23 protein-coding genes and 1 pseudogene are annotated in these 40,386 nt (G+C 50.9%); 8 read left to right on the plus strand and 16 right to left on the minus strand.

All coding sequences use genetic code 11. From position 1 onward, the window contains the following. Positions 1 to 198: 198 nt before the first annotated feature. Positions 199 to 1,572 carry a chromosomal replication initiator protein DnaA gene (dnaA, locus tag LZ24_RS01460; RefSeq protein WP_144681574.1) on the minus strand — a complete coding sequence of 458 codons (1,374 nt, stop codon included), beginning with the start codon at positions 1,570 to 1,572 and terminating at the stop codon, positions 199 to 201. A gap of 1,240 nt (positions 1,573 to 2,812) precedes the next feature. On the opposite strand from dnaA, the gene LZ24_RS01470 reads away from it, so the two are divergent. Continuing rightward, positions 2,813 to 3,409: a hypothetical protein gene (locus LZ24_RS01470; protein ID WP_144681576.1), complete on the plus strand. Its 597-nt coding sequence runs from the start codon at positions 2,813 to 2,815 to the stop codon at positions 3,407 to 3,409. A 221-nt stretch (positions 3,410 to 3,630) separates the two neighbouring features. Here the strand turns inward: LZ24_RS01470 and LZ24_RS01475 are convergent, their stop codons facing one another. The 6 genes from LZ24_RS01475 to LZ24_RS01500 all read right to left on the minus strand — a co-directional run bounded on the left by LZ24_RS01475 (position 3,631) and on the right by LZ24_RS01500 (position 12,858). Continuing rightward, positions 3,631 to 4,308 (minus strand): gamma-glutamyl-gamma-aminobutyrate hydrolase family protein, encoded by a 678-nt coding sequence (locus LZ24_RS01475; RefSeq protein WP_144681577.1) that lies wholly within the window; start codon positions 4,306 to 4,308, stop codon positions 3,631 to 3,633. 78 nt (positions 4,309 to 4,386) lie between these two features. Then, on the minus strand, positions 4,387 to 5,388 hold the full coding sequence (locus tag LZ24_RS01480; protein ID WP_144681579.1) for an amidoligase family protein: 1,002 nt from the start codon (positions 5,386 to 5,388) through the stop codon (positions 4,387 to 4,389). 46 nt (positions 5,389 to 5,434) lie between these two features. Next, positions 5,435 to 7,096: a diguanylate cyclase gene (locus tag LZ24_RS01485; RefSeq protein WP_144681582.1), complete on the minus strand. Its 1,662-nt coding sequence runs from the start codon at positions 7,094 to 7,096 to the stop codon at positions 5,435 to 5,437. After that, the gene (locus LZ24_RS01490; protein ID WP_144681584.1) at positions 7,093 to 7,476 is read right to left on the minus strand and encodes a response regulator; all 384 of its coding nucleotides are present in this window, start codon (positions 7,474 to 7,476) and stop codon (positions 7,093 to 7,095) included. Before LZ24_RS01490 ends, LZ24_RS01485 begins: the two co-directional genes overlap by 4 nt. Continuing rightward, entirely contained in the window at positions 7,473 to 9,854 is a 2,382-nt protein-coding gene (locus LZ24_RS01495; protein WP_144681586.1) for a PAS domain S-box protein, read from the minus strand. Before LZ24_RS01495 ends, LZ24_RS01490 begins: the two co-directional genes overlap by 4 nt. Next, on the minus strand, positions 9,844 to 12,858 hold the full coding sequence (locus tag LZ24_RS01500; protein ID WP_186442861.1) for an ATP-binding protein: 3,015 nt from the start codon (positions 12,856 to 12,858) through the stop codon (positions 9,844 to 9,846). The genes LZ24_RS01495 and LZ24_RS01500 overlap by 11 nt, the downstream gene beginning before the upstream one ends. A gap of 745 nt (positions 12,859 to 13,603) precedes the next feature. On the opposite strand from LZ24_RS01500, the gene LZ24_RS01505 reads away from it, so the two are divergent. Beyond that, the gene (locus LZ24_RS01505; RefSeq protein WP_144681590.1) at positions 13,604 to 19,498 is read left to right on the plus strand and encodes a beta-ketoacyl synthase N-terminal-like domain-containing protein; all 5,895 of its coding nucleotides are present in this window, start codon (positions 13,604 to 13,606) and stop codon (positions 19,496 to 19,498) included. A gap of 70 nt (positions 19,499 to 19,568) precedes the next feature. Here the strand turns inward: LZ24_RS01505 and LZ24_RS01510 are convergent, their stop codons facing one another. The 7 genes and pseudogenes from LZ24_RS01510 to hcp all read right to left on the minus strand — a co-directional run bounded on the left by LZ24_RS01510 (position 19,569) and on the right by hcp (position 26,478). After that, positions 19,569 to 19,808, minus strand: coding sequence for a hypothetical protein (locus LZ24_RS01510; RefSeq protein WP_144681592.1), 240 nt, complete (start codon positions 19,806 to 19,808; stop codon positions 19,569 to 19,571). Positions 19,809 to 20,043: 235 nt separating this feature from the next. Beyond that, a complete protein-coding gene (locus tag LZ24_RS01515) occupies positions 20,044 to 20,724 on the minus strand; it encodes a superoxide dismutase (protein WP_246118491.1) in 681 nt (226 codons plus the stop codon). Between the two features lie 231 nt (positions 20,725 to 20,955). Continuing rightward, positions 20,956 to 21,702, minus strand: coding sequence for a hypothetical protein (locus tag LZ24_RS01520; protein ID WP_144681594.1), 747 nt, complete (start codon positions 21,700 to 21,702; stop codon positions 20,956 to 20,958). Positions 21,703 to 21,921: 219 nt separating this feature from the next. Beyond that, positions 21,922 to 22,230, minus strand: a complete 309-nt coding sequence (locus LZ24_RS01525; protein ID WP_246118492.1) for a ComEA family DNA-binding protein — start codon at positions 22,228 to 22,230, stop codon at positions 21,922 to 21,924. A gap of 477 nt (positions 22,231 to 22,707) precedes the next feature. Then, the gene (locus tag LZ24_RS01530; protein ID WP_144681596.1) at positions 22,708 to 24,282 is read right to left on the minus strand and encodes an ammonia-forming cytochrome c nitrite reductase subunit c552; all 1,575 of its coding nucleotides are present in this window, start codon (positions 24,280 to 24,282) and stop codon (positions 22,708 to 22,710) included. Further along, positions 24,275 to 24,742: a cytochrome c3 family protein gene (locus LZ24_RS01535; protein WP_144681598.1), complete on the minus strand. Its 468-nt coding sequence runs from the start codon at positions 24,740 to 24,742 to the stop codon at positions 24,275 to 24,277. Before LZ24_RS01535 ends, LZ24_RS01530 begins: the two co-directional genes overlap by 8 nt. A 73-nt stretch (positions 24,743 to 24,815) precedes the next feature. Then, positions 24,816 to 26,478 (minus strand): annotated as a pseudogene (hcp, locus tag LZ24_RS01540) (hydroxylamine reductase). A gap of 449 nt (positions 26,479 to 26,927) precedes the next feature. Between hcp and LZ24_RS01545 the strand changes: the two are divergent. Further along, the gene (locus tag LZ24_RS01545; protein WP_144681600.1) at positions 26,928 to 28,931 is read left to right on the plus strand and encodes a methyl-accepting chemotaxis protein; all 2,004 of its coding nucleotides are present in this window, start codon (positions 26,928 to 26,930) and stop codon (positions 28,929 to 28,931) included. Positions 28,932 to 29,627: 696 nt separating this feature from the next. On the opposite strand, the gene LZ24_RS01550 is transcribed toward LZ24_RS01545, so the two are convergent. Together LZ24_RS01550 and LZ24_RS01555 are read right to left on the minus strand one after the other, a co-directional pair. After that, positions 29,628 to 31,025: a sigma-54-dependent transcriptional regulator gene (locus LZ24_RS01550; protein ID WP_144681601.1), complete on the minus strand. Its 1,398-nt coding sequence runs from the start codon at positions 31,023 to 31,025 to the stop codon at positions 29,628 to 29,630. After that, a complete protein-coding gene (locus LZ24_RS01555; protein ID WP_144681603.1) occupies positions 31,022 to 32,509 on the minus strand; it encodes a sensor histidine kinase in 1,488 nt (495 codons plus the stop codon). Before LZ24_RS01555 ends, LZ24_RS01550 begins: the two co-directional genes overlap by 4 nt. 254 nt (positions 32,510 to 32,763) lie before the next feature. Between LZ24_RS01555 and LZ24_RS01560 the strand changes: the two genes are divergently transcribed. The 5 genes from LZ24_RS01560 to LZ24_RS01580 form a co-directional block, all read left to right on the plus strand. Further along, positions 32,764 to 33,147 (plus strand): DUF4168 domain-containing protein, encoded by a 384-nt coding sequence (locus tag LZ24_RS01560; protein WP_186442863.1) that lies wholly within the window; start codon positions 32,764 to 32,766, stop codon positions 33,145 to 33,147. Between the two features lie 367 nt (positions 33,148 to 33,514). Beyond that, positions 33,515 to 33,991: a chemotaxis protein CheW gene (locus LZ24_RS01565; RefSeq protein WP_144681607.1), complete on the plus strand. Its 477-nt coding sequence runs from the start codon at positions 33,515 to 33,517 to the stop codon at positions 33,989 to 33,991. A gap of 35 nt (positions 33,992 to 34,026) precedes the next feature. Continuing rightward, the gene (locus LZ24_RS01570) at positions 34,027 to 36,051 is read left to right on the plus strand and encodes a methyl-accepting chemotaxis protein (RefSeq protein ID WP_144681609.1); all 2,025 of its coding nucleotides are present in this window, start codon (positions 34,027 to 34,029) and stop codon (positions 36,049 to 36,051) included. A 298-nt stretch (positions 36,052 to 36,349) separates the two neighbouring features. Then, positions 36,350 to 38,791 carry a PAS domain-containing protein gene (locus tag LZ24_RS01575; protein WP_186442864.1) on the plus strand — a complete coding sequence of 814 codons (2,442 nt, stop codon included), beginning with the start codon at positions 36,350 to 36,352 and terminating at the stop codon, positions 38,789 to 38,791. Positions 38,792 to 39,151: 360 nt separating this feature from the next. Further along, a partial coding sequence (locus LZ24_RS01580; protein WP_144681613.1) for an IS1634 family transposase occupies positions 39,152 to 40,386 on the plus strand: 1,235 nt, incomplete at its 3' end.

A 40,386-nucleotide genomic window follows, 5' to 3' on the forward strand; every position in this document is an offset into this window, starting at 1 on the left:
ACGCTGCCTTTGTGGCGGCTCAGACAGTTTGCCGCTTCTTTCGCACAGGCCTGCAAAGCTCTGATCCGAAACGATTGCAATGTCACTTGCAAATAGCCACGGAGCCTTGCAACACTACGAAGCTGCTGTAATTACAGCATTGACAGTTCAAAATAAACTGTGCTGAACAGTTACCCTGCTTTATAAAAAAAATAAACCCTAGAGATCGCCGGATTCAATTTTTTTCTGCAGCACCTCGCACTGCCTTCCCACGGCTGTTTTTTCCCGTATCCCCTTTTCCACGGCATTGATGGCATGGATGGCCGTGGCATGGTAGCGGTTAAAGCTGCGGCCTATGGCCTGTATGGACTGATCCGTATACTTGCGGCAAAGGTAGATACCCATCTGACGGCTGCGCACAAGATTCTGTTTACGGGATTTGGAAATGATGTCTTCGGGGGAGACCCCGAACTCTTTACATACCAGAAGTTTGATGCCTTCCACGGTTATCTGGCGTTTGCGGCAGACAATATTTTTAACTACACTTTCAGCCAGCTCAAGGTCAATGGGTGTCCCCAGAAGGGAATGTTTTGCCGTCACACCGATGAGACCGGACTCTAACTGGCGCACATTGTCTTCCAGCTCCCCCGCCAGAAACTCCATCACCCGCATGGGCATGTCCACGGAATTCTCACGGCACCTTGATTTTAAAATCCTGAGCCTTGTCTGAAAATCCGGCTTTTCAATGGGAGAAACAAGGCCCGAAGAAAGCCTTGAGCGGAGCTGATCATTGAGCTTGGGAATATCCGCAGGCAGGGCAGCACCTGAAAAGATAATTTTTTTGTCTGCCTCAAAAAGATAATCCAGGGTCATGGCCAGTTCCTGTTGGGTTCTGTCCTTGCCCGTAAGGAAATGGACATCTTCCATGAGAAGAACATCGCACTGGGTTCTGTACTTTTCCTTGAAAATATCCATGCCCCCTGAACGCAGGGCCCCCACCATCTCATTGGTAAAATCCTCGGCCGTCACATAATAGATGCGCTCCCCCGGTGATTTATGCAGAATATGGTGCCCCACCGCCTGGGAAAGATGGCTTTTACCCATACCCGTATGGGATGAAAGAAACAGGGTTTTAAGGGTTCCCCCTTTTTTTGCAGCAAGGGAGAGGGCTGCGGAATAGGCAAAATCGCTGTTCTGGCCCACCACAAAACGATCAAAGGTGTAATCCTTCCTGAGCATCCGGCCACTGAGCAGGCGGGTGGCTACCTGGGGCAGCTCCATCTGTCTTTCCATGGGCGACACAGCAGGTCTTGCAGTCCTTATCCGTGCAGCGGGGGCAGGGGTGGATTTTTTTTCTGAAACGGCAAAACGGATATCAAGGGGTCTGCCCGTCTGCTTTTCTATTTCACTGCGGATAAGGCTGCCGTAGTGTTCCTGTATCCGCTTCTGGGAAAATGCATTGGCACAGGTCAGCTCCACCTGGTTGTCCTGACAGCCACCAAGGCCGATGGGCTCTATCCACATGCGGTAACTGTGTGCCGGCACATGGTTTTTAATACACGATTTGATGGTATCCCAGAGAGTCGCATCCATAAAAAGCTATTCCTGCTTTCCCGTTTTTGAAACTAAAAACAAAATTTTTTGAACAAAGAATTCCTTGTCCGTCTCCTGCATGTTTCAGGGGACAGATGTCATAAAAACAAGAAATCCAAAGGCCTGAATGTAAAATATGAATACAGCAGCCGACAGCCTTAAAAAAAACCTGCATTCCGAAAATTGGGCTGTGGTCCTTGAAAAGTCAGAATGTAAATAGTGCACCTGCCCTTTTCCGTCAAACCCGGCTCAGGAGTACTGCAGGCTTTTTCAGCGGATCAGAACCAAAAATATAAGACTTTTAATTTAAAGACTTTTTCTTGAGAAACAAGCCAATCTCCTCAAAATCACAGTCTTTTCAAAAATCAGCTTCTTTTTATAAGAATTTTAAGAGGATTCCTTCTGTCCCGAAGAAATCAAAAAATTCCTTTTCTCTGATTTTCACGTTTTTACTTCGATTTTCTTTTATTTACCCTTTTATGGACAGACAAATCCTTGTTTATGCGCCCCTTTTTATCAGAAAATCAATAAAAACAAGGGAACCCGCACCTGAAAAAAGTGACGGGCTGCACCCGTATAAAAAGATATAAAACACTGTCTATAAAAAGAATAAAACATTAAAAACAAAAGAAAAAAATAAACAACAAGCACTAAAATCCAAAATAAGCTTCCCGGCCGCCGGGGGGATACGGCCCTTAGGGCAGCCTAAAACTTTTTAATGATCTTTCGTTTTTCCATGTCTGATTATTTCCCGTTTTCAGGATTCATGCCAGAAAATCGATTTTTATCATGGCTGTCAGACCCTTAAAGGAAAACCTGCCTGCAGAGGGGAAGGTATAGCCACAGGCTCATTCTTCAGACAATATCTCCGCACCGATCAAGGGAAGCAGGCGAATTAAAACCTCTTTCATGGGGCCATCTGTGCCATCACCCACCCATCTCCTTTTCTGATACTTCTGCCAGTTCATCCGCATGTGCTGTGTGGACATCCAGTCCCTTCCAAAAGTCCTTCCCGCTGAATGGAAAAGGTTTTTGGGACCCTTTGACAGGCTCAAGAATCATTCTGCCCCATCTTCTTTCATGTCCATTTCTGATCCCTTCCTGAGATCCGGTTGACGGCCCCGTCATCCGGGTTGTCAATGACAGAAAATTCCTTTATCCTTAAGGAAAATCTACGCCTGAAAATCCCACTGGAAGCTCCCCTTGTTAAGAAATTTTTTCCCGGAGAAAGGAAAATCCCATGCTTGAAGCCATTGCCATCAAACTGGTTTCCGTATTTGCAGGTTTTCTCTTTGAACAGGCCCTGATGGCAGGGGACCGCATTCAGATTGAAGGAGCCCCTGCCTGGTATTATGAGGAAAAAAATCCCGGCTACCTTTATGCCTTTGCCTACAGGGATGGCGGCCTTGAAATGCTGGAGCCCCTGCAAGGGGATCTTTCCCTAAAGATGGAAGAACGGATTCAGGAAATTGTGGACAATGTGGTTTATAAAAACTTCAGACACTTAAGTGATCCTGCGGAAAAGGAGCTGGTTCATCAGTTCCGCCATGACAGGGATCTGCACCTTTTTGTCAAAGGCCACATCCGCATAGACCGTATCACCCAGGAAGACGAAAGGGACGCCGGATTCCTGCGGCAGGTCCGACGGGCAAGGGTGTTCGGGGCGGCCATTCTCCCCAAAAAAGCCCTGCTGGAATATCAGACAGAAAGAATCAACCGCCTGCAGCAGAGTATTTCTAAGGAAAGGGCCAGAAAGGGCTTTGAGGCCCTGGACAGGGCCTTTGAAGAGGATGAAATGGATGAGGTGGTAAGGGAGCTTGAGGCCCTTTCTCCTTAAGAATATAAAGATATCTGCTCATCCGGACTTTGATTTTTTTGTAATTGTTCAGCACAATTTTATAAGTACCATACCTGTCAGGCAGATGCACAGGCACCCAAGCTGTTTGCCCGTGACGCAAAACGATTGCAACGTCACTTGCAAACAGTCAGGGTGTCTTGCAATGGTAAGAAGCTGCTAAAATTACATAGTGGAATTTCTGAATAAATTGTGCTGAACAATTACTGTTTTTTTATCCTTTTACCAGCGGCATGAACAAGGGAACGGATCAAACGCTGCTGTGGGCGGTTCAAAACAAGCCATTCCGGATGCCACTGAACCCCCAGCAAAAAATCATGTTCCACGGACTCGATGGCCTGCACAAGGCCGTATCTGTCCATGGCGGTCACTCTGATACCCTTGCCTGTGTTCTTCACAGCCTGATGGTGGAGGCTGTTCACCCGGCACCAGTCAACCTTCAGCAGACGATGCAGCCTTGTATGCGGTCTGATATCCACATGTTTCCGGGGTAATACCGTTCTTTGATTTTTTACTGCCTTATTTTCCGTATAGATATCCTGATAAAGGGTGCCGCCAAAAAAAATATTAATCAACTGAGCCCCCCTGCAGATTCCCAGAACAGGGCAAGCCTCTGGAATAAAAGATGCCAGCAGCTTCATCTCCAGCTTATCCCTTAGGGGATCAATACGGACATCAGGCAGCACTTCACCACCGTAAAGACAGGCTTCTATATCATCACCGCCGCCGATAATCAGACCATCCAGGTGATCAGGGAAAGGACGTTCCGGAGACAGTCGCAGGGGAATTCCCCCATGCCGCCATACCGCAAACCAGTCAAACAACCAGGCTGTATGGCTTTTATAATCAGAAGTTGTAATACCGATCAGGGGCTTTTTCATGCAAACACCCACTCCTTTTCTTCATTTTCTGCCCCACAAAAAATCATCTCCGCCCCCATGAAAAAAAACCGTCTTTTTTTAAAGCTCCTTCATCCACATCCTCAGATTTTCCAGCCAGTGATCGACAACAGAAGCCCTACCCTGATCCAGATACTCCTTTGCCGTTCTGCCCAGACGCTCTTTGTCCGAGGCCAGTTTTTCCACAAGCAGCCAGCGGTTCCATTCCTTGACAATGGCGGCATCCGCATTGATAAAACTGGCATTGGGAAGGCGGTAATGGAAGGTCGGCCTGGGCCGGATCAACGCATCGGAAAAAATTTCATGCGGAAACCCTGGCCTTAAAAAAGCAAACAGAGGAAATAAATCAAGCTCACGGTTCCTTGTGGGATTATACTCTAAATAGTCCATTATAAGTGCATCAAGATCCGGACAATACCCCGCATCTAAAATCTTAAATGCGTAGTCTTGGGGAAAGGATTGGGTATGGGGCAGAATTTCACGGGTTATATCTATCCCTATATCTTTCCGAAGCCATTTTGAAAGCAGAATATAGGCCCGTAAATGGGAAAGTATTGTGTGAACTGAAAAATCAGAAAGTTCCGGATTCAGATGGAGACCAAAGGCATAAAAAATACTCCCTTCCGTTCCTTTGGCTCCGGCTCTCTGAAGGGCCGCCATCAGGGAATCCAGAAGATTCAGCTGATCCCAGGGCAGGGGCGGGCAGACAATCTCCATGGGAACAACAGCCATTGCCATATCCCCAATGAACTCCCTGGCCTTTTTTTCAAGTTCCCAGTGGAAATATTGCAAACTCTTTTTTTCTTGTATTTTATTTTCAGGATGCAGATTTTGATCTTTGGGATGGGCATACTGGGTATCAAGTTCTATACCAAAGGTTCCCCACTGCGTATTTTGTATTTCAAATCTGTGGGGACCAAAGGCAACCTTCTCCCCGTAAAAAAGGGCTTGTACGATATCCGCAGCCTCCGGAGCGGGGAGACCTGAAAATTCTATCTCAACCCCCACGGAACGCAGATTTCCTTCACTGTTAAAGGCTTCTGGCGGCGGGAGTGGTTCCATGCTGTATCCTCCTGCATGATTCTGTTTTTGATGGCAAAAGCCTTTTTCAGCGGATACAGATTCTGTCCCTGCCTTCTTCCTTGGCCCTGTAAAGGGCCTGATCCGCAGCCTGCAGCACCTCTTCCGGTGAACTGCCCAGAGAAGAGCAGGCAATGCCGATGCTGCAGGTTACGTTAAAAACCTCTTCCTTTGCATGGAACTCAATGGTTTTTAAATTTTTCCGAATTTCTTCCATGAGTATTTCGGCCTTTTCCGGGGTGCATCCGGGAAGAACGGCCATGAACTCTTCGCCGCCGTAACGGCCAATACTGTCACTGCGCCTCAGCCGCCGTGTAAGCAGATGGGCAAGGGCCTTGATGACCCGGTCTCCGGTAGCGTGTCCCCAGGTATCGTTTACCCTTTTAAAATGATCCAGATCCAGCATGACCACGCAGAGGGTGGAGCCGTCCCGGTTGCTGCGGCTCATTTCCACTTCCAGGGCCTCCTTGATGCGGATATGCTTTAAAAGACCTGTGAGACTGTCCTTTGCCATGAGTTCCGCAAGGCGGCGGGCACGGGACACATGGGCCGAGACCGATGCCACAAGGTAGGCATCATCCACGGGCTTGGTGAGAAAATCATCACCGCCGCTGTTTAAGGCCCGGATCTGTTCCTCCATCTTGCTTTCTGCGGAAAGATAAAGAATGGGAATCCCCACCCACTCCTCTTCCATGCGGATGATTCCGGCAAGCTCGGTCCCGGAACAGCCTTCCATGTGCACATCCATGAGAATCAGCTCCGGCCTGAAGGTGGAAAGCATATCCAGCACCCTTGCCGCATCCTCTTCCCTTTGAACCTCCATGCCTGCCGCCTGAAGCACAAGGCAGAAATGTTCCGCCACCATGGGTTCATCATCCACAATCAGCACACGGTAGGGTGCCATTTCCCTTCTACCGATGAGCTGTTCCAGCCGGTCCACCACCTTGGGTACATCCAGAGGCCGGATGAAAAACCCCTGTCCTCCGGCTCTGGCCACGGCAAGGCGGGTGGAAAAATCCAGACTATCCGAAAGTACCATAAGGGGCGGTGGTTGTGGAAAAACCTCCCTGATTTCTTCTGCCAGTGCAGTGACCGAAAAAAAATTTTCACTGGCGGAAAGGGAAAGGAGAATGGCGTGGGGTGGCCTCTGGGGAAAAAGGGCTGCCGCTGAAGAAAGTTTTGCACAATGCTTCGGGATATATCCGAAATAACGCAGGGCGAGCACAAGCTCCCGCCCCCTTTTGTCGTCCGGATCAATGATGAGAAGCCCCGGTTCTTCCACATCCCCAGCACCGGCCTTCCCCGAAGACCTTTCAGGCAGGGGGGAAGTCAGAGGGGCCTCGGGGTCCGGCAAAGATTCCGGCACATGCAGCGCCCCGATGGCCGTCCGCAGTTCGGAAACGGGCACTTCCTGTCCCAAAGCCGCACGTTCCCGGATGCCCTTCATCTGAATTTCAAGGGTTCTGGCCTTCTTTCCCAGCTCCGGCATACCAAAAATACCGGCTCCACCTGCAATTTTATGCAGCTCATGGCCGAGGGTTTCCAGAGCTGGCAGAGGGTCCAGACTTTTTTCAAGATTTTCAAGGAGGCCCGTCATCTTATCCATCTGCTGCCCGAGCTTTTCCCGATACCCCTCCCGCAGAAGTTCCATCTGGCTTTCAAAAAGCCTTTGATCTTCATTTTCTGTCATGGCAGAGTCTCCCAGATTCCTTTCAACTGATCCGCAAGGGTCATGGGGTCAAAGGGCTTGGCAATAACACTGACAGCCCCCAGCTCTTTATACCGGCTCACCTCATGGGTCTGGACCTTGGCCGTCATGAAAATGGCAGGAACATCCTTTAAACTCTCCTGCTCCCGCAAGAGCTTAAGTGTCGCAGGTCCGTCCAGACCGGGCATCATCACATCCAGAAGAATCAGCTGGGGGGCAAAGGCCGCCATTTTTTCAACGGCCTCCTGACCCGAGGAAAAAACAGCCACGGAAAAACCGCCCACCAGCTCAAGGGCCATTTTAGCCACTTCCTGAATATCCGTTTCATCTTCCACATAGGCAATGCGTTGCAGTGTACTCACAGATCCTCCCCTGATTCCTTTGCCACCGGCAGATAAAAATAAAAGGTGGCTCCCTTTCCCTCTTCGGAGAAAAAACCAATTTCGCCCCCCATATGTGCCATGATTTCACGACTGATGGCAAGGCCAAGGCCCGTCCCCCCCTTCTGCCTCTGGTCCGTTCCATCGGCCTGGGAGAATTTTTCAAAAATCTTATCCTTAAAATCTTCGGGGATACCCGGCCCCTGATCTTCTACAGAAACACGCACCCTTTCCCCTAGCAAAGCGATGCCCACCTTTACAAAAGCCCCTTGCGGAGAAAATTTGGCCGCATTGGAAAGGAGATTGGCCAGCACCTGCTGGCAGCGAAGGGCGTCTGTCCGCACAAAAAGGCCTTCTTCCACAAGGGATTCCAGAACAAAGTCTACCCCGTAATTGTCTGCATAGGCCTGATTTTCCTCCATGGATTTCATCACAAGGGGAAGAAGGGGCTGCACCTTCATATCAAAATGCATTTCTCCGGCAATGAGCTTTTCCATGTCCAGAAGATCATTGATGATAATTGTTAAACGATCCGTATTTCTGTAAGCAATTTTTAAAAGGTGCTGCATTTTTTCAGGCACAGGTCCCAGTGCGCCCCCTGTGACAAGGCCAAGACCGCCCCGTATGGAAGTCAGGGGGGTGCGCAGCTCATGGCTGACCGTGGATACAAAGGCATCCTTCATGTTTTCCACACGTTTTCTTTCGGTGATATCCCGCACAATGCCAATAAAAAGGGGATGACTTTCCCTTTCCAGCCGGGATACGGCAAGCTCCAGGGGAAAAACCTCCCCGTTTTTCCGCCTTCCGGAAACCTCCCGGCCAATGCCGATAACCCTTGGAATTCCCGTATCCCTGTAACGGGCAAGGTAGCCGTCATGTTCACTGTGGTAGGGTTCAGGCATGAGCATACGGATATTTTTTCCCAGCACCTCAAAGCTTTCATAGCCAAAAATCCTGCTGGCCGCATGATTGAAAGAATCCACGGTACCCAAGGGATCTATGGTAATAATACCGTCCATGACATTATCTAAAATGGCCTGCAGGTGGCGTGCATTCTGCTTCTGGATGCTTGCCGCCTCTTTTCTTTCCCGGGCTTCACGGCCAAGATCCTTCATATAACGGCGAAGGGAGGTATCCATATGGAGAAAGGTCACCATGAGTTCCCGGATTTCTTTGGGTGTTCTGCGAAAGGATATGGCTTTGGGCTCCAGACCCACGGCAAGGCGCTGGGCTGCCGTATGGAGCTGAAGAATGGGGCTGGCCACCCGTTCTATGATGATAAGGGCCGAGACAAAGGCAGAAAAAAGAATTAAACAGAGGAAAAGAAGGGTCTTTTGTCTGGATTCACGGATCTCTCCCATGAAATCCTTTTCCGGAATCACCACAAAGATCAGCCAGTCGATCCCCGAAGCATCCTGAAGGGGGGTGAGGGAAACCAGATATGTTTCACTGCCCACCCGCACTTCAGCTTTTTGAAAATCGTAGCTGACATGCCCCTCTTTATTTTTTGACAGAAAAGCCTCTGCCACACTGCGGGTGATGGCACAGGAACTCTTAAAGGCGGAAGCCCTTGCAACGGCCCCGCCTCCATCCAGTATACAGTCCTTTTCATGGTGGGAGCTTGCCACCATATATCCTGTTTTTTCCATGATAAAGGCATGGCCGTTTTCGGCAATTTTCATATTTTTTAAAAATTCATGGATATGAAAAAGAAATATATCCACCGCCATCACCCCCAGCAGCTCTCCCCTCTCATCCCATACGGGCCTGCTGGCGGAAATGGCCATTTTATCCGTATTAAAAAGAAAATAGATGTCACTCCATACGGGCCTTTCCTTTTCCAGCGCCCTGATGTACCAGGGCCGCACCCGGCTGTCGAATCCGGGAAGGTGCAAAAGCTTCTTCCCCCGTTGATCCCCTTCTGTGACGGCAACCTTAGAAAAATATCCTGCCTTAAAATTATCGGTGGATATAAAATAGAGGTCATCACTTGCATGTTCCCTGCCAGCGTTGGCAAGACCACCTCTGGTATTGCCAAAATAAATGCTGCTGACCTCGGGATTTTCCCGGATCTGCCCCAGAAAATGAGTCTCCAGTGTTTGCTGATCCTCCGGGTTCAGAATCCCCTTTGCCATGAAACGGGCATTGGCTTCATTAATTCTTTGGGGATGATCCAGCAGATGTTCCAGATGGTCTGCAATTCTTAAAGATATTTCTGTCTGGAGGCTGTTGACGGCGACCTGAATACTTTTGGATGCCGTAAAATGATACAGGGGCCAGGATCCGGCCACGGCAAGGAAGGTCAGAAAAAGAATGGGTGCCATAAAGGTTGCCCTAAGGGAAAGCCCCTCACTTTTCATGGTTCGCCTCCCCCGAAGCCAGAATATTTTTCAGGGTTTCAAGGATCATATCATTGGCAACCTTTCCCTTGGTAAGGGCCCCATGCACCCGGGACATATCCCCATGGCTCAGCTCCGAGGAAGAAAGCACCAAAACCGGCGGAGGAGGCATCAGGCCGTGTATAACAGGCAAAAGCTCCCAGCCGGAGCCATCGGGAAGACCGATATCCAGAATCACAAGGTCATAGCGGCACGCATCCAGTTTTAAGAAAGCCTCCCCAAGACTTCCTGCACGGTCAAAACGGGCGAAATCCCCACCAATGGCAGCAAGAATTTCCCCTACATCCTCATCATCTTCCACATGGAGTATGGCGGGTTTTATATTCCCGGATTTTTTAAGCATGCGTTTGACGGCTTCCAGCAGGCGGGAAGAGGCCACAGGTTTTTCCAGCCAGTCAATGGCATTGAAGGCCCCCCGGACGGCAAGGCGTCCTTCCTCAACGGAAGCGGAAACCACAATGATGGGCAGATCCTTTGTTTCCGGACGGGAGCGGAGATTTTTTATGAGATCCACCCCGTTGCCATCGGGCAGAATCAGGTCAAGGCAAATGGCCCCATAGTTTTTACTTTCTATTTTATTTAAAGCCCCGGCAAGGTCTTCTGCCACATCCACTCCGTAGCCGCCGTGGATCAGCAGGGCTTGCAACATAAGTGCCGTATCCGGATCATCTTCCACCAAAAGAATCTGCGGCGCTAAAGGGCAGGCTCCCGCTGCAAACCCTTCTGAATCAGGAAAAAAGGCTTTAAGGGATGAGGGATGGGGAAAATCTGCCAGTACACAATCCATGGGAATATCTTTGCCATGGCCAAGGGGCAGATCAAAATAAAAAAAGCTTCCTTTGCCCTCTTCAGAGACAAAATCAATGCAGCCCCCCATTTTTTCCACAAGGGCTCTGGTGATGGCAAGGCCTAGGCCCGTGCCATCCTTGCTGCGCTTATCCGTTGCATCGGACTGGGTAAATTTTTCAAAGATGCGGGTTCTGAAATCCTCCGGTATCCCCGGTCCCTGATCCTGCACGCCGATGCGTACCCGTGCATCATCAAGACAATGCATACGAACATAAACCCTGCCCTCTTCCGGAGAAAACTTGGCCGCATTGGATAAAAGGTTGGTCAGCACCTGCATGAAACGCTGGGCATCCACATTGGCCTTCAGCGAAGGCAGGGGCTCCTCCAGGACATAAACCACCTTATATTTTTCCCCATAGACCTGATTTTCCTGCACGGCCCGCTTCACCAGCGGCGCGATGTCCTGAATCTGAAAATCAAAACGCATTTTATCGGTGCTGAGCTTTTCCATATCTAAAAGATCATTGATCAGCATGGAAAGCCTGCGGCAGTTGTTGCTGGCGATGGTAAGCATTCCTCTGGCCTTTTCCGGCACCTCCCCAAGGGCACCGCCGGTGATCAGCCCCAGAGCACCGCTAATGGCCGTAAGGGGGGTTCGCAGCTCGTGGCTCACCGTGGAAACAAACTCATTTTTTATCCTTATGGTCTGCTTCAGCTCCGTAATATCCCTGACATTGGCCATGATGCAGGTATCCGGCCCCTTATGCACCAGCGTTGCGCTGACCATGGTATGAATGCTGTGGCCTTCGGCATGGATGAGGGTGTACTCCCTTGACCTGCGGTCCGGTTTTTCCGTAATACCGGAAAAGGCTGCTTTCAGCGCCTCCCCGTCCGTATCCAGAAGCGCCAGAAGGGACTGGCCTTCAAGATCCTGAAGACCGAAGCCCAGTATTTCCGAAAGCCTCGGATTGGCCTCCATGATGGTGAGATTATCCCTGTCCAGAAGCACAATGCCATCGGAAGACTGGAGAAACTGATTTTTCAGAAAATCCCTTTCTTCCCGGAGAACCTTTTCCTGATCTTCCCGCATTTCATGGAGGCGGTTGAAGGCACGGCAGATTTTTTCGATTTCATTGACGGAAAGAGATTCTAAACGCTGGGCAGGGATTTTTCCCGTGGCCATGGCGTTGATGGTTTCGGCCAGCTCCTGAAAAGAAAAAAGCTCCCGCCGCAAAAGAAAAACAATGACAAGGGAAGTGGCTGCCATAAGGCAGACAATGAACAATGAAATTTTAATGATTAAAGGTACTCCCGCCCCCCTTACCATGGCAGCGGGCAGCACATGGATCACCTCCCAGCCCATTTTTTCAAGGACAGCGGAGCTGTATATCACCTCTTTTCCCTGAAGATCCCTTGCCCTCCCCGAAGAACTGCCGGAAAGCACCGCATCCAGCACCGTAGGAAAATCCTTTTCGGACACAGGCTGCATGGCAAGGCTGAAGTCCGAAGCCGTCACCACCATGCCCAACAAAGGGTCAATGACAAAAACATGCCCCTGATGCCCAAGGGTTTCCTCACTGATTTCCTTAAATAGATTGTCCTCTGCCAGAAGGGTATTGCCGAAAAGAAAGCCGATGACACGGCCTGCGTTGGAAAGTACGGGAACGGTGATGGTACTTAAGGGAACCCCTGTGGCCCTGCCCATATAGGGCCTTGTGAAAACAACCTCCTTAGTTTTACTTGCCGTAATCACATGGGGCCTGTCCGGGTAGGCCGTGCCAATGCGGCCCGGCACAAAAATGGTTTCTGCTATGGCTACGGCCCCTTCATCGGCCACCAGAATACCGCCGCTGAAATATTCCAGCAGCCGGACCCTTGTGGAAAGAAGCTTTTCAATTTTTTCAACTTCCAAAAGCTTTTCCCCGTCATGGATGAAGCGGGCAAAGCCCTGAAGGGTCTGGCTCCTGGCCTCCAGCTCATTTTCCATCCTTTTCACCAGCATATCCACCAGCTCCTGCTGATGCCCCACCACGGTGCCTTCGGCTTCCACAAAAAGCAGCCTTGAAATGAGAAGGGTAAGAAGAAGAATGCTTATAAAAAGACAGCCCGTTGTAATCAGTACAATCCGCCGGGTTAGCCCTCTGGTGAAATGCTGCCTGAGTATGGAAAACATCATGCCCCTGCCCCGTAAAATGTAAGGTTGCACCATTATATACAGATAAAAAAGATATCATAAATCAGGATGCGGCGGAATGAAAGAATCTTTGCAACTGTTCAGCACAGTTTTCCAAGTACCTTGCATGCAAGACAGAGGCACAGGCCCCAGGCTATTTGCCTGTGACGCAATCTTATTCGGGAGCTTCTTGCCCTGTGCGGAAGCGGCAAAAACTCCCCGCCACAGGCAGGATAAGCTTTTTAATTACCATAACAGGCCTAAGCACGCTGCCTTTGTGGCGGCTCAGACAGTTTGCCGCTTCTTTCGCACAGGCCTGCAAAGCTCTGATCCGAAACGATTGCAATGTCACTTGCAAATAGCCACGGAGCCTTGCAGCAGTACGAAGCTGCTGCATTTACAGCATTGTGAGTTTGGAATAAACTGTGCTGAATAATTACGTTTTTAAGTAGAAGCGGCTTCCAGCCGCTTTAAATTATCTGATTACTACCCTGACTCAGCCATAGCCTGCTGGTCAGATTGTTGTCAGGCCCATGGTGAGAGCTTTCACACGGGCAGGCGCAAGACCTGCCCCTACGAATGATTTTTACAACCCCTGTTTTGTGTAGGGGCATCCTTTAGGGGTGCCCGACAGACAGGAAAAAAAGACTGCCTTGCCTTCAAAGAGCAAAGCATGGCAATATGGCGGGGGTTTTTTGGTGCCAGCCCCAGCCCACCCCAATCATTCAAATAAAAAAGCCCGGAAACCATGACATCCTTTATGCCCATTGCCATCATCGCCCAGACGGCCACCTTTCCCGACGCAGCCGATATTGCCACCTTCAGCCGTCATCTTATGGAAGGTCATGTGGCCATCGGAAAAATTCCCGAAGAACGCTGGCCGGATCAGGCCCGCTTTCTTTCGGAAAGCCACCTTGCCGACCAAACCATCAGTACCATGGCAGCGCTGGCTCCCCTTCCGGACACCCTGCCCCCCTTTGCTGCAAGCAGCATCGGGAAGGAATGTTTTTTCGATCCCCTGTCCATACTCCTTGCCCACAACACCGCAAGGCTTCTGCAGGACTGCGGAGTGACAGAAGAGCTAAAAAGACGCACGGGGCTGATTACGGGCCTTCTCGGACTTCCCACGGACAGCATCACACGGCTTGCCCGCACATCCTTTGGAAAAAAATCATCCTTCAGGGATAAAGGGACAAGGGCGGGCTTCGGGGTTACGGGCAGCCCTGCCCTTCTTACGGCCCGTGCCGCAAATCTTGGCGGGCCGGTATTTACTGTGGATGCGGCCTGCGCCTCCTCCCTTGTGGCCCTCCGCCTGGCCTGCGACACTTTACGGGAAAAACGTGCGGACCTCATGCTGGCAGGGGGCATTTCCAGAGCCGAAATCTCCTTTCTCCAGATCGGTTTCACCCAGCTCAAAGCCCTTTCCCCTTCGGGCTGCTGCCGACCCTTTGATGAAAGGGCCGATGGCCTTGTGGTGGGAGAAGGCTGCGGACTCTTTGCCTTAAAACGACTGGAAGATGCCCTCAGGCATCAGGACCCCATCATAGGCGTCATCCGGGGTATTGGCCTGTCCAACGACATCGGCGGCAATGTGCTGGCCCCCAAATCCGAGGGACAGATCCGGGCCATGGCACAGGCCCTGTCCATGGCGGGCATGGGGCCTCAGGATCTGGATGCCGTGGAATGCCACGGCACCGGCACACCCACGGGAGATCCCGTGGAAATCATCAGTCTTACAGAGATTTTCGGAAAAAACGGTGCCCAAAAACCCGTTCTGGCTTCGGTCAAATCCATGACCGGCCATCTGCTGACGGCCGCCGGAGCCGCAGGGCTCAGCCGCATGCTCATCTCCCTTGACCGGGATACCCTCCCCCTTACCCCGACCTTTGAAAAAGCGCCCCATGGAGGCCCCCTGGAAAAAAGCCCTTTCCGCATCCTCCGATCGCCTGAACCCTGGGAGAAAAAAGGAACAACACCCAGGGCGTTCGGAGTCAATGCCTTTGGATTCGGAGGCATCAACGCCCACATGATCGTGGAAGAAATGCCACCGGCACCGGAGCCCCGGCCCCTTATCCCCTCTTCTGGCAGGCCCCCATCCCTTGTCATCGTGGGTGCGGCACGCTACGACAAAAAAGAGGCTCCCATTGCCCCCGGCCTCTTCCCCATCCCGCCGAAAGAAAGCGAAGCCATGCTGGCCGATCACAGGGCCCTGCTCCTCTGCGTAAAAAAAGCCCTGCGGGATCTGGACTGGGACAAAAGCACACGGGCCGCCACGGGCCTTGGGGTGCTGGTTGATTTTGATCCTGCCGCAACGGACTTCAGCCTTCGCTGGGCCTTTCCCGAAAAGCACGAAGCCCTTGCCCTCCCCCCTTTGGATGCGGACCATGTCACAGGTTCCCTCACCAGCATGGCGGCCAGTCGGGTGGCCAAGGTTTTCGGTCTGGGCGGCCCCTGCATCACCCTCTCCGGTGATGGAAAAACCACCCTTGAAACCCTGCACATGGCAGAGCGCTGTCTTGAACAGGGAGAATGCAAGGCCTTTATCCTTGCCGCCTCGGATATGCGCAGCCATTACCTGTCTCCCCTTTGCCGGGACCTTGAAGGCATGGCAGATGCGCCCTTCTCCGGTGCCATCTGCCTCATTCTCCGAAGGGAAGAAGATGCCATCCGCCGGGGTGACACCATCCTTGGCCGCATCTCTTCCGAAGATTGGGAAAAAGATATGGAAAAGGCTGCGGGAAAAAAGCTTTGGGAAACATCCGGCCATGCCCTGCTCCGCATGGCAGAAAAAAGCCTTCCTTCACCCATCACCCGGCAGGAAACAAGGCAGGCATCCCCCCCTGATCCGAAATTTTCCGCAGCAGCCCGCCCCTCTCCTCCCGTACAGGTTTATCCTTTGTGCGCCAATTCAAAAGAAGAACTGATCCGGGCCTGCCGCCTTCTCCGTGAAGAAATAAAAAACCTTAGCCTTCTGCCCGAAGCCTGCACCCTTAGGGCCTGCCAAGCCTCGGAAGGAGAGTTCCGGGCAGCCATTCTGGCGGCGGATATAAAACGGATTGGCTCCTGGTGTGCCATCCTTGAAGAGGCCATCGCCGCAGGCCGGACCCTCCTGCCTGCGGGCCGGGAAGGGGCCGCCTTCCTTGCGCCCTCCCTAAAAGAAGGCATCCGGGGAGAAACGGCCTTTGTCTATCCGGGCTCGGGCAATCATTTCCATGGCATGGGAGAAAGCCTTGCAAGGTTCTGGCCCCACATCATAAAGGCCGATGAAGAAAGCTTTTTTGATAAAAAAGCCATTCCTCCCCTCTCCCCGGATGATGGCCATGACCCGACCCCTGCCATTTTCGCACAGGTACGCTATGGTCGCATCATGACCCGCATTGCCGAAGAAGAAGGCTTTGCTGCCGAGGCAATCATGGGCTACTCCCTTGGAGAAACCGCTGGCTTTTTTGCCACAGGTCTCTGGGAAAACCCGGAAATCATGCAGCAGCGTCTGCAAGGTTCAGAGCTGTTCACCAAAGAGCTTTCCGGTCCATGCAGGGCCTTACGGAAGCAATGGGGCATCGGAGAAGAAGAGCCCTTTTACTGGGCGGCTGCCCTTCTTCCTGTGGAAATGGAAACACTGGACAGCCATCTTCCCGCCTACCCCAGACTGCGCCGCCTCATTGTGAATACCTTCAAAGAATGTGTGGTGGGCGGAGAAAAAAAGGATATTGAAACGCTGGCAGGGAATATGGGCCTTCGCCCCATCTTCCTTGAAGGGGTCATTTCCGTACACTGCGATGCCCTGAAGCCCGCATACAAAGCCTATGAAAGCCTGCACACCTTTCCCGTTCATCCAAGGCCCTACCGCTATTATTCCTGCGCCAGCGGAAAAACCTTTACTCCGGATACAAAGAGCTGCTGTACGGCCATTCTGGAACAAAACCTCCGGGGCTTTCATTTCCCCTCACTGGTTCTGAAGGCATGGGAGGACGGCGTGCGGATATTCGTGGAAATGGGACCATCGGACTCCTGCACCCGCATGATCCGCAGCATTCTTCAAGACCGCCCCCATCTGGCCTTCAGCCTTTCGAAAAAAGATGAGGCGGAGGTCATCAGCATGGCCAGAGCCAGAGCCATCTGGCATGTGGCACCGGGTAAAAAACAGACCATGACAGCCCCCCCTTTCTCCAGCAGGGTGCTGTACCAGTTCTCTTCCATTCAGGCAGAAAGCGCCCGTCTGCATCAAATGTACCTTGATGGCTGTGCCCAGCGCCTCCGAACCCTGAATACCCTGCTGGGCAAAGAAAAAACCGGTGCAGAAACCACTCCCCCGGCATCTTCCCTGCCTGCACCGGCACCCGCCTTTGACCGTGAAGCCTGCCTTGAATTTGCCATCGGCAAGGCAGAAACGGTTCTGGGCAAAGACTTTGCACCGGTGGACAGCTATCCTGTGCGGGTACGGCTTCCGGCCCCGCCCCTGCTGCTGGTGGACCGGATTCTCACCATTGATGCCATCAAGGGCCGCACCGGACCCGGAACCATCGTCACGGAGCATGAGGTAAAAGAAGACGCCTGGTATCTGGACGGAGGCCGCACCCCCTTTTCCATTGCCATTGAATCCGGTCAGGCCGATCTCTTCCTCTGCGCCTACATGGGCATTGACCTTCAGGTGAAGGGTACAAGGGCCTACCGTCTTCTGGATGCCGTGGCCTCCTTCCACAGAAAACTGCCAAGGCCCGGTGAAACGGTGCGCTATGAAATCGAAATCCAGCGTTTTGTGCAGCAGGGAGAAACCCACATCTTTTTCTTCCGCTTTACGGGATTCATCGGGAAGGAAAAACTCATCACCATGGAAAAGGGCTGTGCCGGATTCTTTACCCCTGAAGAAATCCGTGATTCCGGAGGCGTGATCCCAAAGGAAAGATTCCCGGCCATTATGCCGGACAGGGGCATCGCCCCCGGTGCCATTCCCGTCCCCCGCTTTCCGGCCTCTTTTCTTTCCGAAGAAAGGATGGAAGCCCTGAGAAAGGGAGACGGGGAAAGGGCCTTTGGCCCCCTTTTCAAAGGAAAAACCATGGGAGAAAATATCCGCCTGCCCGGCGGCATGCTGGCGCTGGTTCACCGCATGAAGGAAATGGACCCCCAGGGCGGCCATTACGGCTGCGGCCTTGCCATTGGTGAGGCGGATATCCACCCGGACGACTGGTTTCTCACCTGCCACTTTTCCGATGATCCTGTCATGCCCGGCACCCTGATGTATGAATGCTGCATGCAGACCTTACGGGTATACGTCATGGCCGCCGGATGGATACCGGAGGACAGGGCCTGCTCCTGGGAACCCCTGCCCGGTGCGGGCAGCCGCCTTAAATGCCGGGGGCCGGTAACGCCGGAAACATCAAAGGTCCGCTATGAAATCCATATCCGTAAAATGGATTTTGCTCCCCAGCCCTTTGTGCTGGCCGATGCCCTCATGTACGCAGACGGCAAATGCATTGTCCGCTTTGAGGGCATGAGCCTCATGCTGGAGGGAACCGACAGGGAAGGTCTTGCCGCCATCTGGTCCGGATCAGGGGAAGAAAAACCCCTCTGGGACAAAGCAAGGCTCCTTGCCTTCTGCGATGGCCGTGCCGAAGATGCCCTTGGAAAGAGCTACGCCGCCTTTGATCAGGGACGCTTTCTCGCCCGCCTTCCAAGACCTCCCTATCTCACGGTGGATGCCGTAAGCCATGCCCATCTCACGCCGGACCACATTACGGAAAAAAGCCAGATCACCGCCCTCTGGCATCCGGAAGCCACAGGCCCGGACTTCGGGCATGAAAGGAGCCCTCTCCCCTATGCCCTGCTTCTGGAAGCCGCCCTGCAACCCTGCGGTCTCATGGCAGCCTGGATGGGGTGTTCCCTGAAAAGCGAAAGGGATCTTTTCTTCAGAAACCTCGGAGGAGAGGCAGCCATCCTTGCTCCTGTTTTCCGTGGAGAAGAAATTGAAACCCAAGCCACCCTGACCCGCTATGTGAAAAACGGCGATCTGCAGATTCTTTTTTTCGAGATTACCTGCTTTCAGAAAAAAAATCCCGTTTTACAGTGTGCCACCCACTTTGGGTTTTTCACCCGAGAAGCCCTTTCGGACCAGAAGGGAATGGCCGCGCCTGCGGGCCTTGAGCTTCCGGAAAACCTGAAAAGTATGGAGGCCATCCATGATTTCAGGATAAAGAGCCCCTTGCCCCATCCGGAAACAGACCCGGAGCAGGCCTTATGCATGGTCCACCGCATCCTTTCCTTTGACGAAAGGGGCGGAAGCAAAGGCCTTGGGAAAACCCTTGCCGTCATGGATATTTCCGATCAGGACTGGTATTTCCACGCCCATTTCAAGGATGACCCCGTATGCCCCGGCTCCCTTGGTCTTCAGGCGGTTTTCACCACCCTGAGATGGACAGCCTCCCGGATACTGAAAAAACCCATGGAAGATTTTTGTATTCCTCCCCAGAGCCACAGCTGGACCTACAGGGGACAGATCCGGCCCGGCAGTGCGGCCATGCACTGTGTTATCAGTGTGAAGGAAATTTGTATGGATGAAAGGGAAGGGCTGAGCTGTCAGGCTGCCGTATTCTGCGACGGTCTCTGCATCTATACGGCAGAGAATTTTCAGGTCAGCCTGACGTGACTGAAGAGACAAAAAAGCCTGCAACACAAAGGCCTGCAGGATTTATCGGACTCTCTTTCAATCTGTTTTTTTAAACTGTTTTGAGAGTTTTTACGCTACCCATGGACCGGAGCAGCTCATCATACTCACGGGTTCTGGTCCTTAACTGCTCTGCAAGTCTGTCCCGCTCCCGCCGCAGGACAGACAGGGCGTCCCGCTCACTGGCTCCCTGATCTGACTCTCCATGCCTCTGGAGGAATGTGCCAGGAGAATCCGTAAAATGGACACTTCCAAGCTGGATCAAAATGGCTTTAACTTCTTCCCTTTTCATTTTTTTCTCCCTTTTCAATAAAAAATAAACAATAAAACAAAATAGTTAAACCTAAAAAACGAATAAAAGACCCAAGCACAAACAAAAACACCCGCACCAGCCCTTGGGCTGAATGCGGACGTAAAAATAAGACAGAATCAAAAAAGGCGCCAACCTAAAAAACAAATTTAATATAACAAAAAAGATATTTTTGTCAACCATTATTTTAGAAAATAATTGTCCAAGCCTTCCTGCTCTACAGACTGGCTTCAAAAAAAGCTGCCACCGCATCCCAGTCAACCACATGCCAGAAGGCATCAATGTAGCTGCCCCTTTTGTTCTGGTAGCTCAGGTAATAGGCGTGCTCCCAGACATCCAGTGCCAGAATGGGTTTTCCCTGCTTTTCAACGGTATCCATCAGGGGGTTGTCCTGATTGGCTGTGGATGTAATGAAAAGGGAACCGTCCTTTGCAACACAGAGCCAGACCCATCCGCTGCCAAAACGGGAAAGGGCCGCCTTCGTGAAGGCTTCTTTAAACGCATCAAAGGAGCCAAAGGATGCCTCAATTTTTTCTCCAAGCTTTCCCTCTGGCACACCACCACCATCGGGGGACATCACCTTCCAGAAAAAGGCATGGTTATAATGGCCTCCCCCATTGTTGCGCACGGCATCGGGCAGGCGGCTGGCCTGAGCCAGCAGGACTTCCAGGGGCTGGCGTGCAAGGGGCGTGCCCTTTAGAGCTGCCACCAGATTATCAAAATAGGCTTTGTGGTGACGGCTGTAATGCAGCTCCATGGTTTCCGCATCAATATAGGGTTCAAGGGCATCATAGGCGTAGGGCAGAGGATCAAAACGCAGATCCGATACACCGCCGTCCTGCGAGCAGGAAAGGGACAGAAGAGCAGGCAGCACCATCAATAATATCCATTTTTTCATCACACATACCTCCATCGTTAAAAAATAATGTAACTGTTCAGCACAGTTTTTCAAGTACCATACCTGCAAGACAGATGCACAGGCCCCAGGCTATTTGCCCGTGACGCGAAACGATTGCAATGTCACTTGCAAATAGCCATGGAGCCTTACAGCAGTACGAAGCTGCTGCAATTACAGCATTGGCAGTTCAGAAAAAACTGTGCTGAACAGTTACAAAATAATCAGATTATTTTACTCTGAATCCATGCAGGGATTTTCCGGCGGAAAGAGATTTTCAGGAATCTCCACCCACACGGCACGGGCAAGGCCCAGCAGGTCTCCGGACGCTGAAAATACGGCGGAACCCGCCATTCTTTTTCTGCCATTGACTCCCAGGGGCCAGCCCATGGCAATGCAACGGTCACCGGGCTTTACCCTTCCCACAATCCTTGCCGTGAGCTGACCCAAAACAATGGCTTTTCCCTTTTCAAGGCCTGCCACGGCGAAGGCACCGGGACAATCTAAGGCCGCCCAGATAAAAGCATCTGAAATTTTTCCATCTTCTCCGGCAAGGGAGTCATCCACAAGCCACGGAGAAGCCACAACCCCCTTATCCTTTATACCCCCCGCAAAAATTCGCAATCCATCCCCCTCCTCCCGAAGGGTGCCGCAGACAAAACAGCGGGGAAAGCTGTGGTGCCGGAAACCCGCATAATTTTTCGAAGCTTCCACAGCCTCTTCAAAGGAAATAAAATCGGGTACTTTAATATCCAACTCCGAAGGAATTCCTTCTCCAATGAGGAGATCACCATCCATCAGCCGAACCCTGTCTTCATCCTTTTCCATACGAAGCTCTTTTTTAAGGGGCGGCGGCACCCGCAGGGAAACCGATGCCGTGCCCAAAATATGCCCTGCAATGCGTCCACAGACATAACCTCCGTTTCCGGACTGGGACGGGCCACAGAAACGCGGATCAATTGTCAGATTTTCCAGAAACATATACCCTCCCTGAGTTTTTCACATCTTTTTCGCCTGAATCATCCACCCGTTCAGACATCCAGACATATCTGTTTCCGGCATGTATCCAATCATGAATACCACACTCTGGCAACGGATTAAGATCCGCATGGCTAAAAAAATCCTGCAAGGCCTCCTCCCAATAAAAAAGAGCCTCCCGAAAAAAAAATCCGGAAGACTCCTGTACCCTGCACAAAATGATCAGGATGCCGTATCCTGCCCTGTTTCTGAGACAGTTACAAAATCTTTGATTCTCTCTATGGTTTTAGGACCAATTCCATTGATATTCTGCAAATCTTCTATGCTGCCAAAGGATCCGTTGGATTCACGATAGGAAACAATACGCTCGGCATAGACTTTACCAATACCCTTAATCTGCATCAGCTCTTCCACGCTGGCTGTATTGATATTGACTTTTGCATTCTGGGCAAGACCCGCCCCTGCCATGAAAACCATTAAAAAACATGCAGCGGCCATGAGAGCAAAGGCCTTGTTTCGTAAACCGTTCATAAAACCCACTCCTTTAAATTTTGGATAATAAAAACCGTAACCGCACCTCACGGACACGGACTGGAAAAACAGCACAGATGCAGGAATAAAAAAAGCCCGGAAACGCAGCTGCCCATCAATTCATGTGAGACACAAAGCCATTCAGATACTGCCGAAAAATTATTGGAGGACAAGATAGAGGATTACAGGCGGGAGATCAAGAAAAAAACAGGGCTGTCATCCATAAAGTTCTTAAGGTCATTAAGGTCTTTAATGACCTTAAGAATCGGCAGGCACAGGAAACGGCTCCTAGCGAATAGCTTTTACAAAGTTTTACGATTGTGATCAGGCACCCGTAAAGGGTGCCCCTACACAAAACAGGGTCGTAAAACCATTCACAGGGGCAGGCCTTAAGCCTGCCCATATGAAAGCTCGCACCATGGGCCTGACAACAAACTCACCAGCAAGCTGGGGCTGAATCAGGGTAGTAATCAAAATTTATGGCGTTTCCGGTCCCACCCTTTTATTCAGATCCCAGACCAGATCCGCTTCCGGAAGAAGGGGCAGGTATCCCAGCCATGGGTGGGAATCCAGATGTTCCTGACTTTGCTGCAGCTTGCGGCTGTGCTCTTTGATGGGCGCTACAATGTCTTTGATATTGCCCTCAAGTTTTGGTGCCGTGGCATAACCCGTAGCCTGCATGGCATAGTTCACGGCCTCCTGACTGTACTGCTGGGAACGGGCAAGGGTTTCCAGTGCTTTGGCCGGATTATGGAAGCCCGCACTGTTTTCCGCTGATACCCAGTCCCAGAACATCTGGCCCTTACGGATGCGCTCCTGGGCGGCAATAATCAAATCCTCATAATTATCGGGCTTTGCCCCTTCAAAGGCCCGGGCAAGGCGCACGGCTTCATGGGCCTTTACGGAAAGATCCTGAGCCACCAGCAGCTGCTCCCAGGTGCGTTCCTGAGTATATACAACCCTCCCCTTCAGGAATTCCGGTGTTTTGTCGGCATGGCACTGCCCGCAGGTCCGGCCGATGCTTTCAGCGCTTTTCAATGGCGAGGTCCAGTGGTGGGAAGATATTTTCTTTTTCCCATCCATGCGACGATAGGGCATGTGACAATCGGAACAGGAAACACCGGCAGCCCCGTGGGGACCATCATACCAGGTTTCATATTCCGGATGCTGAATCTTGATCATGGGCGTATCGGATACCGCATGGGTCCAGTCCACAAAATTTCCCTCAAAGCCCTTACGCTCCGTGGAACCCTTATCTTTATAGTATTCATAGACATTTTCTGGATTTTTCCCCAAGTCCCAGGGAAAGACAGGCTTGGCCTCAGGCCCCAGTGCCTTATCCTGAAAATAGTATTCCACATGGCACTGGGCACAGACCAGAGAACGCATTTCATTTCTGGAAGCCTCCCGCCAGTCCTGTCCCATGCGTTTCAAAGCCTCATCCAGCGGCACACTGGTAATTCTTAAATCCATACTCTGGGGATCATGGCAGGTGGCGCAGCCAATGGTGTGGTCATCCAGATCCAGCTCTTCCCTGAAGGAATGAAATTCCATGGCCCAGAAATCATCGTCATATTTCTCCACCCATTCGACCATCTTGGGCGTTTTGCAGGTATAACAGGTAGAAGGCAGCCCCGCCTCTTCGCTGTAGCGGTTGATGCGATCAATGTGCAGCAGATCATAGAGGGCATAGGTGTGGCCTCTGGCCCGGTTGTACTCAAAACTGAAGGGATAACCCATCCAGAGATTCTTCAGATAGGGCTGGCAGTATTTATAGGCCCTTGGCAGATCACCGCAGAGATGCTTTTCATGGGGAACGGAGCCCGCATATTCGGTCATCTGTGTATCATCATTGTTTGCAAGAAAGGTTTCGTAATGCAGGGGAAACTGTTTTTTAAAGGCAGAATTGCGGATTTCATCCGCCGCCAGTTTTGTTTTGTAAGAGGGCGTTTCAGGGTCCGGTACCTGCGTGCAGCCACCCAGAACAAATCCGGCTGTCAGAAAACAGCATACCACAAACAGCCGGATCTTCCGGCCAGCAGTCCTATTCATTGGCGACCCTCCTTTCAGCAATGGGCGACTTGGAGAAATGGGGAACCTGCCGGTGACAATCCGTGCAGGATTCCTTGGCATCCGCCACGTTGATGTTGGTCATGGTATGGCAGGCCATACAGTTTTCATTCACCACATCCTTTGTGGCCTGAGTGGTATGAATCACATCCAGAACATCGCCAAAGGTGTTCTGGTACACATCCTTGGCGCCTGCCTTTGCCTTGAACATGACTTTCCGGATACCACCGGCAGGTGCATGGCAGTCATTGCAGGAAAGGGAAGCATGCACCGAATTCTGCTGGGTGCGCACCACTTCATACATAATATGGCAGGATCCGCAGAATGCGGGCTCATCCGTGGCTTTCATGGAAAAATCCGCTGCCCCGTAAATACCGGCACCCACAAGAAGCAGACCAAGGGCCAGAAGCAGGGTTTTCATGCCGCCGGGAGGTACTTTCATAAAAACCTCCTGTTAAAGCAGGTCCATAAAGATATAAGGATGCTGAAGAAATTCTTCAGCATCCGTTCAGACATTAACGCCCCGCCATCATGGCTGCCACATCTTCTTCCACAGAAGATATGGCTTTGATATCAAACTTTTCCACCAGCACCTTTGCCACAGCCGGAGACAGGAAAGCCGGGAGTGTTGGACCAAGGCGGATTCCCTTGACTCCAAGGGCAAGGAGAGCCAGAAGAACGGCAACGGCCTTCTGCTCATACCATGCAATATCATAGGATATGGGCAGCTCATTAATATCTTCTAAGCCAAATACTTCCTTAAGCTTCAGGGCAATGACGGCAAGGGAGTAGGAGTCATTGCACTGGCCTGCATCCAGAACCCTTGGAATACCGCCAATATCTCCTAAGTTCAGTTTATTGTAGCGATACTTGGCACATCCCGCCGTAAGGATGACCGTATCGGAAGGAAGACTTTCCGCCACTTCCGTATAGTAGCTGCGGCTTTTATGCCTTCCGTCACAACCGGCCATGACCACAAAACGGCGGATGGCACCGCTCTTTACGGCCTCCACCACCTTATCTGCCAGAGCCAGCACCTGATTGTGGGCAAAACCCCCCACAATACTTCCCTCCTCAAAGCTGACCGGAGGTGCACAGCTTCGGGCCTTTTCAATGAGGGGAGAGAAGTCCCTTGTTCCACCTTCGGGCCGGTCGGCAATGTGCACAGCCCCTTCATAGCCCACAATACCTGTGGTAAAGAGACGGTCCAGATAAGTATTGTCCTTTTTTAAAGGCACAAGACAGTTGGTGGTAAGAAGTACGGGACCGTTAAAGGATTCAAACTCATCGTTCTGGTGCCACCATGAACCACCGTAGTTCCCCACAAAATGAGGATATTTTTTAAAGGCCGGATAGTAATTGGCGGGCAGCATCTCTCCGTGGGTATAGACATCGATGCCCGTACCCTCGGTCTGACGGAGAAGCTCTTCCATATCTTTAAGATCATGGCCGGAGATCAGAATACCGGGATTTTTGCCCACGCCGATATTCACCTCACTCACTTCAGGGTGACCATAGGTTTTCGTGTTGGCCTCATCCAGAAGGGCCATGGTGGTTGACGGCCATTTCTCCGGCCTTCATCACAAGGCCAGTCATGGCATCCACGGACAGCTCCTTTGTGGTAGAAGCCAGAGCTTCCATCATGAACTCGCCTATTTCATCCTTATAATACCCCAGAACCGCCGCATGTTCAGCATAAGCAGCAATGCCCTTAAGACCGATGGTCAGAAGCTCCCTCAGGGAACGGACGTCTTCGTTCTCCGTCAGCAGAACGCCCACTTCCTTAGCCTTTTCCCCAAAGGCCTCAGCAGAAGCCGTCCAGATAGCTGCCTCAGGAAGAGAATCCGCACAATCCTTTCCGTTCTTTTCACGGTAAAGATCGCTGAATTTAACGGCAAGGCTTTCCCTGCGGCGCAGGCCTTCTTCGATCATGGAGCTAAAACGGGCCTTATCCCAGTTGGCATTGGTAATGGTGGCAAAAAGACCCTCCATGATAAAGGTGTCATGGCTTCGGTCCGCAGCCCCCATTTCCTTTAGTTTTTCCCCATAAACGGCCATACCCTTCAGAACAAAAATCAGAAGATCCTGAAGATTCGCCGTTTCTTCGGGTTTTCCGCAAAAACCCCTTACCGTACATCCGGTGTTTTTCATGGTTTCCTGACACTGAAAACAGAACATGGGAACCCTCCTTTTTTCATATGGTTACAAAGACGCACCCCTGAAAAAACGCCAAAAAAACTTTCATTCCCCACCTTCATATATGTTCCGGCCTTTGTCACCGCAGACAAAAAAAACACCGTTCTTATTCGTGCACAAAACACAACATGTGTATAATTGTACCCCTACCCCTTACCGGCAATAAAAGCAAATAAAAAAAACGGCTCAGGAAAAGAAAACCCCGGAGGATACGGCATCTTTGCTGTTTTTAAAAAAGCCCCCTCCATGAAAGCCCTACCAAAGATCCATTCATCCCCACCAGCCAGCAGAACATTCATTGACCTGCTGGTAAACTTGAAAAAAATCCTTTGAAAAATTTTTAAGGTATTGGACTTTTCCCCATGAAAAAGTTATGATTCCAATCAATCAAAGGAGTTCATTCATCCAATCTTAAAAAGGAGTTCTACCCCATGGCCGTCAATGTCCGATCCATCGGTTTCAGACTGCTCAGTGTCAGTCTGCTTTCCGTTCTCATTCCCCTTCTTGCCGTGGGCTTCATTGCCATGAGCCGGTCCACCACGGCCCTGACCAACAATGCCGCTGAAAACACCTATGGTATTGCTCAGGACCTGGCCAACCTCATGGACAATCTTCTCATTGCAGAGGTCCGTCTGGCAGATGCCTTTGCCCGGGAAGAATCCATCAGAAACCTTGTGGCAAAGGCCCATGCAGAGGGCCATGGGGCTGTCAGATCCCAGGCCCTGCATGTATTTGAAAACCTCAAGATTCAGTTCCCCGCCCTTGGGTCCAATTATCAGGGTATTTTTGTTGCCGATGCCAGAGGAGAACTGCTCACCGGAGTCATGGCCAATGGCAATGAATATGTCGGCTTTAATATTGCAAACAATGACGAATTCAGAAGGGCCGTTTCCACCAAAAAAACCGTCATCGGCAATGTGCTGCGCTCCCAGGCCACGGGCGGCCTCGTCCTCCCCATCAATTCGCCCATCCTTTCCAGCCGGGGGGAATTCTTAGGGGTCTTTGCCACGGTCATCAATGCCAATTACCTCACGGAAATGGTAGCCAGCCGCGAGCTTGGCAACACGGGTTACGGCTATATGCTCAATGAAAAGGGGCTGGTGCTGGCCCATCCCGATGAAAGCCTCATCCTTAAAACGGATATCAATGAGGTTCCGGGAATGGAGCACATTGCAAGGGAAATGCTCCGGGGCCATTCCGGTTCCGATGAATATGTCTTCCGTGGTGTGAGAAAAATGGCGGGTTTTGCACCGGTTCCCAGCACGGGCTGGCTCATGTCCGTAACCCAGGACCATGATGAGTTTCTGGAAAGCTCCAGAGATGTGAGAAATGCCGTGGTGCTGGTGATTATCCTTTCCCTTGTGATTGTGGGTTTTATTGTAGTTTTCCTTGTGCGCTCCATTGTCAATCCCATCAATGCGGCGGTGGCCGGTTTAAAGGATATTGCAGAGGGTGAGGGGGATCTCACCATGCGCCTTAAGGTCAGCACCGAAGATGAGGTGGGAGAGCTGGCCCGCTGGTTCAATATCTTTGTGGAAAAACTTCAGGGCGTTATCCGTGAAATAGGACAAGGGGTGAATACACTGGCCTCCTCCTCCACCCAGCTTTCTGCCATTGCCGATGACATGCAGCAGGGCGTTCAGGATGTATCCGGCCGCTCTGCAACCGTGGCCGCCGCTTCCGAAGAAATATCCACGAATACGGTTCAGTCAGCTTCAGCGCTTGAGCAGTCTTCCAGCAACACCAACCTGTTGGCCACGGCATCGGAGGAAATGTCTTCCACCATCAATGAAATCGCCAATAATGCCGGAAAAGCAAGGCGGGTTTCCGAGGATGCCGCAGGCAAGGCTGCCCGCATGTCCAAGCACATGGGAAGCCTGAAGGAAGCCGCCGATGCCATCGGAAAGGTCATTGAAACCATTACCGACATATCGGAACAGGTAAACCTTCTGGCCTTGAATGCCACCATCGAAGCAGCCAGAGCCGGTGAGGCTGGCAAGGGTTTTGCCGTTGTTGCCAATGAAATCAAGGAGCTGGCCAGACAGACCGCTGCGGCATCTCAGGATATCCGGGAAAAAATTGAAGACATTCAGGGCACCACCGCCACCACCATTCAGGAGGTGGGAGAAATCACAACGGTCATCAATGACGTCAGCGAGGTGGTGGGCAACATTGCCGCAGCCGTGGAAGAACAGTCCACCGCAGCCAGTGAGATTGCAGGAAATGTGGCTCAGGTCTCCCAGGGTATTGAACTGGTCCATGAGAATGCCAGCCAGAACGCCACCGTGGTGGCAGAAGTGACAAAGGACATTGCAGGCATCAGCCACGCCATGGGAGAAATGAAAGACAGAGGCTCTCAGGTCAATGACAGTGCAGGGGAGCTTTCAAGGCTTTCAGAGTCCCTGAAAAAAATGGTGGGACAGTTTAAAATATAATCTGAAAACATACCGGCGGGCACCCGTAAAGGGGGCCCCTACACAAAACAAGGCCGTAAAAAACATTTACAGGGGCAGGCCTTGCACCTGCCCGTATTAAAGCCCGCACCATAGGACAACCCGACCAGCAGGCTGTGGCTGAGTCAGGGTCGTAATCAGATTAAAAAATGCGCCAACATAGCGCATCTGCAAAAAGAAACCTAATTATTCAGAACAGTTTATTCCGAACTGCCAATGCTCTAGTTACAACAGCTTTGTACTGTTGCAAGGCTCCGTGGCTATTTGCAAGTGACATTGCAATCGTTTCGGATCAGAGCTTTGTCCGGCACTCAAGCCATAAACCTAGAGCCTGCGATGAAAAAAATGGGCTTTTGCAAGCTTGAGTGCCGGAGTGCTTATAAAAGCGGCAAACTGTCTGAGCCGCCACAAAGGCAGCGTACCAAGGCCTGCCATGGTAATCAAAAAGCTTATCCTGCCTGTGGCGGGGAGTTTTTGCCGCTTCCGCACAGGGCAAGAAGCTCCCGAATCCGGCACTCAAGATCCCTAAGCACTTTTGCTCCCGCAAAGGGCTTGAGCTTTTCAGCTTGAGTGCCGGATTGCGTCACGGGCAAATAGCCTGGGGCCTGTGCATCTGTCTTGCAGGTATGGTATTTGGAAAACGGTGCTGAACAGTTACAAAGAAACAAAAACACAATTTCAAAGGCCTGACGCACCGGCCTCCAGCTTTCTGTAAAGGGTACGCCTGCCTATACCCAGTATGGTGGCCGCACTTCGCTTGTTCCCCCCCGTCTCTTTCAATACCTGCCGGATGTAGCGCTGCTCCAGTTCAGCAAGGGAAATCAGCCGGCCAGAGGGCAGTATGTCAATGCCGGAGGTCTCCGGTAAAGCCGGCGGGGCCTGTTGATGGCTACGTATCCTCAGGGGCAGATCTTCCGGCTGGATCAGCTGCCCCCTTGCAAAGGTCACGGCCCTTTCCATGGCATTGCGAAGTTCTCGGACATTACCGGGAAAGGGATAATGCGTAATAAGATCCAGAGCAGAAGCAGAAAAGCCTCTGATCTTTTTATCCATGGCAAGGGCAAACTGCTCCACAAAACGGGCTGCGAGAAGCTCCGTATCTTCCCCCCTTTCCCTCAGGGGAGGCACCCTCAGGGTAAAGGTTTCCAGCCTGAAAAACAGATCTTCCCTGAAACTTCCCTGCAATACATCCTGTTCCATATTCTGATGGGTTGCCGCAAGAATACGTACATCCACCTGATCCTCCCTGTTTTCTCCCACCTTGCGGACCTTGCCATCCTGAAGAATACGCAGAAGCTTGGCCTGAAGAAAAAGGGGCATTTCCGATATTTCATCCAGCAGAAGTGATCCCTGACTGGCTTCGGCAAAAAGACCCTGCCTGTTTCTGCCAGCACCCGTAAATGCACCCGCCGCATGTCCAAAGAACTCACTTTCCATGAGATGTTCCGGTATGCCAGCGCAGTTTACCGGAAGAAAAGGCCCCTTGGATCTGTTACTTTCCCTGTGTATGGCTCTGGCAACCAGCTCTTTGCCGGAACCACTTTCCCCCAGAATGAGTACAGGCCCCTTGGCCTTGGCAACCTGCCGTATCTGTTCAAAAAGAAGTCGCATGGCAGCACTCTGCCCATGCATACCGTGAAATCCATCGGAAGATAAAAAGCCCCGCATCCGACAAAGGGTTTCCCTTAGCTGCTTTCTCTCCAGAATCCGTCTGACACTCAGAATAAAATGTTCCAGATCCAGCGGTTTGGTCAAAAAATCCTCAGCCCCTGCCTTCAGGGCTTCAACGGCCTTTGAAATGGTTCCAAATGCTGTGATAATGAGAAAGGCTGGAGGTGATACATGCTCTTTTTCTTCAAGCACCTTTCTGAGAAAATCCATCCCCCCCATACCCGGAAGGGTGAGATCGGAAATGACAAGATCCGGCATTTGCTGCCGCATTTTTTTTAATCCTTCTTCGGCACTGGGCACCCAGTCTGAGTGAAGGCCGGATTCCCGGATTTCTTCACTGAGCATGGCACCCAGCGCCCTGTCATCTTCCACAATGAGTATCCGTGCCATGGTTTTTTCTGTCATGATGCTTCGTTTTCCTTTTTCCTTGCCTGTTCCGGAATAAAAAGATGAAAGCAGGTACCGCCTCCGGGATTATCTGCAAGCGCCACAAAACCACCATGCTCCTCGGCCACCGTATGCACAACGGAAAGGCCCAGACCCGTGCCCTCTCCCGCCGGCTTCGTGGTAAAAAATGGTTCAAAAATTTCTGACCGGATTTCTGGCGCAATACCGGGCCCCTTGTCACAGACGGAAAAACGAATACCCTTTTTTTCATATTGCCAGCAAAATTCAATTTCCCCAGCATATGCACACTGAATTGCATTGCGTAAAAGATTGATCAGTGCCTGCTGTACCCGCATGGTATCCATGAAAAAAGCTTTTTTTTCCTCAGGCCCCCTGATCCGGATCTTCTTCGTGTGGAAACCGGCTTCTTCGGATACGGCAGCGATAACAGAGGCCATGAGCTGTGCCGGAACGGCCGCAGAACAGCGCAGGGGATTTCTTCTGCTGAAATCCAGAAGCTGCCGTATGATAAGATCCATCCTCACAACCTGTTTTCGAATATCTTCAAAAGCTCTTTTCTGATTTTCACCAAGATTATTTTCACGCAGGGCACGCTGAGCTTTACCGCTGATAACACTTAAGGGAGAACCCAGCTCATGGGCCGTACCTGCGGCCAGCCTTCCCAATGCTGCTAGTTTTTCAGAGTGCCGGAGTTCCCTTTCCAAAAGCTCCTGCTTCTTCTGCTGACGCCGCAGGGTTTCTTCTGCCTCTTCAATACTGTTGAGCATATGATTGAAGCTGATCCCAAGGGAAACCATTTCCCTTGGGCCGGTTTCCCTGAACCGGTGACTGCGTTCACCACTGGCAATGACAGACATGCTTTCCGTAAGTCTTTTCAGGTGCTTTCCCAGGGCGCGATGGTGTCCGAGCAAAACAAGGGCAGACAGGGTTATCAAAAGTGCGCCAAGAATGATTCCACCCCGGATGCGGATAAGCTGGATATGATCGCTGAACTCCTTTCCCCTCCGGGTAAGGTGGAGGAGACCAAGAATACGTCCTCCTCTGTCCGTAAGCGGCACAAAATAGGAGTATACCTGACGTCCGGCAATTCTGCCGTATTCACCCGTGTTTTCGCCATCCGCAGCCAGCTCCGTTAGGCGCTCCGTCTTTGGTTCGGGATCCTCAAGCCCCAGCCTGAGAATCTCTGTTCCTTCCTGATCATAAACATAGGCACTGTAAATTCTCCCGATGGCCAGAGCAGATTCCAGCGCATGCTGCATACTCAGCATACTGTCCTGCTCAATGGCGTAGCTTAAGGGCAGTTGAATGGCACGGGCCACAAGCTCCAGATCCTTTTTCATCTGTTCTTCTACCCGGCTTTCCATGGATCTGAGGGCCAGCGCACCAAACAGAGCAATGGCAATCATAAGCGGGGTAACCATATATAGCAGCAGGGCTGTGCGGAGGCTGATGTTTCCGGGGAATAAAAAAAACGGTTTCATTCTTTCTCCTTTGGACACAATCCATGGCACATGTGCCATAAAGATACAACAGTCCATTCTTTAAAAACAAAGCAACCCAAACCTTTTTTCAAGAATAAATTATTGTTTTTTTAATATAAAATACCTGTTTGATTTTTTAAAAAAACAAATGGCACCTGATATGCAATAGAATGCAGACAGATTGCATATTTGTTGTCGTGCAATTCTTGTTCGTTTTTTCATTATTGAAATGGATGTTTCTACAGGAGGAATCTATGTACAAAAAATCATTTTACGCAATTGTGGCCTTAAGCCTCTGTTTTTTTGCTTTTATGACCGTTTCTGCCATTGCACAGGAAGCCTATCAGTCGCCGTACACGCCGGGTCAGGCCATGGATATCAGTAATTCAGATCTAAATAAAGCAGCAGAAGCTTATATAAAAATCTCAGAAATCAATCAGGATTTTCAAAAAGCCGTTCAGGACGTAGAGTCCCCCGAAGAAAGGCAGAGTCTTCAGGTTAGTGCCAACGAAAAAATGCTGGAAGCCGTTGAAAAAACCGGACTTGATGCCCAAAGCTACAACATGATTGTTCAGCAGGTGGGAGCGAATGAAGATCTGAGGCAGCAATTTACAGCAAAACTCAGAGACCTTCAGTAATCTTCCCTGCAGGCAGAAAACGGCACTGCCAGAAACCATAAAGGATCAGAGGTTTTGGTAAGATATGTACCTGCCTCCCTGAGCTTTTCCAAAGAAATTTTTAAAATCTTATGAACCCCTGCTTTCCGGATCTCCGGGAAGCAGGGGTTTTTGTGCTGCTTAAAAAAAATGAATACTCCCCAAAGAGATGCCGGGCTTCGCCTTCATCCTCCATATGGCTTTTTCAGCATAAGTGACATTACAGGCAAAAAAAACTTGTTTTCACAGGCACGTTCATGAGAAGATTCCGGGCATACATGCATTACACATATAAATTTTCTCCCTCCTTTTATTCTTTCATCATCCTCCAGCAGCAAAGGAGCTTTCCATGGACGAAACCGCCAGTGCAGGCAAGTATCTGACCTTCTCCTTAGGAGAAGAAAACTACGGCATCGGCATTCTTAAGGTAAAGGAAATCATCGGTATGATGCCCATTACCTCCGTGCCCCAGACACCGGATTTTATGAAGGGCGTCATCAATCTCCGGGGCAAGGTGATTCCCGTTGTGGATCTTCGCCTGAAATTTTCCATGCCACCCACGGATTACACGGACCGGACCTGTATCATCGTCGTTGAAGTCAGAGGCCTCTCCTCCTCCATCCAGATGGGCTGTGTGGTGGACTCGGTGTCCGAGGTACTGAACATCAAGGCCGAAGACATAGAACCTGCCCCCTCCTTTGGTACAAAGCTCCATACGGACTATATTCTCGGCATGGCCAAGATGGACGGCAAGGTCAATATCCTCCTGGACATCGACAGCATCCTGACCACCGAGGAAGTAGACATCCTCACCCCGGAAGAATGAACCCCTTATCCCAATAAACAATCAGGAGAAGAGCTATGCAGGGAACATGGACCATAGGAAAAAAACTCATTGTATCCTTTATATGTGTTGCCACCATTACCCTTCTTGTGGGTATTGCAGGCTTTTACGGTGCACTTCAGGGAGAAAGATCCATTAACGAGGTCGGTGCGGTCAGGCTTCCTGCCGTGGACAGCCTTCTTCTCATGCAAACCAACCTGCAGCTGGCGAGGGGCAACGTCCGGACCCTTGCCATTCCCGGCCTTCCCATGGAACAGCGCCAGCGCCAGTATGAAGGTTTTGCAAGGGCCAGAAACAATTACGGAGAGGCCGCAGCCATTTACGGCCCTCTGCCCAAGACTCCCGAGGGAGCAAGGCTCTGGAACGAATTCCAACCACTGATTGCCGCCCTTGCAAGGGAAAACGACCGGACCCTGGAAATGGCCAGAGCCATTGATGCCAACGGCATTGCCGATCCCATGGCCCTGTCCCGCCGCATTGAGCAGTTTGCCAAAGATCATTATATGCTCGTGGATCAGGTGAGAACCCTCATCGAAAACCCTGAAGCACGGTTTGAAGGGGGAGAAAGCCACACCGCCTGCAATGCGGGTCGTTTTTTCCCCACCTTCCAGACGGACAACCGCCAGCTTCAGGGTATTCTCAGGGAGTTTGATACCCCCCACCGCCGCTTCCATGAAGCTGTGGCACGCATCAAGGAAGCCGTAGCCCAGGGAAGGGTAGATACGGCAAGGCAGATTTTCAGAAACGAAATGGAACCTGCCATGGATGCCGTATTCAGAAGTTTTACGGACATGCAGACCATCGCCGATGAGTCGGTGAATCTCTTTGAAGCCATGAAGGAACAGGCCCTTATCGTTACGGCGGCAAGGGAAAGGGCTGTCCTTGATATCCTTGCCCAGCTCGTGAACATCAACAGAGAAATTGCCCGTTCTGAAACGGAAACCGCTCTGAGTCAGGCTGTATTTATTGAGATTCTGGTTACGGTGGTATCCATCATGGGCGTGATCCTCGCCCTTGCTCTGGGTCTTCTCATTACCCGCAGCATCAACACCAACCTAAGCCGCATCATTGCGGGCCTCAATGACGGTTCAGATCAGGTGGCTTCGGCTTCGGGTCAGGTATCTTCCGCCAGCATTTCCCTTGCCGAAGGTGCCAGCGAACAGGCCGCATCCATAGAAGAAACCTCTTCTTCCATGGAAGAAATGTCTTCCATGATCAAACAGAATGCGGACAATGCAGGGGAAGCCAACGCCCTCATGGGACAGACAAGGGAGGTGGTAAACACCGCAACCGCCTCCATGGCTGAACTGACCGGCTCAATGAATGAAATTTCCAAAGCCAGCGATGAAACCTCTAAAATCATAAAAACCATAGACGAGATTGCCTTCCAGACCAACCTGCTGGCCCTCAATGCCGCTGTTGAGGCCGCCCGTGCCGGGGAAGCAGGTGCCGGTTTTGCCGTGGTGGCCGATGAGGTGAGAAACCTTGCCATGCGGGCTGCGGAAGCCGCCAAAAACACGGCCTCACTCATTGATGGTACGGTGAAAAAGGTACAGCAGGGAAGCGAGCTTGTCAGCCGCACCAACAGCGCCTTCAGCGAGGTGGCTTCCAGCAACACCCAGGTGGGTCAGCTTGTGGCGGAAATTGCCGCCGCCTCCAAGGAACAGGCGCAGGGCATAGAACAGATCAACAAAGCCGTTGCGGAAATGGACAAGGTGGTACAGCAGAATGCGGCCAATGCCGAAGAATCCGCTTCCGCATCCGAAGAAATGAATGCACAGGCCGAACAGATGAAATCCATGGTTCAGGAACTGGTGGCCATGGTGGGGGGAGCTGCTGAAAGGGCAAGAAAAAATTCCTATAGCCAGCAGCCCCGTTACAGGGAAGAAAGCCAGCACCGTCCGGCCCCCGCAAGGGCGCAGGCTCCGGCAAGGCAGAATCAGGACAGAAGCCTGAAACGTCCCCCCCAGACCAAGGGCAAAGAAATCAGCCCCAAGCAGGTCATCCCCATGGATGACGACGATGATTTCACCCGCTTCTGATAAATGAAGAGTGAGAAGTTCTTGCAGCGGGCACCCGTAAAGGGTGCCCCAAGCAGAAACAGGCACCGTCAAAATTAACCATCAATGGCAGGCCTTCACGCCTGCCCTTCCTTAAAGCCTTCAGGGACTGTAAAGACCCTAAGGGCTTTAATGGTCTTAAGAACGCTCACAGCTTCTTTTATGCAAAACCTAAACAGTATTTGACCGCTGAAAAAGTAGAAGCGGCTTCCAGCCGCTTTCAATAATGCGCCAGGATGGCGCATCTACACAATGAAGCAAACAAATAAAAGATATGAATATGCCTACACAAGCCCATAAACCAGAAAACATAGCCCTTCCCCAGTCGGTTATGGATGCCCTTCCCCACCCCATTGCCATGGTGGGAAGGGATTACCGGTACCAGTACGTCAATCTCGCCTACGCCCGTTTTTTCGGGCGCAATGCCGAAGAAATAAAGGGACTGTCCGTCACGGATCTCATGGGAGAAGCGCTTTTTGAGCAAAGCATAAAACCCCATATTGACCGCTGCCTTGGGGGAGAAACCATCAGCTACGAAGTGTTTGTGCCTTTTCCGGGCAAAGGCCCCCGCTGGATGCACATGCAGTATTTCCCTTCCATGGATGACAATGGGAAAATCCATGGTATCGTTTCCCACGGCATGGACATCACAGAAGAAAAAAAACAGCAGGAAATCCTGCTTAAAAGACATGAAGAAGAGCGTCAGGAACAGGCCAACCTGAGGGCCATGTTTGATGTCTCACCCGTAGGCAAGATGATCGTCAATGAAAAGGGGCTTGTGACCCGCATCAATGCAGCCCTCATACCCATTGCAGGCAGTGAGCCTCTGGAAAAAAGAGCGTTAAAAAATCCCGGCGATATTCTCGGCTGTGAGTACGCCCTGCAGGGCTGCCGGAACCATGAAAACTGTTCCCACTGCCGCATCAGCGCCGTCCTCAACAAAGTTTTTGAAACGGGCCAGCGCATTACAGACATTGAAAGCACCCACAACTTTACCGTATCCAACAAGCTCAGCCCCGTATCCTTCATTGTGGGGGGGGCGCCCCTTGAAATCGACAACCAGCGCCATGCGTTGATTACCCTAATGGATATCACCGCCCACAGAAAGGCAGAAGAAAAGGCTGCCTATCTTTCCGCCATTCTGGAAAGCAGTGAGACCATTGCCGTGTTAAAGGACAGGGACCTGCGCTATGTCCATGTCAATCAGGCCTATTTCAGGCTCACGGGTCATGGCAGTATGGAAGCCGTCAGGGGCAAAACGGACAGGGAACTGTTCCGAGGCATTGCCAGCCCCGAAGACATTCAAGGATTCATGGAAAACGACAAAAAAGCCCTGCACCTTTCCCATGGTGAAGAAATCACCCTTGAAGAAACCGTCCGCACGGATGAAGGAAAAATCCGTACCTTCCTCAGCCGTAAATTTCCCGTATACGGCGGTAAGCACTGCAAAAAATTCATCGGCGTGGCTACCTTAAGCAACGAAATCACAGACAGAAAGGCAATGGAAGAAGAGCTTCGCATCCAACGCCATCAGGCAGAAGCCGCCAGCATCGCCAAAAGCAATTTTTTAGCCAACATGAGCCATGAAATCCGAACACCCATGAACGGCATCATGGGCATGAATGCCCTTCTGCTGGGAACAAATCTGGATGAAGAGCAGCGCAGCTTTGCAGAAACTGTGGGAAGCTCCGCCAGCTCTCTCATGGGAATCATCAATGATATTCTGGATCTTTCCAGAATTGAATCCGGGCGTATGCATCTGCATCCCTCAGACTACAACCTGAACCGGCTGCTGAAGGATATTTTCTCTCCCATGGAATTCAGCGCCCGGCAAAAATCCTTAAAGCTCTCCTGTACCCTTCAGCCACAAACCCCGACAAACCTCCGGGGAGACAGCCTGCGCCTGAGGCAGATCCTCATGAATCTTCTGGACAATGCCATCAAGTTTACGGAGAAGGGAGAAATCCGGCTACATATCCACCCCCTGATGGAAAGGGGCAAAGAGGTTTTGCTCCATTTTTCCATAGAAGATACGGGCATTGGCATTCCTGAGGAAAAAAACGGGCTTGTTTTCCAGAAATTCAGCCAACTTGAACCCGTCAACACAAAAAAATACGGAGGCAGCGGCCTTGGCCTTGCCATATGCAAGGAGCTTGTGGAAATGATGGGGGGAGAGATCGGCTTTTCCAGCATCCTCCATCAGGGCTCCACCTTCTACTTTACGGTGTTGCAGGAAAAACAGATGCCAGAGGCTGAATACCCAGGGGATGTTGCTCCGGATACAGCCAGAACAGAAGCTGCGGCACAAAAACCACCGGCCCGCATCCTTGTGGTGGAAGACGATGCCACCAATCAGGCGGTGGCTATGGGGCTTCTCAAAAAACTTGGATTTTCTGCGGATCTGGCTGAAGATGGCGCACAGGCCCTGATCTGCCTTGAAACAGATACCTATGATCTGGTTCTCATGGATGTGCAGATGCCCGTGATGGACGGGCTGGAAGCCACAAAAAAAATCAGAAGTAAAGACACCACCGTAAATAACAGCAAGATTCCCATCATTGCCATGACCGCCTATGCCATGGCAGGAGACCGGGAAAAATGCCTTGAAGCTGGAATGGACGACTACATAGCCAAACCCATACACGCCATGGAACTGAAGGAAACGGTGGAAAAATGGCTCCCTTTGATTCAGAAAAAAGCCCATGAAAAAAAAGACGCATAAAAACCGCCCGGACAGAAAGCAACACCTCTTCCCAGGAAACAGCGGCAGCTGCTCGGAGACCGAAGACGCAGGCAAAAACACAGACATTTGCTCAAATGATCAAATGTCACACCGTTCGAATATAAAAAACTGGATAGTCTTACCCAAAAAAATTTCAGGTGACTTGGTAGTGACTTTTGATACATAGTATTTTCAAACTCATCTTCTACAGTTGGGAGCCCTTTTTTGTCCAAAATGCCTGTAATTACAGTGTCGCACTTTGTAAAAACCCAAAAAGGTGGTGCCACAGAATTAATATTTAATATTGTTTTTAAAGAAATTATAATATAAAAATAAGGTGCCCTTACTGGAGGGGGTGCCATGTTTGCCAGAATTAAAAAATCAGGTCGGTATGAGTATCTTCAAATTGTCGAAAATAAAAAGATTGAAGGTAAAACCCGACAGCGTGTCATTGCTACCATAGGCCGTATGGATGAAATTAAAGAGAAGGATCAGCTTGAACCTCTGATTCGATCTCTTTCCAGATTTTCCGACAAGGTTCTTCTTTTGCTCTCTAAAGATTCAGTACCGGATGTGGATGCTGTAAAAATAGGCCCGGCAATGATCTTTGATCGTCTTTGGAGAGAACTTGAAATGCCACAGATTTTTTCTGAACTTTTGGCAAACAGAAAGTTTTCTTTTAATCTTGAAAGGGCTGTTTTTCTAACTGTTTTGCACAGACTTTTTGTCTCAGGATCTGATCGGAACTGCAATCTATGGCGATCAAATCATGCTGTGGAGGAAATTGAAAAAATTGACCTGCACCATTTTTACAGGGCAATGGCTTTTTTGGGAGAAGAGCTAAAAGATCAGGCTGGAGCTACTGATCTTACTCCTCTTTGCACAAAAGATCTTATCGAAGAAGAACTTTTCAGTCGTCACAGAGACCTGTTTACTGGCCTGAGCCTGGTCTTTTTTGATACCACGTCCATCTATTTTGAAGGCCAGGGCGGAAATACCCTTGGAGAACGTGGGTTCAACAAAGACGGCAAACCGCAGTGCAAACAGATGGTCGTTGGTGCCATCCTTGATGATAAGGGAAGACCGATTTCCTGTGAAATGTGGCCCGGTAATACCACAGATGTAAAAACCCTGCTGCCTGTGGCAAAACGGTTACAGGAACGATTTCAGATTCAGAATATCTGCATTGTTGCAGACAGAGGTATGGTTAGCAGTCAAACAATTGAAGAGATGGAGAATAGAGATAGCCCTATCAACTATATTCTGGGAGCAAGAATGCGTCAGGTTAAGGAAATTCGGGATATAGTCATGGCAGATAAAGGTGAATTTACTGAAGTTCTTCGGGAAAAGATAAAATCAAAAAACCCAGCACCTCTGGAAGTCAAAGAGGTAATGGTTGAAGACCGCCGCTACATTGTATGTCAGAATGCTACACAGACCAAAAAAGATGCTGCTACCCGAGAAAGTATTATTGCAGGCCTTGAAGCGTGCATCAAAAAGAATCCCAAAAACCTTATTGGCAATAAGGGATACGCAAGATATCTGAAGGTCTGCAAAGATGGCCTTTCTGTTGACCCTGAAAAAATCCGCAATGA

Origin of the sequence: Desulfobotulus alkaliphilus, assembly GCF_007830435.1 — a bacterium.
Taxonomy (GTDB): domain Bacteria; phylum Desulfobacterota; class Desulfobacteria; order Desulfobacterales; family ASO4-4; genus Desulfobotulus; species Desulfobotulus alkaliphilus.

Bases quoted from the DNA above. Each gene is read 5' to 3' on its own strand.
- dnaA (WP_144681574.1), bottom strand. From the start codon at position 1,572: ATGGATGCGACTCTCTGGGATACCATCAAATCGTGTATTAAAAACCAT.
- LZ24_RS01520 (WP_144681594.1), bottom strand. From the start codon at position 21,702: ATGTTTCTGGAAAATCTGACAATTGATCCGCGTTTCTGTGGCCCGTCC.
- LZ24_RS01515 (WP_246118491.1), bottom strand. From the start codon at position 20,724: ATGAAAAAATGGATATTATTGATGGTGCTGCCTGCTCTTCTGTCCCTT.
- LZ24_RS01510 (WP_144681592.1), bottom strand. From the start codon at position 19,808: ATGAAAAGGGAAGAAGTTAAAGCCATTTTGATCCAGCTTGGAAGTGTC.
- LZ24_RS01575 (WP_186442864.1), top strand. From the start codon at position 36,350: ATGCCTACACAAGCCCATAAACCAGAAAACATAGCCCTTCCCCAGTCG.
- LZ24_RS01560 (WP_186442863.1), top strand. From the start codon at position 32,764: ATGTACAAAAAATCATTTTACGCAATTGTGGCCTTAAGCCTCTGTTTT.
- LZ24_RS01555 (WP_144681603.1), bottom strand. From the start codon at position 32,509: ATGAAACCGTTTTTTTTATTCCCCGGAAACATCAGCCTCCGCACAGCC.
- LZ24_RS01495 (WP_144681586.1), bottom strand. From the start codon at position 9,854: ATGAAAAGTGAGGGGCTTTCCCTTAGGGCAACCTTTATGGCACCCATT.
- LZ24_RS01525 (WP_246118492.1), bottom strand. From the start codon at position 22,230: ATGAACGGTTTACGAAACAAGGCCTTTGCTCTCATGGCCGCTGCATGT.
- LZ24_RS01480 (WP_144681579.1), bottom strand. From the start codon at position 5,388: ATGGAACCACTCCCGCCGCCAGAAGCCTTTAACAGTGAAGGAAATCTG.
- LZ24_RS01475 (WP_144681577.1), bottom strand. From the start codon at position 4,308: ATGAAAAAGCCCCTGATCGGTATTACAACTTCTGATTATAAAAGCCAT.
- LZ24_RS01470 (WP_144681576.1), top strand. From the start codon at position 2,813: ATGCTTGAAGCCATTGCCATCAAACTGGTTTCCGTATTTGCAGGTTTT.
- LZ24_RS01570 (WP_144681609.1), top strand. From the start codon at position 34,027: ATGCAGGGAACATGGACCATAGGAAAAAAACTCATTGTATCCTTTATA.
- LZ24_RS01550 (WP_144681601.1), bottom strand. From the start codon at position 31,025: ATGACAGAAAAAACCATGGCACGGATACTCATTGTGGAAGATGACAGG.
- LZ24_RS01530 (WP_144681596.1), bottom strand. From the start codon at position 24,282: ATGAATAGGACTGCTGGCCGGAAGATCCGGCTGTTTGTGGTATGCTGT.
- LZ24_RS01485 (WP_144681582.1), bottom strand. From the start codon at position 7,096: ATGACAGAAAATGAAGATCAAAGGCTTTTTGAAAGCCAGATGGAACTT.
- LZ24_RS01565 (WP_144681607.1), top strand. From the start codon at position 33,515: ATGGACGAAACCGCCAGTGCAGGCAAGTATCTGACCTTCTCCTTAGGA.
- LZ24_RS01535 (WP_144681598.1), bottom strand. From the start codon at position 24,742: ATGAAAGTACCTCCCGGCGGCATGAAAACCCTGCTTCTGGCCCTTGGT.
- LZ24_RS01545 (WP_144681600.1), top strand. From the start codon at position 26,928: ATGGCCGTCAATGTCCGATCCATCGGTTTCAGACTGCTCAGTGTCAGT.
- LZ24_RS01505 (WP_144681590.1), top strand. From the start codon at position 13,604: ATGACATCCTTTATGCCCATTGCCATCATCGCCCAGACGGCCACCTTT.
- LZ24_RS01500 (WP_186442861.1), bottom strand. From the start codon at position 12,858: ATGATGTTTTCCATACTCAGGCAGCATTTCACCAGAGGGCTAACCCGG.